The sequence below is a fragment of the Streptomyces atratus genome (assembly GCF_040655115.1).
GTDB lineage: Bacteria > Actinomycetota > Actinomycetes > Streptomycetales > Streptomycetaceae > Streptomyces > Streptomyces atratus_D.
Genome location: NZ_JBFAJH010000041.1, coordinates 1 through 57,015, shown reverse-complemented (window position 1 = coordinate 57,015; position 57,015 = coordinate 1). Strand labels below are relative to the sequence as shown.

The window sequence follows — 57,015 nt, the reverse complement described above, 5'->3', positions numbered from 1 at the left end:
TCCACGATCCCCTGGGGTTTGATGTCCAACAGACGGGTGTCGGTCAGCGGATGCTTCGACCAGAGTCCGACAGTGCCCTGGACCGTGTGGTGCGGGTAGTCCGAGGCGAGGGTCTTCTCGTAGACCAGCAGCGCCGGGGGTACCAGCTCCTCCAGCGCGATGAGATCGGGTTTGGCATCAGCCAGGGCGCGGGCCGTGCCTGCCGGGTCAGTGTTCTCGTCACTGACGTTGTGCTGCACCACGAGCAGGTCGTGCGCGCCGGGCTTCGCCCCGGGCAGGAGCAGCCCGCCGAAGAGATACATCCAGACCGCCACCGGCATGAGCAGGGCCACCAGCGCGGTGGCCGAACGGCGCGCCAGCGCCACGCCGAGCAGCACCACGACCACCAGGCCGAGCCAGGGCAGGAACGCTTCCAGCAGACTGCCCAGGCGGCCGATGGAGTTGGGCACGGCCCGGTGGAACGCCAGCAGCCCGGCCGTCAGCACCGCGAGCGCGGCGAGCACCCGCCCCCGCGTCCAGGCCGACCGGACCCTCGCGTCCTCGCCCGGAACCCACCGCCCCGCCCGCCGCTGCTCCCCCTGGAGCGCAGCGGCCTTCACCGTCGACGTCGCACTGCTGTCCGCCCGCGCCTGCTCCACCATGGCTTCCCATCCACTCGACCTCGCCTCCCAAGACGAGCCACCAGGTGAATCGGTTTCTGACTTCCGCAAGCGCGTACCGCGTCCTGCGCCCGCGCTGAGAAGACGGCCCACCCCCCAACGCACCGGCGCTCGCGTCCGCGACCACGGTGTACATACAGCCTTCCTCGCCCAGGCCGCTTCTTTCGGATCAGGCCGGTTGGCGACGAGGAACTGGAGGTCTGCCCGCGCGGGGCTGTGTCAGGGGCTTCGCATGTCCGTTGGCATCGCTTACCCCGTCTTCCACACCTTCGACCCCGTAATCGCCGTGAGCGTGGCTCGTCGGATGGTGGCGTTCGGTGTCCAGTCGTACTCCGAGGTGTCGGTGGAGGCCGAGCTGCCCTCCCTGGCCGAGGTGAGGCGGATGCGTGATGCCCTTCCCGGGCGTGGTTCACGAGCCAGACCGCCTTTCGATCTGGGGACGGGCATCCCGGACCTGGCCGGATCGGTTCCCGCCAGGAACCTTTCCGACGACTTGGCCCGGGTGTTCCTTCCCTTCGCTGACTCGATGGTGGACCAGCCCGTGGGGAGCGTCGAGGACCATCGGGCGGCGGCGGGATCACCGACAGGTGATCGACGCGATTGCAATCAAGTACCGCACCGGTTCGCCGTGGATGGACCTGCCCGCCGAGTTCGGCTTGTGGGAGGGGGGCCACAACCGGCTACGGAAGTGGGCGGCCGACGGCACCTGGAAGAAGGGGGGTGAGGGGGTGTCGGGCTTGAGTGGTGGGTGTGGGTGGTGGTTGGGGGTGAGGGTGCTGCCGGGTGGGTGAGGGGGTGTGGGTAAGTCGCTCGGAAGGGCTAATCGTGCGCCATGTGGGGCTATTTTCTTATATTTTGACGGTTTATCAGGTAGCGGTGCGGTGAGTGGGGTGGCGTGTGTGTACACCCGGTCGGCCCTGTGGTGTCACGCCTTGGGACTTTCCGATATGACACCTATTGGGGCTGAAAGTACGTTCGTCTCAGGTCGGCTGCCCAGCCGACGTCTCTGAGACAGGAAGAAGTGACATGACCACGCGTACCGTCGCTGTGACCGCCGCCGTTGTAGGCGCTGCGGTTCTGGCTACTACCGGCATCACGTATGCCTCGGCCGCCGGGTCCACCCAGGCTGCCCCGTCCGTTCAGCAGGCCGTTCCGGCCGTGGCTCCGCTGAGTGGGGACGGAAACGGAAACGGGAACGGAAACGGGAACGGGAACGGAAACGGGAACGGGAACGGAAACGGGAACGGGAACGGGAACGGGAACGGGAACGGGTTCGGGAACGGGAACGGGTTCGGGAACGGGAACGGGAACGGGAACGGGAACGGAAGGGGGGGCGAGGGAGGTGACCGCGGTGGCAACGACCGCGGTGGCAACGACCGCGGTGGCAATGACCGTGGTGGCAACGGCCGCGGTGGCAACGACCGTGGTGGCAATGACCGTGGTGGCAACGGCCGTGGTGGCAATGACCGTGGTGGCAACGGCCGTGGTGGCAATGACCGTGGTGGCAACGACCGCGGTGGCAACGACCGCGGTGGCTATGACCGTGAGGGGGGCCGGATCTTCATCAACGAGCGGTCGTACTCCGCCCGTGGTGAGGACGGCTGCATCACTGTGGTGAGCGGTCTGGGCGCCCGGAGCTTCAACGTCCGTAACGACAGCCGCAGGACCGTTGAGTTCTTCCGTGGGGCGACCTGCGACAACGGTTCCCCGGTCGCGACGGTCGGTCCCTGGAGCACCAGCAACGGTGTCTTCACCCGCCAGGTCCGCGGTGGCGTGTTCGTCCGCAACGGTGTCGTGGGCAGCTTCCGGGTGATCCGGGACCACTTCGACCGCGACGACCGCGACCGGTACTAACAGCATCCTGCGCATCACATGGAAACCCCGGCCCGTCGGAATCGGGCCGGGGTTTCCGGCATGGGGGGCACCTTGTGGTGGGTGTCCGGTCGGCGCAGCCGCGCGCCGTGTGCGGCCGGTATCAGGTGTCCAGTACATCAGCTTTGCCATCTAACGAACCACCTATTCGTTTTCGGCGTCCTCGGCGGTGCCCGCGTCCCGGAAGGATCCCAGGCTCTGGCCGGGGCCGCTGTCCTGGAGTTGAACAGGTAGCGGCCCAGAAAGTTGATGTGCCGGTCCTTGAGCGGGGAGAGCCGGGCAACTGAAGTTCCCAGCGGCGGCCGTCTCCGCCGCCGTCGGCGGTGACCGCGCGCAGTGTCGCTTCGATCTTGCCTCCCGTACCGGCGTCGGCGATGGCGGTGAGGACCGCGTTACGCCCAAGGGCCACGGGTTGCCGCGCCTGACCGCGCATCAACGGCACCTGGTCTGGGCCATGCGCGGGCCCGGCGCCGTTCACGCACGGCGCGTGGACCTCCGGGCCACGACGGTGCACGGCACCATCACATGACGCGGCGCCTTTCCCTCCAGGACATCGATCAGCATCGTCACGGACTCGGCGCCCAGGCGGCGCGCGTCCAGGCTCAGGGCGGTCAGCGGTACATCCCAGTCCTCGGTGCCGCAGGACTGGTCGCTCTCACGCATCACGCTGACCATCAGGTCGTCGGGGATGCGCAGGCTCAGCCGCCGGGCCGCGATCACCAGGGCCTGGCCGTATGTCTCGTTGAGGCCGTGGACCGCGTCCGGGCGGTCGGGGCCGGACAGAAGTCGTAGCGCCGCCTCCACCGGATCCTCGGAGGCAGCCGGTGTCTCGACGAACGCCGGCCGGCCGGCCGCGGCGCACCACTCGCGGTAGAGGCGCTCGGAATCCTGGGTGTACGCGTCGGGTTCCGGGCCCGAGAGGAGACCGACCCGTCTGGCGCCGGAGTCCCGCAGGTGGTCGAGGACTTCGGCCATGCCATGCTCCAAGTCGCTCTCCACGGTGGGTACATCCTCGTATCCCGGATCGATGGGGCGGCCGTCGGTGACCACCGGCATGCGGCGGCGCGCGCAGTCCGCGAGCAGCGGGTCCTCCCGTACCGGGTCGACGATGATGAGGCCGTCCATGGGGACGCGGGCCCACAGCCCGGAGGCCGGATCGCTCGGGACGACGACGAGCGCGTAGTCCCGCTCGACGGCGGTCATGGTGGCGCCGGCGGAGAACGCCGCATAGTACGGGCGGTAGGTGCCGGCCCACGGGCGGTCCGACATATGACCTACGGCCAGTCCGAGGATGCCGGTGCGTCCGGAGACCAGTCCGCGGGCCACGGGGTCGGGGCGGTAGCCGAGTTCCTCGGCGGCGCGGCGGACGCGCTCGCGGGTGGCCGGGGCGATCTGGCCCTTGCCGTGCAGGGCGTGGGACACGGTGGTGATGGACAGGCCGGTGGCCTGCGCCACGTCGCGGATACCGATCCGCCGGCCGGCCTCCCCGGCCCGTGTCGATTTCCGACTGGTCATGATTGGGTCGCCCTTCCGTGTCATCCACCGAGCTCCAACGCGCGGCGGCCTCAAGAGTGCCAGAGAACGGTCTGTCCGCACCCTCGAAGCCCAAAACGTTTTTCTTTCGCTGACCTCGAGGTCTTGACGTACAAAAACGTTTTGGGCAGTGTGGCGTCACCGCTTCCCGGCACCTCTCCTCTAGGAGCTCCATGCGCAGCGTCCGTACGTTTGCCTTGCCCGCACTCACCGCCGTGTTGCTCGCGGCGCTCACGTCCTGCAGCGGTTCCGCGGTCGGCAGCGACGACTCCACCACCCACACCACCGACGCCAAGGGGTCCCGCGCCTACGGCAAGTGCAAGGTGACCGGCGCCCGCGGCTCGATTCACCTCAAGACCGTCGAGAAGGACACTCTCACCGTGGTCGGTGACCTTCCCAGCCCCGGCTGGTGGAACGGCGACACCGTGCGTCAAATCGACAGCGGATACGAGTACTGCATGGCCGCGAATCTCGCCTACCGGGCCGGCCTGTCCAAGCTCACCGTGCGCAATGTGTCCTTCGACGCGCTCGTCGCGGGCAAGGCCCAGGACTTCGACATGGCGCTCGCGGAGATCTCCGTCACCGACGCCCGCCGCAAGGTGGTGGACTTCTCGTCGCCGTACTTCTCCTCCGACATCGGCGTGCTGGTCGAGTCCGGGTCCAAGGTGACCGAGGACAACATCGGGAGTTTGCGGCTCGGCGTGAAGCAGGGCACTACGGGCGCCGACTTCGTCCGCGACCGCCTCCACCCGAAGAGCCGGCCGAAGGTGTTCGCGGGCGATGTCGAGTTGCAGGCCGCGCTCCAGGCGGGCCAGATCGACGCCGCCCTCACCGATGTCGCCATCGTGCTCGGCAAGGCCCAGGAGTCCAAGGGCAAGCTTGAGGTGATCGGGCAGTACGACACCGGCGAGTCGTACGGAGCGCTGTACCCCAAGGGCGGCAAGAACTCCGCCGCCCTCGATGGGGCCATCGACGCGATGAAGACGGACGGCACGCTCGACAAGCTCTCCTCCACCTACCTGGCCGAGGCCTTCGGCGGGGACCCGGCGGCGATCACGGTGTGGAGCGCCAAGTGACCGTGTCCTCCGATCTGTTGACTGTGTTGAAGACCGAGCGGACCGAGCCGCCGAAGGCCACCCCGCCCCCGCCGGCGCTGCCGCTCGCGGCCGCCGCGGTGACGGCCGTCCTGGTCACCGTGACACTGACCGCCGCCACTGCCCAGTCCGTGAGCAAGGTCCTGCCCGGCTCCGGCCTGCCGGTCGCCGGCGGTGCGGTCGTCGTGGCCGTCGCCGTGCTCACGCTGCTGAGGCCCGCGCTGCGGGCGGTGCGGTCGGGCCGCGCGGCCGCCGCAGCCTGGTCCGAGGACCGACGGGCCGACGCCCGGCGGGCCGCCTCCGAGGGCCGCGAGGACGCCCGGACCGTACTGGGCTGGTGTCTGGCCGCGCTCGTCCTGCTCGGCGCGGTCTGGTTCCTGTTCGCCAATGACCGTGCCGTGCAGCGCACTTTCCTCGACGGCGAAGTGATCGGGATCAGCCTTCGGGAGACCGCCTCCGCGTTCGGCACCAACCTCTTCATCGCCGTCGCCGCGCAGATCCTGATCCTCGTCTGGGGACTGGCGCTCGCTCTCGCCCGGATGGCGCCGGGGCGTACCGGCCGCCCGCTGCGACTGCTCGCCACGGCGTACATCGACGGCTTCCGCGCCGTACCGGCGATCATCGTCATCTATCTGATCGGCTTCGGACTGCCGCTCGCCGAGGTGCCGGTGCTCAGCTCGCTCAGCCCGGTGTGGTTCGCGATCCTCGCGCTCACCCTCACCTACGGCGCGTACGTCGCCGAAGTGTTCCGGGCCGGCATCCAGTCCATCGCGCCCGGCCAGAGCGCGGCAGCCCGTTCACTCGGCCTCTCGCACAGTGCCACGCTGCGCCATGTGGTGCTGCCGCAGGCCACCCGCCGCGTCGTACCGCCGCTGCTCAACGACTTCATCAGCCTGCAGAAGGACACCGCGCTGGTCAATGTCATCGGCACCATCGACGCCTTCAACCAGTCGAAGATCTTCGCGTCCAACCACTTCAACCTGTCCTCGGTGACCGTGGTCGCGGCGCTCTTCATCCTCATCACGATCCCGCAGGCCCGGTTGGTGGACCGGCTGGTGGCACGTGAGCAGCGCCGCGGCAAGGGAGCCTGACATGGCCTTCATCGAGATCGACGGGGTGCACAAGAGCTACGGGCAGGCCCCCGTGCTCCGCGGCATCGACCTGACCGTGGCCCAGCACCAGGTGGTGACCCTGATCGGCGCCTCCGGCAGCGGCAAGTCCACCCTGCTGCGCTGCATCAACGGCCTGGAGGAGATCAGCGGGGGTGAGATCCGGGTCGGCGGTGATGTCGCCTCCGGCCGCGGCACCGATGTGGACCGGCTGCGACGCGATGTCGGCATGGTCTTCCAGCACTTCAATCTGTTCCCGCACATGAGCGTGGTGCGCAATGTCGCCCTCGCGCCGATGCAGGTGCGCGGGATACCGCGTGTCGAGGCCGAGGAGCAGGCTCGCGCCCTGCTCGCGCGCGTCGGCCTGGCCGACAAGGCCGACAGCATGCCCGACCGGCTCTCCGGCGGTCAGCAGCAGCGGGTGGCCATCGTACGCGCCCTGGCCACTGGCCCCCGCGCGCTGCTGCTCGACGAGATCACCTCGGCCCTCGACCCCGAACTCGTCGCCGAAGTCCTGGCCATCGTCCGCGAACTGGCCGAGGGCGGCATGACCATGCTGCTGGCCACCCATGAGATGGGCTTCGCCCGGGAGGTGTCGAACAAGGTGTGCTTCCTCCATCAGGGCGTACTGCTGGAGGAAGGGCCGCCGGACCAGATCTTCGGCGACCCTCAGCAGGAGCGTACCCGCGCCTTCCTGCGCCGCATTGTCGAGGCGGGGCGGCTGTGAGCGGCGCGCGGGTGCTCGTCGTGGAGCACGAGGACGGCACGGGCCCGGCCCAGTTCGGTGAACGCCTCGCCGAACAGGGCCTGGTGATCGACCTCTGTCGCCCCTGGGCGGGCGACACACTGCCCCGCACCCTGGACGCGTACGACGGGCTGCTGGTCCTCGGCGGATCCATGGGCCCGTACGACGAGGAGCAGGCACCTTGGCTGCCGCAGGTGCGGAAACTGCTGCGGCAGGCCGTAATCTGGGACCTTCCCACGCTGGGGATCTGCCTGGGCATGGAACTGCTGACAGTGGCCTTCGGGGGCGAGGTCCGGCACGCCGCCCTGCCCGAGGTCGGACTCAACGACCTGATACCCCATCAAGCGGCTTTTACGGACCCACTGTTCGCGCCACTCGTGGACCAGGACAGCTGGTTGCGCGCAGTGCAGTGGCACTGGGAGGAGACGGCCACCCTGCCCGAGGGCGCCGTTCCGCTGCTCACCAGCGAGCGCTGCACCCACCAGGCCTACCGGATCGGCACGGCTGTGTGGGGTGTTCAGTTCCACCCCGAGGTGCTGGCCGATGACATACGCACCTGGGGTGCGACGGACCTCGGTTCGCTGCACGCCCTTGGCCTTGAACCGGGCGGGGTCGTTGCCGAGGTGGAGCGCGAAGAGAACCGGCTGCGCACGCTCTGGGGGGCTTTCGCCGAGCAGTGGGGGTGCATTGTTGCCGACGGTCCGGGCTCACCCGCCCGACGGTGCATTCCGGCGGAGCGGCGGCCATGACGGCCCGATGACGGTCGGACCCCCACCAGACTCGAGTCCCGCACGTTACGGGCTGGTGTTCGGTCCCGCTGCACCCACCCTCCATGCCGTTGATGAACTCGACGACGAACGCACAGTCGAGGTGACCGTCTCCACCGCACAAAAAACCAAAGGGAGTGAACGGCCCCGGAGAGGCCTGTCATGGATCAACCACCACCCCGGCGGCCGCCCCGCATGACACCGGAGAGGCCGCCGGAGCCACAGCGCAGTTCATGGACGACGACGGATGGTTGAGCGCTGAGCAGCAGCAACGGCTGACGCGGACCCTGGCTGGCGCACTGTCCGGAGCGCCACGTGATGTGCGGAAACAGATTGAGCGGGTGTACATGCCGTGTTCTCCGGCACGCGAATCTTCGCCCTGCCTCAGGACAGCGAGTCGAAGCTCTCCTGGGGCAGGGGCGCTGAACGGGCAGCAGGAACGTTGCTTCGAGCGGGGTAAGGGGTCACGGCCGAGGTGGGTTGGCGGAAGGTGTCGGCTGTAGGGCGCCCAGGACCCACGGGATGTTCTTTCTGTGGGTGACGATGAGCACCGGCACGCCGTTGTCCTCGCACTCCAGGACCAGGGCCCGGCCGCCGTAGTCGGGGCGGTCGGGGGGATCCGTCCAGTAGGGCGGGCGGACGCGGACCGGGGTCAGGCTGCGCGGCACCTCTCGGCGGAAGAAGGCGCCGGTCGGGTCAGGGGTCGATGCCAGATGGACGGGGTCGGCCACCAGGTATCCACCACTGCCTGCATACGGGATCTTGCCCAGGATCACGCCCAGGAAGCACTGCTTCGCGGCAGGCACGGACGGCCTCAAAGCGACGGTGTCGTCGCCGCTCGGACGCCGCCACAGGAGCAGGGCGGCCACTGAGCAGGCAGCCAGGACCACTGGGCTGCATAGTCCAATGAGCTGGAGTGCTGCCCCGACGCTGTCGGTGAGCCACGGCGCAGCCGCCCCGAGCGCGGTGAGACAGAGCGCACCCACGAACGGGAGACCGACCTGCCGAGGGTACGCCCTGACCGAAACCCGGGAGTGCCGGGCCAACCAGTACCAGCCCCACAAGAAGCCCGTCCCGTAAAAACCGAGGGCGAGGCCGCATGCGCAGAAGAGCCTGTAGTCGCCGCGAGGGTCCGCGTTCGTGTACTGACGCACGGACTCGAAGTCGACGTACCGGATCTGCCCCCGCCAGTACGTGACCTCGACGCGCATACCCGCTCGGGCGATCGGCGGCTCCTGCGGACTGCCCCTGAGACGGGTACGGCTGGACGTCCCGTCTGCCTCGGTGACGTACAACCAGTACGAGGGCGTCCGTCCCTCCACGCGCTCGGTCCGGTCGATCCCCGCCCTGACAGCCCGCAGGCAGTCGTTGTCACGGCCGCCCGGAACGTCGCCGTCCGAGGCGCAGCTGACCGCTGCCCTGAAGGCGCGTTCCTCGTCGAGCGCGCCGCGCATGGTGACGAGCAACAGCCACGCCGCCACCAGCACGCACACGGAGCCGAGCATCGCAGCGCCGCGCATCGCCGTACGGTTCCTCGGGTGGGAGGGATCAGTCCGCGCAAGAGTGACCCGTGCATTCTGCGGTGGTGACGGCGGAAGAATCACGGGTGATGTGTGCACTTCCGACGTACTGCTTGTTGCCGGGAACCGGCATGGCATCGTTTCGTTTGATGCCCGTGGCCGTTGAGTTGTTTGTGTCGGACGGGCTCGAGCGGGTGGTGCCGGACGAGTTATCGACGATGTGCTCGGGACGCGGAGGAGATGGACAGGTCACGATCAAGCTCACGAACAATGAGGCATGGGTGCTGTCGCACTGGTTGGAGCGGCTGCAGATGACTGATCCCAGTCGCGTGGTCGAGGATCCGGCCGTGTGGGCTCCGATCCATCGGATGCCGGAACGCTGGACAAGGAACTGCCCGAGTTGTTCGGGCCCGACTACGATCAGCGGCTTGCGGCGCACCGGACGCGGGGCGGCCACCGGCATCGAACAGCAGGGATCTCGGCCCCTGGCACCGGCGGTCGAACGGATACCGGACAGCGATCCCGGAAGATAGATTTTCCGGCCGCCAGTCATATGTGACCATAAACAGCTATTCATGAATGCGCCATGAGTGTGCTGGGCTTCACTCCTGGGCGCTCAGTCGAAAGACTGACTTCCGACCGTTAGGTCTTGTTTTCCGATTCACCCTGGTGGGTTAATTCTCATAACCTAATCGGCGAGACGTACGAATCCTCAGTGCGCGATAAAGCGCTCCGGATCCTGCGGCAGCAGACACTCGCAGGATCCCTCCCCTCACCTCGGTGACTCGGACTGAGCTCCGGCGGCCCTACACCGCCAATGGAACATCAGCACAGGGCCACAGCAGAACACTTGGCCAGGGGGAGCGCCTCATCGCATGGGGACGTACGGCGAACCGAACGCCTCACTCACTGCTCGGAAATGTACCCCATTTCGAGCGAAGGAGGAATCTCATGCCCATCAGTCCGAACCAGGGATCCAGCGGCGGCGGCACTCCCGTCACCATCACCGGCACAAATCTCTCCGGTACCACCGCGGTGCTTTTCGGCACCCGGTCCGCGACCGCCGTCACCAATGTCTCGCCCACCCAGGTCACTGCCGTCTCCCCTTCCGGCAACGGCGCGGTCGGCGTCACGGTGACCACTGCGGGAGGGACGAGCAACCCGGTCTCCTTCTTCTACGTGGGGGCGCCCTTCAAGCAGTCCATCAGTCCGAACTCCGGGTCGACCGCGGGGGGTGAGACCGTCACCATCACGGGAACCGGCCTCTCCACTGCCAGCGGCGTCTCCTTCGGCGCCAACACTGCCGTACCAACGGTGGTGTCCGACAGCCAGATCACTGTGGTCGCACCCGCCGGCGCCGCGGGCGCGGTCGGTGTCAGCGTCACAACGGCGGGCGGCACCAACAACGGCCTGTCGTACACGTACGTCGCAGTGCCGACCGTGACGGCGGTGGCTCCGGCCGCGGGTCCGACGTCGGGAGGCACGGCGGTGACCATCACGGGAACCGGCCTTGCAACGACCACCGAGGTCACCTTCGGCGGCACCCCGGCGCCCTTCACGGTGGTTTCCGACACGGCGGTGTCCGCCGTCGCCCCGCCCGGGGCCGCAGGTCTCGTTGATGTCGTCGTGAGCAACGACGCGGGCAGCGCGACCGCCACCGGCGCGTTCACGTACGTCACCGGCCCCGGCGTCTGATCGCGCCCTCACGGCGCGATCACGTGCAGGGACCGCCCTACCAGGAGCGGTTGCGGTAGCTTCGCAGGACGCCACCTCCGCTCCTCCAAGGGCCCCCGGCCCAGAACCCTTCTGGGCCGGGGGCCGCGACCCATGACTCCGCTCCACCGGCCCGGACCGGACCACCTGACACGCTACGGCGACACAGTGGAAGACAGTGACCGCCCAGTAACGGCCCTACGACCGAGTGCCGTCGCCGGACGGCGGGACCACGGTGGCGGTCACCGGTACCGACCTCGCCAACGCCAGGGCGGTGAAGTTCGGCACCAGGTCGGCCGTGATCACCTCGAACACCGCCACCTCGGTCACCCGTGCCTCTGCCAGGGGAGCTCACCATCACATCCCACGGGCGCCGACCGGCACCCGCCGTTGACCCCTGGCAGAGAAGAGGTACCACGGACATGTCGCAACAGCCCCACTCGGCGGCCGCAGCAGCGGCAACCCTGCCCATGCCCACGTTGACGGTTGTCCACCCCGATCAACGCTCCGGCTCAGGATGTATCACGGTCAGTCTCCGCGGGAGTGGTTTCACGGGTGCGACTGCGGTGAGGTTCGGAACGGACAACGCGGTGTCGTTCGATGTCCTGTCAGACACGGCCATCTCGGCTATGCCTCCTGCGGGTAGCGATACCGTGCAGGTCGCGGTCACTACCCCGGGGGGCATCAGCAACAGCCTCTCCTTCTTCCTCCTCGCGGCGCCGACTCTCTCGTCCGTGGCTCCGAGTCAGGGGCCGGTCTTGGGCGGGGCTACGGTGACTTTGACCGGCACCAGTCTGACCGGCGCGACTGCGGTGAGCTTCGGTGGTACGGCGGCGTCGTTCGCGGTGGTCTCGGCCACCCAGGTCACTGCTACCGCGCCGGCCGGAATCGCGGGGCCGGTCCAGGTCACGGTCACCACCCCAGGCGGCACCAGTAACGAACTCACCTACTTTTTCCTCAACCCGCCGACACTCAGCGCGGTTGCTCCGAGTCAGGGGCCGGTCTCCGGTGGGACCGTAGTGCTCTTGACCGGCACCAGTCTGACCGGGACGACCGCGGTGAGCTTCGGCGGTACGGCGGCGGCGTCGTTCACGGTGGTCTCCGCCACTCAGATCACCGCCACCGCCCCAGCGGGCAGTGGGACGGTGCAGGTCACGGCCACCACGCCGGGCGGCATGAGCAACAGCCTTTCCTACAGCTATGTCGCGGCGCCGGCTCTCACCACGCTTTCTCCGAGCCAGGGGCCGGTCTCGGGCGGGACTGTGGTGACCCTGACGGGTACCAACCTGACCAACGTGACCGCGGTGAGCTTCGGTGGTACGGCGGCGTCGTTCACGGTGGTCTCCGCCACTCAGATCACCGCCACCGCCCCAGCGGGCAGTGGGACGGTGCAGGTCACGGCCACCACGCCGGGCGGCATGAGCAACAGCCTTTCCTACAGCTATGTCGCGGCGCCGGCTCTCACCACGCTTTCTCCGAGCCAGGGGCCGGTCTCGGGCGGGACTGTGGTGACCCTGACCGGTACCAACCTGACCGGGACGACCGCAGTCAAGTTCGGTGGTACGGCGGCGTCGTTCACGGTGGGCTCCGCCACCCAGGTCACCGCCACCACACCACCCGGAACCGCAGGACCCGTCCAGGTCACGGCCACCACGCCGGGCGGTATCAGCAACAGTCCCTCCTACTTCTTCCTCAACGCGCCCACCCTTACCGCGCTTTCTCCGAGTCAGGGGCCCGGCGGGACGGTGGGCCTGACCGGCACCAACCTGACCGGGGCAACCGCGGTGACCTTCGGTGGTACGGCGGCAGCGTCGTTCACGGTGGTCTCCGCCACTCAGATCACCGCGGTCGCCCCCGTCGGCAGCGGCACAATCAACATCACGGTGACCACCCCGGGCGGTACCAGCAACAGTCTCCCCTACACCTATGTCGCGGCGCCGACCCTCACCGGGCTTGCTCCGAATCAGGGTCCGGTCTCGGGCGGGGCTACGGTGAGCCTGACCGGCACCAATCTGACCGGGGCGACCGCAGTGAAGTTCGGTGCCACGTCGGCGTCGTTCACGGTGGTCTCCGCCACTCAGGTCACAGCCACTACACCACCCGGAACCGCAGGACCCGCCCAGGTCACGGTCACCACCCCAGGCGGCACCAGTGGCGGTTTCGCCTATTTCTACGTCAACGCGCCGACCCTCTCGTCCGTGGCTCCGAGTCAGGGGCCGGTCTCGGGCGGGGCTACGGTGACGTTGACCGGCACCAGTCTGACCGGGGCGACTGCGGTGAGCTTCGGTGGTACGGCGGCGTTGTTCGCGGTGGTCTCGGCCACCCAGGTCACTGCTACCGCGCCGGCCGGAATCGCGGGGCCGGTCCAGGTCACGGTCACCACCCCAGGCGGCACGAGCAACGGACCCACCTACTTCTTCCTCAACCCGCCGACACTCAGCGCGGTTGCTCCGAGTCAGGGGCCGGTCTCGGGCGGAACCATGGTGACCTTGACCGGCACCAGTCTGACCGGGACGACAGCGGTGAGCTTTGGCGGTACGGCGGCGGCGTCGTTCGCGGTGGTCTCCGCCACTCAGATCACTGCCACCGCCCCAGCGGGAAGTGGGACGGTGCAGGTCACGGTCACCACCCCGGGAGGCACCAGTAACAGCCTTTCCTACGCCTATGTCGCGGCGCCGACCCTCACGTCCGTGGCTCCGAGTCAGGGGCCGGTCTCGGGTGGGACGACGGTGACCCTGACGGGCGCCAACCTGACCGACCTGACCGCGGTGAGCTTCGGTGGTACGGCGGCGGCGTCGTTCACGGTGGTCTCGGCCACCCAGGCCACCGCTACCGCGCCGGCCGGAATCGCGGGGCCGGTCCAGGTCACGGTCACCACCCCGGGCGGAACCAGCAACGGACTCACCTACAGCCGAATCCAGCCACCCGGCATCTGACACTCCCACGGGCTGCCGCACCAGACCATTCCTTGGTTCAGCTCTGGTCATTCATGGCTGCGGCTGGCGCCGCCCGTTGCCTCTTGTCCGTGGACGGCAGCGCTGGCGCGTTGCCGTCCGAGCACCGCGACAGTGCTCACCCGCGGGAAGCGCTACTTGGCAGGGGCTTGATAGAGGCCGCGGCCGGCACGATGAGCCTTGGAGGTGGCGACGAGCCGATCGAGTGTGCTGCGCACGGTGTTGATGCTACCGGCTGTGAGTTCGCGTCCCAGAGCCTCGGTTACTTCGCGGGCCCGGACGGGCGTGCCACCGGCCGCGGACACCACGTCCATGACCTGCTCGATGAGACGGCCCCTGTCCTTGGCCGTCACGCCAGGTGCTGTCTCCTGGGCGGCCTGTGCTTTCTCGGACTTGGCGGGGATGGCCTTCTTGGAGGGGCGTTCCTTCTTCTGCTGTGCGGGAGCCTTGGGAGCTGCCTTGCCGTTGTTGGAAGCGATCCTGCGGGCCTTGCGAGGGGCGGGGATGACTGCCTCCGGTTCCGGCAGGTCGCCTGTTGCAGCGGAGGGGCTGGGTTCCTGCTGCCCCTGCGGTGTGACTTCCGGCCTCGCGTCGGCGTCTGCCTCGCTGTCGGTCGAGGAAGCAGGGGAGGTGTCGGATTCAGGATCAGCCGCAACCGCAGCCGCAGCCGGAACGGGGGGTGCGGCGGTCAGCGCCTGCAGAGCGGTCAGGGCAGTGCGCACCGACTCCAGGCGTTCGGTGACCGTGACGAGTGCCTCCTCCAAGGCCTGCTGACGCTCTTCCAGTCGCGGAAGTTCCGCCTGCAGGAGGGCTGTTGTGGCCTCGACGCTGCCCGCGGTGCTGGTTGTGGAGGTCATGATGCCGCCTTTCTGTTCCGGCCAACCGTCGGTGACCGCTGCAGTGAAGCGTAGAGGGTGTTGTGTTGTGCTCTGCGTCTGGCCCCGCCCGCCGCACCAGGAATCTCAGACCTCGCACTCGCCGAATGGGACGTTTTCGACCCGCTGCTGCACCACCAGCACATCCACACCCGCCTGCCCACCGCCGTCCGCAACCGCAGTCGTTGACAGGCCCGAGCGCGACCGGCCTGATCCGCAACAGCGTCACCAGGAGGACGGGAGGCTGCCCAACACGGCCGGCTTCGACGCCGACAAGTTCGCCACCGACCGTGGCCGCCGCGGGAAAACGAACAACTCGCGATGAACATTACTCCGGTACTGAGTACGCCAGCAGCGTTTCTCCCTGAGGACAGAACGTTCGCGACCAAGAGTGAGGCCGCCCGGAGCCTGGTCCTGCGGGCTCTCGCCTCCGATCTGCCGATCGCCTGGGTGGCCGCCGAGTCCGCCTACGGGGATTCCGCCCGGATGCTGGAGGAAGCGGGCGTCGGTTACGTACTGGCGGTGCCGAAGACGGTTGGACCCTTCGCCGGTCAGATCACGACCGCCACGCATCACGCATGATCAGCCACCCGACAGGCTCTCAGCGGTGGGGGAGGGGCAGGCCGGTGAGCGCCCGCGCGAACCAGTTTCACTCAATTGGTCATACATGCTGATGAGGGGCCGGGTTTCCTGCCGCCTACACGTGCCAAGCCGGGGCTGGACCTCGCGGACCTCGCGCCGCTCAGTCGCGGCCGCACCCGTCGGAGATGTCGCCGCGCAACGAGACGGGCGGTCTGCGTCACGTCGGAGGCGCCGTCGTCATCAGGATGAGGGGGACGCCGTCGCAGGATCGCAGTTGCAGCCCGCCGTGTTCGGCGCGATCGGCCGATCCGGCCAGTACCGCCGCGAAGTCCGGGCCCTTGGTGAGCGATCCGACCAGATGGTGGGGGTCGGTAGAGGCGGCGACCCGGCCGCGCGCGTTGACCAGGCGGGAAGGTCCCGGCAGGCGTTGGAGCAGGGGCATGACGACCGCTTCGAAGCGGCGCAGGTAGACGTCGGCGGCGGCCACTCCCATGAAGCGTCCGTCGATCGTCACCGGTGAGGAGAGGGTGAGGCTGTACTCGTCGGAGCAGAGGTAGTCGACGTACGGTCCCGCGACGGCCCGCTGTCCGGTGTCGCGGGGCAGGGTGAACCAGTCCCAGTGGGTGTAGTCGGAGTACGCCGAGTGCTCCGGGTCCAGGTCGAGCAAGAGCGGATGTACGACACCGTTCACGGTGGTCTGCCACCACTCCAGCCACGCCGGTACGTCGTCGAGCAGTCCTGGCGCCGCCACGAAGCCGAGCCCCGAGACCAGGTCGTACTGGGCGAGACAGGTGTGCAGGCCGGGGCGGAGCGCGGCCAGATCGGCCGAGACCGGCCGACGGCCGTCTGCGACAGCCGAGGCGAGCACCGCCTCCGTGTCCCTGGCGGTCCTGCCTACGGCGTCAAAGACTCCTTCGAGCGCGTCACGGACACGGGCGGCCGCCTCGGCGACCGCCATCTCGTCAAGTACTGCCGATCCGGCGCTTGCGAGACGGGGATTGCTGCCCATCGGGGCCCTCCTTCGGACGGGGACCGCGCGCACCGTCGGCCGAGCCGAGGCGGAGTTCGATCAGGCGTGCCATGGAGGCCTGCACGCATTGTTCGGCCAGGGCCCTGGCACGGTCATCCGCCCCATCATGCACGGCTGAGATTACGGCGCGGTGACGATCCGCTGTGTCCTTGAGGTGCCCTTCCTCGCAGAGTACGAGGCGCAGAAGTGCCCCCACTTCCGTCTGCAGAGTGACCTCTTCCCTGGTCAGCCGGGCGGACTGGGCGGCCGCGGCCAGCTCGACATGGAAGCGTCCGTAGATACGGCTGCGCGCTCCCGAGTCCTCGGCGTCCACCAACTCTCCCAGAGACCTGTGCAGTTGCTGCAGATCCTCGGGCTCGGTGCGCTGGGCTGCCAGCCGCGCGGCGGCGCCTGAGACGGCTGCCCAGTGGTCGGCGAGATCGCGGAGTTCCTCGGTGCTCCAGTCGGAGAGGCGGGCAAGGAGCCGGTGCTCCGCAGGGCCGTCCGGCACGGTGACGAAGCTGCCACCGCCGCGGCCCCTGCGGGTGGTGACCAGGCCCCTTTGCCGCAGTGCCATCAGCGCTTCCCGCAGGGTCACGGTGGAGACGCCGAGCTGGGCGGCGAGGTCGGTCTCGCCGGGCAACTGCTCGCCGTCGGCGAGCAGCCCGAGGTCGATGGCGTCACCGAGCCGCCGCACGACGGCATCCACGCGGGCCAGGGTGTCGACGGGCGTGAAGACGACTCTGCGGGCGCCGGGTCTGTCTCGGTTCACGCTCACCACCTTGCCAGTTGACTCAGCTTTTACCTTAGCCGGGCCTTGAAATTAGAACTATGGCTTCATATGTTTACGGCCAACTCCCGACAGCATCAGAAAGGTTCCGCCCATGGAGGGAATGGCCATCCGGTTGCAGAACCTGCGTAAGTCCTTCGGTCGGACAGAGGCCGTGGCCGGAGTCGACCTGGAGATCGCGGACGGCGAGTTCTTCTCGATGCTGGGGCCGTCCGGCTCCGGCAAGACGACAGTGCTCCGGATGATCGCCGGCTTCGAGGCTCCCACCAGCGGAACCATCGAGCTCGCGGGTTCCGACGTCACGGGTCTGGCGCCCTTCGAACGCGACGTGCACACCGTTTTCCAGGACTACGCGCTCTTCCCGCACATGACTGTGGAGCAGAACGTCGCCTACGGCCTCAAGGTCCGCAAAGTGCCCAAGGCCGAGCGTCTGAGGCAGGCCAGGGAGGCTCTGGCGAGCGTACGTCTCACGGACTTCGGCACGCGTCGCCCCTCCCAGCTCTCCGGAGGCCAGCGCCAGCGCGTGGCGCTGGCGCGCGCCCTGGTAGGCCGTCCGAAGGTGCTGCTGCTCGACGAGCCGCTGGGCGCCCTCGATCTCAAGCTACGCGAGCAGATGCAGGTCGAACTCAAGGCGATCCAGCGCGAGGTCGGCATCACCTTCGTCTTCGTCACGCACGACCAGGAGGAAGCGCTGACCATGAGCGACCGGATCGCGGTCTTCAACCAGGGCCGCGTCGAACAGATCGGTACCCCCGCCCAGATATACGAACGTCCCGCCACCCCGTTCGTCGCGGGCTTCGTCGGTACGTCGAACCTGCTGACCGACGAGGCCGCGGAGCAGGTCGTGGGCGACCGGGGAACGTACAGCATCCGGCCGGAGAAGATCCGGGTGCTCAAGGAATCCGCCATCGCCGACGAGCCGCAGCACTCCCGCGCCACCGGCACCGTGGCGGAAGTCGTCTACCTGGGGGACGCCACCCGCTTCCTGGTGGACCTCGACGCAGGCGGCCGGCTCACCGCCCTGCAGCAGAACCTGGAGACCTCCTCCGAGGATGTCGCCGCCTTCCGTGGCTCCCGGGTCACGCTCCAGTGGCACCAACGGCACAACTTCCAGGTTCCTGAGGCCCGGTGAGCGCACACACCCGCACGCCCCGTCCTCGCCCCTTCCCTCTTCCGTGGAGATCCCTGTGCGTCTGAACCGAACGTCCCGAGCGGCGGCCGCCCTCGGCGCCCTGCTCCTCGCCACCGCCTGCGGTTCCTCGGACACCGCTGCCACGTCGCCCGGCGGCAGCGACTTCACCCCGCCCAAGCTCGCCGCGCAGAAGTCCCTCGGCAGGACGGAGGGCCAGGTGAACCTGATCGCGTGGGCCGGATACGCCGAGGACGGATCGAACGACCCGAAGGTCGACTGGGTCACCGACTTCGAGAAGCAGACCGGATGCCAGGTCAACACCAAGACCGCGGGCACCTCCGACGAGATGGTCAGCCTGATGAAGACCGGGCAGTACGATGCGGTCTCCGCCTCCGGTGACGCGGCACTGCGGCTGATCGCCTCCGGCGACGCCGCGCCCGTCAACACCGATTTGGTGCCCAACTACAAGGACGTCTTCTCCGGGCTCAAGGACCAGCAGTGGAACTCGGTCAAGGGCGTCTCCTACGGCATCCCGCACGGCCGCGGCGCCAATCTGCTGATGTACAACACGAAGAAGGTCTCCCCGGCACCGGACTCCTGGTCCGCGGTCTTCGACAAGTCCTCGGCGTACAAGGGGAAGGTCACGGCGTACGACTCGCCGATCTACATCGCGGACGCCGCCCTGTACCTGATGAAGACCAAGCCGTCCCTCGGCATCAAGAACCCGTACGCCCTGGACCAGAAGCAGTTCGACGCCGCCGTCGATCTGCTCAAGGAGCAGAACGCCAACGTCGGTGAGTACTGGAGCGACTACCTGAAGGAGGTCTCCGCCTTCAAGAGCGGTGACTCGGTGGTCGGCACCAGCTGGCAGGTGATCCTGAACACCGCCCAGGCCGAGAAGGTCCCGGTCGAGGCCGTTCTCCCGAAGGAGGGCGCCACCGGCTGGTCCGATACATGGATGATCTCCGCCAAGGCCAAGCACCCCAACTGTGCCTACAACTGGATGAATTGGATCATCTCGCCGAAGGCGAACGCCCAGGTCGCCGAGTACTTCGGTGAGGCCCCGTCCAACGCGAAGGCCTGCACGCTGACCGCGGACAAGAACCACTGCACCATCTACCACGCTGCCGACGAGTCGTACTGGAAGGATGTCCGCTTCTGGACCACTCCCATCGCGCAGTGCGTGGACGGACGCACGGACACGAAGTGCATCCCGTACGCCAAGTGGGTCCAGGCCTGGACCGAGATCAAGGGCTGAGGACTACCTGTCGATGACCACCACCGTGCCTGCCGCCGGACCCGTCCGGCGGCTCGCCGGGACCCTGCACCGCCGCCCCCGGTTGCAGTTGTCCCTGCTGCTCTCCGCGCCACTCGCGTGGCTCGCCCTGGCCTACCTCGGCTCGCTCACCGTGTTGTTCCTCTCCGCGTTCTGGACCACGGACTCGTTCACCTCCAACGTGGTGAAGATCTGGAACACGGACAACTTCACCGCCCTGTTCACCACCGACGTCTACCGGCAGGTTGCCCTGCGCAGTATCGGCGTCGCACTCGCGGTCACCGCGCTGTGTGTGCTGGTCGCCTTCCCGATCGCCTTCTACACCGCCCGCATCGCGAACCCCAAGTGGCGGCCGTTCCTCGTCGTGGCGATCCTTACACCGCTGTGGGCCAGCTACCTCGTCAAGGCGTACGCCTGGCGACTCATCCTCGCCCAAGGCGGCCTGCTCGACTGGTTGTTGGGGCCGCTCGGCATCAAAGGACCCGGTTACGGTCTGACCGCGACCGTCCTCGTGCTGACGTACTTGTGGCTGCCGTACATGATCCTGCCGATCCACGCCGGACTCGAGCAGCTCCCGGCCAGTCTCCTGGACGCCTCCGCAGACCTCGGCGCCCGCACCGGCCGGACCTTCCGTTCCGTGGTGCTGCCGATGATTCTGCCGTCCATCGCGGCCGGCTCGGTCTTCACTTTCTCGCTGAGCCTCGGCGACTACATCGCCGTACAGATCGTCGGTGGGAAGACGCAGCTCATCGGCAACCTCATCTACTCCAACATCACCCTGGACCTGCCGCTGGCCGCCGCACTCGGCACCTTGCCCGTGGTGATCATCGTGCTCTATCTGCTCGCGGTGCGACGTACCGGAGCCCTCAGCGGTCTCTGAACCCTCTCCCTCACCTCCGTATCACGCACAGCGAAGGCCCCCGATGAATCTCTCCCGCCCCGCGCGCGTCACACTGCGCATCGCCGCCGGGCTCGGTTTCGCGGTGATCTACGTCCCGCTGCTCCTGGTCCTGGTCAACTCCCTCAATCCAGACCGCAGTTCGGGCTGGCCGCCCCCCGGCCTCACCTTCGACTGGTGGGTGGCCGCCTGGCACAGCTCAGGCGCCCGCGAGGCGTTGTGGACCTCGGTCAGGGCAGGACTCGGCGCGACCGCGATCGCCCTGGTCCTCGGTACGCTCATCGCCTTCGCCTGCCAGCGCTACAAGTTCTTCGGACGCGAGGCCGTCTCCTTCGTGGTCGTCCTGCCGATCGCGCTGCCGGGCATCGTCACCGGCGTCGCGCTCAACACCGCCTTCCGTACAGTCCTCGAACCGCTCGGCGTGGGCCTCGGGATGTTCACGGTGGTCGTCGGCCACGCCACCTTCTGCATCGTGGTCGTCTTCAACAACGTGATCGCTCGGCTGCGCCGGATGCCCGGATCGTACGAAGAGGCCGCCATGGACCTGGGGGCCCACACCTTCCGTACGTTCGTCGACGTCACCTTCCCGCTGGTGCGCTCCGCGCTCGTCGCGGGTGGACTCCTCGCCTTCGCTCTGTCCTTCGACGAGATCGTCGTGACGACCTTCACCGCCGGACCCGGAGTTCAGACCCTCCCCGTCTGGATCTTCTCCAACATGGCCCGCCCCCAACAGGCCCCTGTCGTCAACGTCGTCGCCGCTGTCCTCGTCCTGTTGTCCGTCATACCGATCTACCTTGCCCAACGGCTGTCGTCGGACACCGCCTCCGGCAGCCGCATCTGACAGGCGACATGGCTGTGGTCGGTGGCTTGGAAGGTGCGCATCGGCCCTCGCCCTGACCGCCGGTGTGTGCACCTGACGCGACGCAGCCGTCCCGGCAGGGTGGGTGACCGCGCCTGACGAGGCCGCCCACCCTGCCGGGCGGGGTGCTCGGGGATCCGCTCCGGACGCCACGCCCTCTCGCTCGTGGCGGCGTGGCGGCGTGGGGCCGAGACGACGACGCGGGGAGAGCCACCGCCGGCGGGTTGTTCAGCGTCTGCGCACTCGCGGCGCCGGGACCAGACGGACGACGGTGTTGAGCACATGGTCGATCACGTCGTGCGAGGGCTTGTCCGTGAGGTTGGTGAGCATCCGGGCCAGGGTGTTGAGCAGAAAAGGCGATCCCATGACGTATCGGTTGAGGATCGGTTGGAAGCCCGAACGGCTGAAGACGATGTCGGCGGCCGCGTTGCCGAGACGGTAGTAGCGCCCCCAGCGACGGTTCATCTCGACAGGGTAGCTGTGCAGCACCCGCTCCCGCCCGGGGCCCGGGGGAAGGGCGAGGGCGAGCGCGGCGCTCTCGGCCGCGACTTCGCCGGCTTCCATGGCCTGGCCAATACCCTCCCCGTTCCAGGGGCTGATCATGCCTCCGGAGTCGCCGACCAGGAGGAGCCCCCGGGTGTAGAGGGGGTGACGGTTGAAACCCAGGGGCAGCGCCGCGCTCCGGACAGGGCCCTCGGCGTTCTCCTCACGCAGTCCCCAGGCGTGAGGAGTACGGGCCAGCCATTGGTCCAACGTGGTCCGCAGGTCCGCGATTCCGTGCCGCCGGTGAGGCAGCGCACCGAGCCCGACGTTGACGCGACCATCTCCCATGGGAAAGATCCAACCGTATCCCGGCAGGTAGTGATCGCTCCCGGGGAAGCGGAGATCGGCCCACAACTCCAGGTATTCCTCCTGCGACCGTTCTGGGCTCCGGTAATAGCGGCGAGCGGCTGTCGCGATCTGCTTGCTCTTGTCCCGCTGCAGGCCCATGGCGAGAGCGAGGCGGGCGGAGGCTCCGTCGGCGGCGATGACGATCGGTGCGTGGAAGACCACCGGCTCCTTCGCTCCGGCCGTGGCGGTGACGCCGGTGATGCGGCCGGCGCGGTCGGTCACGGGCTGGGTCACCTTCACCCCGTTGCGCAGCCGTGCTCCGGCAGCAACGGCATGGCGGGCCAGAATGTTGTCGAAGTCGTGCCGACTCCGCGAGAGGCCGAAGTCCGGGTAGCGGCCCAGGGCGGGCCAGTCGATGTGCACCTGATGCTCACCGGCCACCCATCGCATACCGCGTGAACGCGTCCACCCCGGAGCCTTGATGTCGATGCCCATCCGGATGAGCTGGTGCACCGCTCGCGGGGTCAAGCCGTCCCCGCACACCTTTTCCCGGGGAAAGCGGGCCTTCTCCAGGAGCAGGACATCGACGCCTGCCTTGGCGAGGTGGAAGGCTGCGGACGAGCCCGCAGGCCCCGCCCCCACCACAATCACATCGGCTTCTTCGTCCGAGCTGTGGACGGATCGATCGTCCGGCGGGGACTGTGCTGGCGTCGTTTCCCGCATAGGAAACCCCTTCCTGGGACAGCCGGTGCCGTACCGAGGACGGCACCCCGGTACGTCATCATCGGTCAGGACGAGCCGGTGCGGAACATGGCCGGATGTCCGGCCGCTCCCAGCACTGTTCGGTACACCTCGGCCGGTCTCCTCAACATGCCTGCGACCGTCGTCGCAGTGGACGCCTGCGCTCCCTCTGCACCCCCTGCACGTCGAGAGCGTCACGACCAAGGCTCCCGGCGTCGTCCCGATCACCGTCAAGGGACCTGCAACGGCGGTTACATGCCCCCAAGCTGCGGACCGGGCCGGGGGACGAGCTGGACAGCCGACTCGCTCCTCCTCGTGGCGGGCGCCCGCTTCGATGTGCTCGTACAAGGTGGTCCGGCCGGCCGTACCCAGCTGCAGACGCTCGCGTACAACACCGGCCGGGCGGTGACAACTTCCCGCAGGCGACCCAGGCAATCCTGGTCACCGAAGGACCTTCCGCCCCACCGGCGATCTTGCCCACCTCGGCTGTCGCGCCGACCGCGGACCTGAGCGCCTCGGCGATCGCCGCCCGGCGAACCCTCGTGGGTCGTCCGGGCCCACTTCGGGAACTGCACCGGCTCGACCATCTGTCACTGCCTCATCCTCGATCACGAGGACGCCGGCGTGATGGCGGCGCTGGACATCGTCAAGTAACGTGCCGGCGCCCACAGAACCAGGGCGAAGCGGTCACCATCGACGCGGACGACGGAGGGACGAGACCTCCGCGACGACGGCCCGCCACAACGCCACACGCTTACGCTTTCGGCATGGGCGGTGCGACCGGCTGATTCGCCGGGCTCTGTTGCCGCCGCGGTGATCGGGGCAGCACTGTACCGACGGCTCACGTGTCGTGAAGTGTCGGTACAGGGTGAGCTGTCCGGGCCGCCGCTCGGGGTCAGCTCGCGGGGCGCTGTGGTTCTTCCTCTTTCTGGATGATCAGCTCTCCGTCGGCGACGTCGATCCGGAGGCGGCTGTGGGGCTGCAGGTTGCCGTCGAGCAGCATGCGGGAGAGCCGGTTGTCGACCTCGCGCTGGATCGTACGGCGCAGCGGGCGGGCGCCGTATTCGGGCTGGTAGCCGCGCTGGGCGAGCCATTCGACGGCGACCAGGGTGACCTCGACGGTGACGTCCTGAGCACGGAGCCGGCGCCTGGAGTCGTCCAGCAGCATGTTGGTGATCTGCCGTAGCTGCTGGTCGGCGAGTTGGCGGAAGATCACGATCTCGTCGATGCGGTTGAGGAACTCCGGCCGGAAGTGTTCACGCAGTGGGCGCAGCACCCGCTCGCGGCGGGCCTGCTCGTCGGCGTCCGCGTCGCCGGAACCGAAGCCCATGGCGCCGCCGCGACCGGTGATGGCCTGCGCGCCGAGGTTGCTGGTCATGACGATGACGGTGTTCTTGAAATCGATTGTGCGGCCCTGGGAGTCGGTGAGCCGCCCGTCGTCGAGGACCTGCAGCAGGATGTTGAAGATGTCGGGGTGTGCCTTCTCGATCTCGTCCAGGAGCAGGAGCGAGTAGGGGTTCCTGCGCACCGCTTCGGTGAACTGTCCGGCCTCCTCGTGGCCGACGTAGCCGGGGGGAGCGCCGACCAGGCGGCTGACGGTGTGCCGTTCCTGATACTCGCTCATGTCGAGGCGGATCATCCGGTCCTCGCTCCCGAAGAGTGCTTCCGCGAGCGCGCGGGCGAGTTCGGTCTTGCCCACGCCGGTGGGGCCGAGAAAGAGGAAGCTCCCGATCGGGCGGCCGGGGTCGGACAGGCCGGCCCGCGAGCGCAGGACGGCGTCGGCGACGGCGGTCACCGCTTCGTCCTGTCCGATGACGCGTTGATGCAGATGTTGCTCCAGGTTCAACAGCCGGTCCCGCTCCTCCTGGGTGAGGCTGCTGACGGGAATTCCGGTCTGGCGGGACACGATGTCGGCGATGTCTTCGACGGTGACCTCGGCGACATGGCTGCGCGGCTGCGGCGCGTGGCTCCCCTTGTCGATCTGCTGTTCGAGGTCGGCGAGCCGGTCGCGCAGCTCGGTCGCCCGCTCGTACTGCTCGGCGGCGACGGCCTGGTCCTTGTCCCGTGTGAGTTGCTCCACTTCGCGTTCCATGGCGCGGATATCGGTGCCGCGGGTGGAGGAGCGCAGCCGGACCCGGGCGCCGGCCTGGTCCATGAGGTCGATCGCCTTGTCGGGCAGATATCGGTCGGTGAGGTAGCGGTCGGACAGCTCGACGGCGGCGAGCAGAGCCTCGTCGGTGTAGCGGACCTGGTGATGGGCTTCGTAGCGGTCCTGGAGACCCCGCAGGATCTCGACGGCGTCCGCCGGGCTGGGCTCGGGCACCAGAACCGGCTGGAACCGGCGCGCGAGCGCAGCGTCCTTCTCGATGTAGCGGCGGTACTCCTCGAGCGTGCTGGCACCCACGACATGGAGTTCGCCGCGGGCGAGGGCGGGCTTGAGCATATTGCTCGCGTCCATCGAACCGCGCTCGGAGCCGCCCGCCCCGACGACGGTGTGCAGTTCGTCAATGAAGACGATCAGCTCGCCCGAGTGCGCGCGGATTTCCTCGATGAGGCCGGTGAGCCGTTCCTCGAAGTCCCCACGGAAGCGGGTACCGGCAACGACTCCTGAGAGGTCGAGCTGGATGACACGCCGATCGAGCAGGATGTCCGGCACATCGCTGTCCGCGATGCGCTGGGCCAGTCCCTCGACGATGGCGGTCTTCCCCACTCCGGCTTCGCCGATCATGACGGGATTGTTCTTGCTTCGGCGGGCGAGGACCTCAATGGTCTGTTCGATCTCCTCGTCACGGCCGATGACCGGGTCAATGCGGCCCTCCCGGGCCAGGTCGGTGAGGTCGCGGCCGAACTTGTCCAGGTTGGGGGTGTTCCGCTCGGGGCCGGGACGCTGGCCGGCGCTGCCGGGCACGGGTGCGAGGCCGTCCCGGGAACCGGCGGGCGGCGAGAAGTGCGCGGCGTTGAGTATCTGCCCCGCTGCGGAGTCGCGGTTGGCGGCGAGTGCCACCAGCACGTGTTCCGGGCCGATATAGGAGGCGCCGGTGGAACGCGCGATGTCATGGGCGTCGAGCAGAGCGCGCTTGACCGCCGGCGTGACGGCGATGAAGGGGCGTGGCGGTCCTTCCCCGGCCTGCCGGTCGATCTCGGCGGCGAGCGCGTCGGGATCGGCGCCCGCTCGCGAGACCATGCGACGAGTCGGCTCGGTGGAGAGCGCGGCCCGCAAGAGGTGCTCCGTGTCCAGGTCGGTGCTCCCGTGCTGGGAGGCATAGGACGCTGCGACGGTGACGAGTTGCCGTGCGGGACCGCTCAGCAGACGGCTGAGGTCGATGTGCCGCGGGTCGGGTGGCTTCCCACCCTGTCCGGTGCCGAGAAATTGCGAGAGGAAGTCTCCGAGGGGGTCCGGACCGTGTTCCTCGGGACCCTTCTGGCCGTCGGTCATGGGTATCCGTCCCCGTGGCCCGGCCGGACCGGGTCACGCTGTCTCAGTGCACGTGCAGCCGTGTGGGACACGGTCCCGCAAGTCCGGCGTGACCACAGATCGCCGCAGTCCCACGTGCCCCAATTTAGACGATATGGGCGCAGTGTGTCGGTGGACGGGGCCAAGGGGCAGCGGCGCCGCAGGGGTGCTCGCCGCGCATCGCTCCGCTGTTCCCGACGCGGCGGGACGGCCGGGGCCTGCGGTACGGGCCCCCGAGGGGCCGGCCCGTACCGCAGTGCATCCACCCGGGCTCAATGGATGCTCTCAGTCGATCCCGCCCTTGCGGGGCGTGCTGGTGCGGATGTGGTGCGCACGCCCGCGTCGGCGGTCGGCTCATGTGCCGTATCGGCGGCAGGTCGGCCGCCCCTTCCGCCGGCCGCCCACGCGGCGTCCGCCGGGCGAGGGCGTCTCATTTCCTCCGCCTGTCCCGGTCTCGCAGCGCCCACCAGTAGCGCCCAGGCGTCCGTGGGTCGCAGGGGCGCGCAAACTTTCCTAATAGTGCACACGTTCGAATGCGGGTAGGCTGCAGGCATGGCATCGCACCAGCTCCAGGGGTCCCTGTTCGATCAGAGCGACGACGTGCGTCTACGCCCACTGGACGGGCTCCGCAGAACCGGGCTCGGCGACGGTGCCTGGATCGACCTCCTGCCGGGCTGGCTGAGTGGCGCCGACGCCCTGTTCGAACAGCTGGCCACGGACGTTCCCTGGAAGACCGAGCGACGGCAGATGTACGAGCGGGTCGTGGACGTCCCGCGCCTGCTCGCCTTCTACCGTGCCGGCGAACCGTTGCCGAACCCCGTCCTCGACGAGGCGCGGCAGGCACTCTCCACGCACTACGCTGCCGAGCTCGGCGAACCCTTCACGACAGCCGGCCTGTGCCACTACCGCGACGGGCGCGACAGTGTGGCCTGGCACGGCGACCGCATCGGCAGGGGCGCCCGCGAGGTCACGATGGTCGCCATCCTCTCCGTGGGAGCGCCCCGCGACCTGCTGCTGCGCCCGTGTCGTGGTGGTGATGTCGTCCGGCGGTCGCTCGGACACGGCGACCTGATCGTGATGGGTGGTTCCTGCCAGCGGACCTGGGAGCACGCCATCCCCAAGACCGCGCGGGCCGCGGGAGGGCGCATCAGCATCCAGTTCCGTCCGCGTGGGGTGCAGTGACTGATCCCGACCGTGGGGGCGGTGTCGTCCTTCCCCAAGCTCTCAACTCCGTTCGAGCAGGGGATACCCCATTCCGGATCGGGTGTCCGAGGGCGCGTCGCCCGATCGCGATACCCGCGGCGTCGTGACGGCACATGGTGCGGTGCGGGGGTGACCAGCGGCTTTTGTCAGTGCCGGCCACCCCGCACGGTGGTGTAGGCCTTCGGCTTCTGATCGACCCCTCGGCGAATGCAATGGCAACCGATACCCCGGCTCGACGGGCGTGTGCCGACCGGCGCCCGTGATCAGTCCAGGCGCACCCGGAGTTGAGCGACGCGGGTTCCAAGGATCATCTGAACTCAGAATGCCTCGCGCCCGGACAGCGCGCAGCGCCCAGTCCGCAGCCCGTCGCGAGAGACGACAGGGCCGCGAAAAGGCCGACGATGAAGCCGAACTGACTGGCTGCCATGACCCGGGCAAGTGGCATCATGCGGTGAGTTTTTCCTCGCGCACGGTCAGCACCCGGTCGCGGATGTGCCGCACCGCCGCCATGCCGTGGGAGAGGAACAAGCAGACAAGCCCCAGGGTGTCCTGAAGTTCCATCAGCAGGTTGAGAATTCCGGCACGCAGGGACGGATCGAGAGCGGAGGTCGGCTCGTCGAGCACGAGAAGTTCCGGGCGGGTGGCCAACGCCCGGGCAATCCCAGCGCGTCGGCACTGTCAGTCCGACCTCGTGAGGGATCCGCTCCCCGTGCCTGGCGTCCAGGCCGACCATGGCGAGGAGTTCGGCGACCCGCGCCGACCCGTCCGCCGCAGACCAGAGCCCGTGCACCCGCAACGGTTCGGCGACCTGCTCGCGGATCCGCAGACGCGGGCTGAGTGAACCGCACGGATCCTGGAACACCGGCTGGAACCGGGGCTGCAACGCGCGCAGCTCCCTTTCCGGCAGAGCCGTCAGCTCGGCCCCATCGAACCGCACCGAACCGGCGTCCGGCCGCAGCAGCGCCAGTACGGCAGCGGCCGTCGTCGACTTTCCGCGGCCCGAGGGCCCGACGAGCCCGACCGTCTCCCCGGCCACCACCTCGAACGAAACCCCGGCGACCGCGGAGGGCGGGCGGCTGGGAGCGATGCGGCAGCCCGGCTGCCGACAAGGAGGCGAGCAGCCCCGGGTGTACGGCGCGATGGGCCGCCCCAGCACCCGCTTCACGGGCCCGAGTTCGACCAGCCGCCCCGCCGTGGCCGACCAGCAGGAGTGCCGCCCCGGCCGCCGCGCACGCAGCGACACGCCGACCTGAAGAACGAGTTCTACGACAAGGTCCGCGCACGCGGACAGGCTCCCGACCTCGAGAAACGAACAGCCGCTTGTGACCCGTACTGCCCAGGCAGGCAACGCGAAGCGGCGCTTACTGGGACGGTCCACCGTCCTGCGGACCGTCCCAGCACGCCTGTGTCAGCCGCGGTCGGGGTGGGCGGCGGCGGAGTAGCCATCGTGCCAGGCGGCTTTGGCGCCGGAGTCGCCGATTCGGTAGACCTGTACGCCCGCGCCCACACCGATGACGAGGGACAGCGCAGCGGCGGCAACGCGCAGCGGCGTGGCCACTGTGCTGCTGGTGGATCCCGCCGTGTCCGGCGGGCGGTTGGCGGCGCGGCGGTAGGACCACCACACCGCTGTGGCCATCAGGAACAGCGCAATGACCCAGGGGAGCAGTCCGTCGCCGAGTTCAGCGTGCTTGCGGACCAGGGCGTTGCTCTCCACGTGGCGCTCGAGCCACTCGCCGGCGTCTGTCGTGAGGGGCACGCTGACCAGGGTGACCAGGGCGAGAATCGGGAGGGTGAGACGGAATCGGCGCATGACCGAGGGCCAGATGGCGCACAGGACGAGCGCCAGAGCGGTCAGGGGTACCAGGATCACGACGACGTGCACGAACAGGACGTGCGCGGGGATGCCGTTGATCAGGTCGAGTCCCACAGGGGGGCTCCTTCGGGGTTGGTGTTCAACGCTGGGCAAGGGGTGGTGCGGCGGCCGCGGAAGGGGGGAGCGCAGCCGCCGCTGAGGGGCGGGCCCCGTTTCCTGCGGGCAGGGAGGGGCTTGTGTCCTGCCTCGTGATCCATTCGACTGGATCCTGGTGTCCGCCATTCCTGGCCGTCGGGCAGTACGGCGAGGGCTTCGTAGCCCTCCAGGTACTCCAGCCAGTCCCGAGCGCCGTCACCCCTGGCGAATGCGGCGGTGGCATAGATGTCGGTCATGGTCGGACGGGGGCCGATGACGGTGAGGGGGGGCGAACGCGGTGACGGGGGCGCCGTGGTGCGGGGAGAGGAGGTGGGCGCCGCGTTCGGCGGTGCCGGAGGTGGCGACAGCCCGGTCGTGGTGGGCCATGACGACGATGGCGAGTTCGCCGGGCCGCAGCGGGTGGGCGATGCCGATGCGCCACGGGGCGCCGGGGCCGCCTGGCCCCGGAGCTGGAGGTCGCCGCCGCCGTTGACACAGGTGTGGCGGGTACCGGCTTCGCAAAGGAGCTGGGATTTGAGGGCAAGCAGGGCGACGACCGGGGCGCTGATCCCGGTGGTGGCGACGACGGCTCGGCGCATGACGGGTTCTCCTCAGAACGCGAACGACTCGTGGTGGATGCGCCGTGCCGGGACACCGGCTTCCCGTAGGGCGTCGGTGGCGGCCCGCGTCATGCCGGGCGGACCGCACAGGTAGACGTCGTGCGCGGCCAGATCCGGCACCAGAGCGCTCAGGTCCCGTGCGGTGAGACGCGAGGAGTATCCGGCCGGTTCGTCGACGACGTAGTGCACGGTGGCCCGTCGGCGGGCGGCAATCGCGTCGATCTCGGCCCGCAGAGCGAGGTCGTCGATGCGGCGGGCCCGGTAGACGAGAGTCACCTGGCCCGGCAGTGTCTCGAAGAGCGTCCGCAACGGCGTGATGCCGACGCCGCCGGCCAGAAGCAGGACCTTGGGAGCGGTGCGGCGGTTCGCCGTGAAGCCGCCGTAGGGCCCCTCGGCCCACACCCGGGTACCGGGCACCAGGTGGGCGAGCGCGGCACTGTGCCCACCGGCGGTCTTCACCGTGATGCGCAGATGACGAGGGTGCGCGGGAGCGGAGAGGGAATACGGATTGGCAGTCCACCACAGACCGCGGGCCATGAAACGCCAGCGCAGGAACTGCCCCGGCTCACCCCCCAGCTCATCCAGATGCTCGCCGGTGAGGTGGACGGAGACGACACCCGGAGCCTCGGGATGAACTGCGGCAACATGCAGTCGGTGGCGCAGTCCGCGCCGGACGGGCACGGCGAACCGAAACCAGGCCACCAGCGCGGCGACGCCGATGAACAGCGTGTACCAGGCCACCTGGGCGAGACGGTTGCCGACGAAGTCGGCTCCGTTGGAGAGCTGGTGTCCAAAAGTGAGGAAGACCGCCAGATAGGTGGCGAAGTGCAGATAGTGCCAGGTCTCGTAACTCATCCTGCGGCGGGCCACGCGGGCCGAGAGGACTCCGGTGACCAGGAACAGCAGGAAGCCGACCGTGCCCTTGAGAAGGTCGGGGTAGTGCAGGACGAGCGTGGACGTCTGGCTGACCACGTTCGCATGAGAGGTCAGTGAGTAGCCCCAGATGATCAGCAAGGTGTGGGCGAGAGCCAGAGAGACGGTGCAGCGCCCGCCCAAGGCGTGCCAGCGGGCGAGCCGGTCCGTGCCGATCGTGTGGTCCAGGAGCGGCATGCGGGCCATCAGGGCCAGCAGCACCGCGCAGGCGTAGCCGGCCAGCAGCCCCGTGATGCGTCCCGCGCCGGTGAGCCAGCCAGCTGGCCCGACGACCGCGGTCGTGTCACTCCACCACAGGGCCAGCACTCCCGCGGCACCGGCCCAGATCGCCAGCGGCACCAGGAAGGGCACAAAGCTGCGGCGCGGACGCCGGTGGCGCATCCCACGGCTCGCATATGTGGAACTGGTGAAAGTGGTGGTCATGGGGCACCTTCAGATCAGGGCTCGCTCCGGCGACGGGCGGCCAGCCTCACAGCCCAACCTCTGTGAATCTTCTGAAACCGCCCCACCGGCCGCCCTCAGCGCCGACTCGGAGCCTGTCGGGTGGCCGGTTGATCAGTCCCAGGGCATCGGATCGCGCGGAAGCATCCGCCACTGGCAGCCCGACCGCAGCACGTAGAAGACCGAGTCGAGCACCAACCGGTCTCCGTGCTTGCGCATCCCGCCGTCTTTTCGCAGGTCACGCGCGAGAAGGAGTGGCTGGATGATCTCCCGCATCTCGCACTGGCACACACCACGTGATCATTCCGGGGCCGTCGCCATGCCCGGAGGGCAGATCACGACCGTCACGCATCACGCATGGTCAGCCACCCGACAGGCTTTCAGGCGCAGGAAGCGTCGAAATGGCTGTCCCAGGAGTGCCGCGCTGAGGAAGAACCAATGGCGCGATGCAGGCCTTGAATCGGCGGGCCGGGATCGGCATCCGTCGGCCGAACGGGCAAGCGCATTACCGCGTCGCACACCTCCTGCCGACGTGCCCGAGCAGTCCTTGTATTCCACAATGCGGGAAGGAGGGGCTGTCCGTCGTCGGAGTGCGCGAGGAGTCCGCATGCTCCCTGAACACAGCGAGCACAACGGTGGGGTCGCGCGGGAAAGCGGCCCGGAGCAAGGCGGAGAAGGGATCCGCCGCTACGAGGTCGACCGTGAGGTACAGCATGCGCTGGACCGGCTGACACTCCTGATCAACGCGTCCGAGGCCCTGGCCAGCACCCTCGACGTGGAGACGGCCCTGCGCAGGCTCTGCCGTACCCTTGTCCCCGGTCTCGCGGACTCGTGCGCGGTGGATCTTCTGGACGAACAGGGGCGGCTGCACAGGCTGGTGGTCGAGCACCGGGACGCCGAGAAGATCTCCGCCGGGGTGCATGAAGGGATTCTCCCGCCTGTCGAAGGGTCGGCCGCGTCCTGTGCCCGCGCCCTTCTGGCAGCAGGCCCGGCACTGGTCTCCGGCATTCGTCCGCTCGACGAGGCGGCCGATCCGCTGCACGCGCGCGAGCTCGAATTCTTCGAAAAAATGGCAGCCGACACCGCCGTGGTCGCTCCGTTGCGAGCGCGCCGACAGGTTCTCGGCGTACTCAACCTGGTCCGGACCGGGCGCGACGCCGCCCTCGACGCCGACAGCCTTCCGCTCGTGGAGGACCTGGCGCACCGTGTGGCCCTGGCCGTCGACAACGCACGCCTGCATTCCGAGGCGCAGCGCACCGCGGAGTGGCTGCAACGCTCGCTGCTGCCCGACCTGCCCACGGAAGGCCCGCTGGAGCTGGCCGCCCGATACCAGCCCGCAGTGGCCAGCGCTCGGGTCGGTGGTGACTGGTACGACGCATTCGTGCTGAACGAGGGCGCCATGGCACTGATCATCGGAGATGTCGCGGGACACGACTTGCGCGCCGCGGTCACCATGAGTCAGATGCGCAACATGCTGCGAGGCATTGCCTGCGATCGCAAGGAGCCGCCCGGCAAGATCTTGGCGCGGCTCGCCGCCGCGATGCACATTCTCTACCCGAACCAGACCTTGACGTGCATCTACGCGCTGGTCGAAAAGCTCAGCCCCGGTGAACCCTGGCAACTGTGCTACGCGGTCGCGGGACACCCCGCACCACTCCTGGTGACGTACGAGGGAGAGACCAGATTCCTCATGGGCGGCCGGAGCATGCTGCTCGGAATGGATCCTGACGAACACCGGCCCGACGCCACAGAGCCTCTTCCTCCTTGTTCGACCGTGCTCCTCTACACCGATGGCTTGATCGAGCGGCGTGAGGAAGGACTGGAGCGAGGACTGGCTCGCCTCCGGCAGCACGCGGCGGCCCTCGCCCGCGAGCCGCTGGATACGTTCTGCGACAAGCTGCTCAGCGGTCTTGCGCACGAGGGAACGGATGACGTTGCCCTGGTGGCGGTGAGGACGGCCGCGCCTCACGCAGGGCCGACGGTGGCCACGCCCTGATTCCGGTCGGTGGCCGCCGCGTCGTTGCCGCGCGAGCCCAGAGGGCAGCCCACGGTGGTGTCGGTCCACGCCGCGGCGGCGTGGGAATTCGACGGCGCCGGAGCGACCCGCGACACAAGGGCAACTCCCCTGGGGTACAACGCTCTGTGTGCGTGTTTCGGAAACAGGAGACCGGAAAAATGTCTCATATGGCACTATTCGGATACGCGATGATGGCCGAGCAAGCCGGGCCACGGGTGCTTGTCGGAGACGGACGTGGCACCGAGCAGGTCTTCTCCAGGCGGTACGTCTGCGGACCGTGATCCGCCGCCCGACCGCGGCGTGGACTCGTAGCCGGGCAGCGGACTGTTGTCGGACCGCAGGACTGTGGAGGAGGGCTTTGCCGTCCACGGCGAATCGGAGCCATGACACTCCCACGTTGTCTCCGCCTGGTGAAAGGTGACCAGCCACCCTAGGAGCGTGCAGCGCCGACGCGGCCTGGATGGCACCGGCCTCGTCGCGGAAGACCGCTCAGCGTGTGGCGCTGATCCGGACGATGTTGTCCGGCTAGTGATGCCAGCAGTTCGTTGTGGCCGAAGTGGGGCACGAGGGACGGTGGGCAACGGTATCTGGGTGAAAGGTGTGTGCGTCATGGGTATCATTGCGTGGATCTTGATCGGGTTGCTGGCCGGTGCGATCGCTAAGGCTTTGATGCCGGGCAAGGACCCGGGAGGCTGCCTGATCACGATGTTGATCGGCATCGTCGGCGGCCTTCTGGGCGGCTGGCTGGGAAAGGTCATCTTCGGCGTGCACTCGATCAATGGATTCTTCCATCTCTCCACCTGGATCGCTGCCGTAGTCGGGTCCATCATTGTCCTGGCCGTCTACCGCCTCATCGCAGGACGACGACGCACCCACTGAGGCGCCTGGCCAACGGCGTCGCCGCAGACCGCTCGCTCCTGCGGCCCCGAACCGAACACTTCGCAACAATGAGAACCTCGCAGCGAGCGCACCGGTGGCTTCGCCTGACGCCAGTGCCTGCGGCACCGTCCGCCGATGCGCCCATGGCGGCGCATGGGCTCACGGATTGACCGTGACGCTCGTGGCAAGGTCGGCTGCAGGTGGCATCGCCGGCAGCGCGGCCGGAGCCGCCGAAAGTGAGGCTTTGCGGGGCGCTCGCTCAACGTCAGTCCTGCCTTGTATCACGTCACAGCGAAGTCCACCCGTTCGACGCCGAGGCGGTGGCCCGGGTCGCCCCCGCGCGAGCCCGACCTGCCGAAGGCATGTCTGGATGGCCCGGCCCGCGACGCAAAGCTGGTCGACCACCGCCGCCTGCTGGTCCACCAGCGGACAGCCGCAGCGAACAAGCTCCGCTGGTTCCTCCACGAGGCCGACCCTGAGCTGCCCGTACCCTCACGAGGCCTTCGCCGCCTGTGCGTCTTCGATTCGCTGGAAGTAACTCTGGCCGGTCATAGCGGAGTTGTCGTCGAGATCGCTCTCGACCTCATCGTGGAGTACCGACGGCTCACCGACGCATCAACGACCTCGAAGGGCGGCTGCGGCGCCTGGTGCGCGAGCTCGCGCCCGCCCTCTTGGAGGTCCCGGGCTGCGGGGTGATCGGCGCCGCCGCGATCCTCGGCGAGACCGCGAGGACGCCCGTTTCAAGTCGAAGGATGCATTCGCGTACTTCGACGGCACCGCGCCGATCCCCGGTCCGGTCCTCGAGCAAGGTCAGGGTCCGGCTCAATCGCGGTGGCAATCGGACGACTCGTCGACACCGATCGGCGGCAAGGCTCCCGGCGAACTCGCCAGCGCGAGGAGATCCGCTTCGAGCCTCCGACACGAAGGGGCGCTATTCCGCGCGTACACATATAATTTCATCATATTAGGGACATGGCTGATATCGGTGCGGGCAGTGTCACTGCGACCCGCCGAGTCCCGCCTCTCCTCCTCATTGGCCCTCGCCGGAGGGATCAGTTCATGAACGACACGACCAAGGTTGCTCTCGCTGCCGCGGTCGCGGGCGGGTACGTGCTCGGACGGGCGAAGAAGGGACGGCTCGCCTTCGCCATGGCGACGTAATATCGCAGGGCGGCGCTTCGGCACTCGCCGCCACGGTTGACCAACGCCTCGCGGATCCGGCCGACTCGCTCCACGATCGCAGGCTTCGCCTCGGTGTGGAGGGTGACGAGGAGGAAGAGGAGGAGTACGAGGAGGGGCCTGAGGGCGAAGGAGAGGAGAAAGAGCCCCCCGACACGTGGCTGGAAGGCCACGGTGCTGGAACAGGTGCCGGACGAGCGCATCCTCCGGACATCCGGGGGTGCCAGAGGAACGACAAGGCATCGGGCCCTTGAGCCGAAGAGTGTCGAACCAACCAACCAACCGTCCGGGAGGATCTCATGGCCATCCGGCATCACCTCATCGACCGCCCCCCGCCCGACCTGTGGGCGGTGCTGGAAGAGGAGACCCTGTACGGAGAATGGGTGGCGGGCGCCGCCAGTTCCCGCAGTGAACGCGGCCGTTGGCCGCAGGTGGGATCGTCCATCGCGTACACCCTGCGAGTGGGGCCCAAGGAGTTCCGGGGACGCACCACGGTCAGGCGCCTCGATCGGCCGCACGCACTGGAGTTGGAGGCAGACAGTGGCCCCTTGGGAACGGCCCGTATCGCATTCGATATTCGGCCGTGGGGGGATAACAAGACCCTCGTGATACTCGACGAGCACCCACTGCAAGGGTTCGGGGGCGCGCTCCACAACAGCGTCATGGACGCCGTGCTCCAGGTGCGGCACCGCACCATGCTCGCGCGGCTCGCCAAGGTTGTCGAGGACGGAACGGTCGAGCGGAACGGCCGCCCTGCCAGCACTGCCGAGGTCCCCGAGTGAGGAACAGCTTTCCGTGCCTTCCGGGTCAAGAACAACCCCCGTCATCGACGCAGTGGCGATCGGAGCTGGCGTCACGCCTTGGTCGGGACGGCGGGCTGCTCCGGGGTGGCCGAGGGGTGGATGATTGTGACGTTCAGGTGCTTCTACCTCCTTGCGGCCGCATCTCCGGTGATCTCCGGGCTGCCACTGGCACGGAAGAGTTTTCGCTGATCCCACGCTCCCAAGGTGCTGGCGCACCCGTTGTTCGACGGTAGCCGTGCGGTGCTCGACCCCGGCCGAACGGTGACCACTGCGGGGCGACGGGTTCGCGCCGGGCGACGCGCAGAGCCGGTGGGAACAGCTGACAGATCTGCAATCAGAACCAGCTTCTCGCGCCGGGTAACCCGTTGGTAGCGGAATGAACTCCTGTTTCGCTCAATCCGTCCGATTGCAACACCACTGGGGAGTCGCATGGACTCATGGGTTCCAGGGAACCCGCCAGGGGCACGCATGGCAGACCAACATCGCGAAGGGAAGCGCAACATGACCGACAACGATGTGAGCGTGCGCAATGTACTGGCAATCGCTACCAACTACGGGGTCGAACAGGACGAACTGACAGTGCCTGTCGAGCACCTTCGCGGATGGGGTGCGACAGTGGATGTCGCGGCGGTATCGGCCGACGAGATTCAGACCCTTGTGGGCGACAAGCATCCCGGGAAGAAAGTCCGGCCGGACCTCACGCTGAGCAACGCGGACCCGGCGTCGTACGACCTCCTGCTGATTCCCGGTGGCACGTTGAACGCCGACCGCCTGCGCCTCCAGGACCGGGCGGTGGAGATCATCCGACTCTTCACGAAATTGGGCCGCCCCGTAGCGGCCATCTGTCACGGACCGTGGGCCCTGATTGAAGCCGATGTCCTCGCGGGCAAGAAGCTCACCTCGTACCCTTCTCTGCGGACCGACGCAGAAAACGCAGGGGGCCACTGGGTCGACGAGCCCGTCGTGACCGACGGCACACGCGGCTGGACCCTGATCACCTCGCGGAACCCGGGCGACCTGAAGCACTTCCTGCGCGAGACGGATGCGGCACTCGCGACGAAGACCGCGTGACACCGCCCCGCGTACCGGAGCGAACACAGTCGGCCCGAACAATGTGAGGAACATCGACCCCTCTCCAGTGCATCCACTGCGGCAAGGGCGTTGCACCGGGAACTGGACCGAAATCAAGGGCACCGGACCGGACCCCCTTACAGCCCCAAGGCCGGACGTCATCACCGGCGGTCACGTCGCCCACGGCGACGCACGGGCCGGCAGCCCCGACGCGGTCCGTGCGGATCACGGTGGCGTCCAGTTGAGGTCTGCAGTCACCCATGCCAATACCCCAGCGAGCGTCCCGATCGGCGAGCGGGAAGCTTTTGTCGCCGCTGAGTTCTGCGCCCGCCCAGAGTCTGAAGCAAAGTGGGCAGCTGTCGACGATCGAGACCCGAACGACCTGCCCACACCTGAACCGCATCCGCGCAGCACGAGCACACGAAGGAGAAGACGATGGGAGACGTGTTCCTGGCGTTGTCGATGTCGCTCGACGGCTACGTCGCGGGACCGAACGACAACGTCGAGCCCCTGCACCGCTGGTTGTTCAGCGGCGACGCCGCGAGCCGCCATGGCAACGGCATGAGTATGGTGGCGGCCGGCCGCGACGTCGTCGACGACTACTTCGACCACACCGGAGCGTGCGCCGCCGGGCGCACGACGTTCGAGCTTTCGCAACGCTGGGGCGGCCAGACGCCGTTTCCGATGGCGTACTTCATCGTCTCCCACGACGTCCCCGACGAGCTCGCCGGCCCGGATGCGCCGTTCACGTTCGTCACCGACGGGGTGGAAAGCGCGATCGCGCAGGCCCAGGCGGCCGCCGGCGGCAAAAAGGTCAGCCTCATGGGCGCCGATGTGCCCCAGCAAGCGATCCGCGCCCGGTTGCTCGACGAGCTGCTGATCCACCTCGTGCCAGTGCTGCTCGGCGACGGCAAGCGCCTGTTCGAGCACCTCGGCAGCGAATCGCTGGAACTCGACCGCACCGAAGTCGTCGCGGCACCGGACGGCATCACGCATCTGCGCTACCGGATCAAGCGCTGACGTCATGCCGTCCACAGCCGAGCACACCACGCTGGAGGCGCTACCCACGCTCAACTCCGAAGAACCCGCGAAGCCGCCCTCTGCCTTCAAAAACACATACGGCGAGGGTGCGCGCCATGGCCAGCACACCGCCGTTGGCCGCTGCGCTGTGGACGGTGCCGGGGTGGGCGTGCCAGGCGTAGCCGGCGATCACATTGACGAATCGCGCCGTCCCCGGCGGTAAGCATGTGCTGTGCGGCACCGGCCCGCCTGCTTTCCCGGACCGGCCACCTTGGCCAGAGAACGGGAGATCACCAGCCGCTGGATGTCCGAGGTGCCCTCCTCGATCTCGATTGGTGTCGCGCATCCACTTCTCGACCAGGTACTCCTGTGAGTAGCCCCCGCCACCGAGCGTCTGCACCGCGGCCCAGCTGTTGGCCATGGCGTTCTCCGAACCGACCAGCTTCGCCATGGCGGCCTCGGCATTGACCATCTCGCCCCGGTCGAACAGCCGCGCCGCCCGGGCTCGCCCCCGGAGCATCCGCTTTGACAAGGCCACCCTGCGGGACGACCGAGGCCGCACTGTCGACACCGAGTCCTGGGGCCGGGGCCACTACCGCCGCTGACACCCGGGGTGAGCGGCTGCCCGCCTCACGGCGGGCTGAGAGCCCCGCCATCCATGGAGGCCGTGCGTCGGGACAGCCTGATCTGACCGACGCACAGGCACGTGTCGCAGCGGTGCGGCGGTGAAGTCGACGCTGGTGACACAGTCCATGTTGAGCGCCGCGTGAGTGAGGGCGGCGCAGCGTGTCGCGGTCGCCCCGACCGGCATCGGTCTGCCCCCGTGCCTCGGGCAGACCGCCCAAGGGCCCGGCGGTCCGGGCGTTTCACGTACCGGCCGGGTTGCGGTCGAGCAGGGATCAGGTCACAACTCGGCCGCCACGGTGAGGCCCTCAAGCACCGCTTCCTCGACGGTGCGTGGAGTGACGCAATCACCAATGGCGAAAACCTGGTCGCCCGCAACGCCGGCGGTCACCGGGTCGAGCTCGTTGACCGGCACATGGCCCTGAGCGAGGACCACGGCCGCGACCCCGTCGAGCACCACCGGCTCCTCGGTCAGGGTGTGCTGGAGATAGACGGTGTCGGAATCGGCGCCGTAGAGCCGCACGTTGGGCACGATGTCGATGCGCGCTCGCGCCGCCTGCCCCAGCATGGCAGTACGGACGTACTGCTGCAGGTGCTCGCCCGCCGCGAAGCCGGTCACGCAGAGCGTCACTTTTCGGCCCTGACCGGCGAGCCGGAGCGCGACCCCGATGCCGATCCAGTCGCCGCGCCAGTCCGCGACCACGATCCGCCCGCGCGGTACCTCACTGCCCCGGATCACCTCCCAGGCGTCCAGCACCACCGGGCCGTCGATCAGCTCCAGCTTCGGGCTGCGCGGACGTGCTCCTGTCGCGAGTACCACCACGTCCGGGGCCGCGGCGGCCACGACCTCGGCATCCACCCGGGAGCCAACCAGGACGCGGACTCCCGCACGCCGGGCCTCGCCCTCCAGGTTGGTGATCGCTCCGCCGAACTCGGCCCGTCCGGGCAGCTGTTCGGCGAGCAGCACCTGGCCGCCGACGCGCCGGCCTGCCTCGTGCAGCTCCACCTCGTGCCCGCGCGCCGCAGCCACCGCCGCCGCTTTGAGACCGGCCGGTCCGCCACCGACGACCAGCACCTTCTTACGTCGGGTGATGGTCGGCAGCACGCCGAAGCGCCGTTCTCGCCCGGTCTCCGGGTGCTGTATGCACGAGATCGGGTACCCGAGCTGGAAGTGGCCAATACAGGCCTGGTTGCAGCCGATGCAGGCGCGGATCTCCTCGGTGCGGCCCTGGGCCGCCTTGACCGGAAGCTCTGGGTCGCAGATCAGAGCCCTGGTCATCGCACAGGCATCGGCCTGTCCGCCCGCGATGATCTGCTCGGCCTCCTGAGGCTGATTGATCCGCCCGGCCACCATGACGGGAACTCCGACCACGGCACGCACCCTGGCCGCAAGCGGCGTGGTGTAGGCGGCCTGGTGGTACATGGGCGGGGCGATGTGCTGGGCCCCGGACAGGCTGGCCGAGCTGCCCGCGCAGACCGACACATAGTCGAGCAGCCCTTCGGCGTCGAGCTCGGCGACGGCCGCGAGCGCCGGCTCGGTGCCGAGGCCGTCGTGGCTCAACTCATCGCCGGAGATGCGCAGGCCGACCACAAAACCGGGCCCGGCCTGCTCCCGTACCCTGCGCAGCGACTCGCGCAGGAATCGCAGGCGGCCCTGGTCGTCACCGCCCCAGCCGTCGGTACGGACGTTGACTTCGGGGTTGAGGAACTGCGCAGGCAGGTACCCGTGGCTGGCGACGACCTCGACACCGTCGAGCCCGGCCTCGCGCAGCCGACGGGCCGCCTGGCCGTAACCGTCCAGGACCTCGTCGATCTCGACCTCGGTCATGGCGCGCGGCATGACGTGGAAGCGCTCGCTCGGTGTGGCCGACGGCGCCCAGGCGACCGGTGCGCTGCCGTCCTTGGACTCCAGGATCTCCCTGCCAGGGTGGAACAGTTGCCCGAATACCTTTGCCCCGTGCTGGTGAACCGCCTGTGCGAGGCGGGCATAGGCTGGGATGCAGTCGTCCTCCGTGGCCATCAGTACGTGGGTGGTGTAGCGGGCAGACTCGTGCACCCCGGAGACCTGGAGCACGATGAGGCCGGTTCCGCCTGCCGCACGGGCCGCGTGGTAGGCGATCAGCTCCTCGGTGATCGCACCGTCCCGGACCAGTACGGTGTCGTGCCCCGAGGACAGGATTCGATTGGGCACCGTCACCCGGCCGATGCGCAGCGGGCTGAACAGGTGCGGGAACTGCACTCCCATGGACGTTCTCCCTGAGGCCTAGGCGCGTACGCCGAGTACGGCGCGCGCGGTGCCGAGCAGCAGCTCGGCGTAGCGTTCTGCGGTGAGCCCGGCCCCGGCCGCGACTGCCATCTCGCAGCCGTCGACCATCACCACAAGTGACCCGATCGCGAGGTCCACCGGCAGCACAGGGGCGAACTCGTTGCTGCGCAGGCCCTCGTGGACGATCTCGGACACCAGCGTCTGCCACTCGGCCTGCACGCGGCGCACCCCGTCCTGCAGTTCCTCCCGCCGAGCGGCGCTGGCGCAGAACTCGGTCCAGGTGGCACAGCGCCGGGCGAGGTCCGGGTCGGAGGTGAGCGCCTGCACCAGCAGTTCGAAACGCCGCCACGCGCTGTCGGCCTCGACGGCGAGTGTCCTCCAGCGTTCGATCAGATTGTCGATGGACCAGGCGAAGGCTTCGCGGAACAGGGCGTCCCGGGTCTCGAAGTAGTGCTGCAGGGAGCCGATGGACAGGCCTGCCGTGGTGGCGACGTCCCGCAGTCGGCCCGCGTCGAAGCCGCGTTCGGCCAGCACTTCCGCCGCCGCCTGCAGAATGCGTTCCCGTTGCGTGTCCATGCCGCTCCCAGCTGGTCGGGGGTCCCTCCGGGCCTTTGTGGATAATAATAAAGCATTATTGTGACCACCGACACAATGATGTGCTCCCTGGGAACGGGTGATCGACGCGTACCAGGACCAGAGCGACTCCACAGAGTTGCGCAAGACACTCACATGGCGCGACGGCTTCGCCATTGCCCTGGTCGGCCCCAACGGCCTTCTGCTGACGGTTGGTTACGGCATCGGCGCGGTCGGCGCCCGGACCGCCACTGCGCTGTGGGTCGGCGGCGCGGGCGTCGGCCTGCTGCAGAACATGCTGTTCGCGGAGACCGCAGCGATGTTCCCCGGAATGTCGGGGGGAGTCAGCCGCTACGCCGTCGAGGGATGGAAACGCTACTTCGCACCGCTCGGAGCGGTCGCCTCCTTCGAGTCGCATGTCCAGCAACGTGTCCAGGCCTGGCTCGACCCCATGCGCGAATACACGCTCAGCCGCCAGGGCGTGGACGGTCACTCCGAACAGTCGATGCAGGCGCTGTGGGCGTTCGGATCCGGCGGCACCCTCGGCACCGGCCTCGGGCAGGGCCACTCCGACCTCATCCGGTTCGCGGCCAACTCCGACTTCGTCCTCGCCACCTTCGCCGAGGAACTGGGCCTGACGGGCGTCATGGCGATCCTGCTGATTTACGGCCTGATCGTGGAGCGCGGCCTACGCACCGCCCTCGCGGCCCGCGACCCATTCGGCAAACTGCTCGTCATCGGCCTGTCGGGCGCGTTCGCCCTGCAGGTCTTCGTCGTCGCCGGCGGTGTGATGGGCCTGATCCCGCTGACCGGTATGACGATGCCGTTCCTGGCGTACGGCGGTTCCTCCGTCATCGCCAACTGGGCCCTCGTCGGCATCCTGATCCGCATCAGCGACACCGCACGCCGCCCCGCGCCCGCCCCCGCCCCCGAGAGGCCCCAGGTGGTGCGCCTGTGAACAAGCCCAACCCGTTCTTCCGCGAGAGGTCGTTGGGTTCGGCTTCCGGCCGTGTAAGTTGAGATGCGCCGCGTGCACATCCTCCGCATGACCGCCCTGGCCATGGACGTCGGGCACAAGCTCCTGACTCACTCATCACAGGTGTGGAACGTGCAGAGGCGTAGATCGACGACCCCCGGCAGCCGCAGGATCTGCTTCTTGAGCCTGTCCTGGTTCTGCCCTTCCGCGAAGCTGTCGGGCATCCCCAGCCCAGGACCAGTGCGGAGTCGGTGCGGCTCTCCCGTACCAGCGCGTCATGCGGCTCCTCGGGCACCAGGTCGGTCGAGACCTTCACCTCGGGCTGACGGCGCCGGGCTCGCCGCTCGGCGGTCGCGACGACGTCCTCGGTCATCACCTGATCGGACGGCTTGTCAAGATCCTGCGCGAGCGGGATGCCCTCGTACCGCCCCCACAGCGAGGCGTACACCAGCCGCAGCGGCACCCCACACAGGGTGGCCTCGTCGGCCGCCCGGTCGACGGCCCGCGGGCTCGGTTCGGAGCCGTCGATGCCGACGACCAGCGGGAGGTCCATCGCCGTCACCGCCCTGCGCCGAGGTCGAAGACGATGCGGGCCTTGACCTGGCCGCGCAGCACGTCGTCGATGGACTCGTTCACGGAGGCAAGCGGACGGGTCTCGTAGATGACCTTCGTCCGGCCCGCCACGTGCAGTTGGAACACTTCGGCGAGGTCCTGCCGGGTGCCGACGATGGAGCCGATCACCGAGGTGCCGTTCAGGACGGTGTCGAAGATCGGGACCTGGATCGTGCCGTGCGCGGGCAGGGCCACCATGACGAGCCTGCCGCGGCGTCGCAGGCCGGAGTTGACGGCGACGAAGGCGGCCTCGTTCACCGCGAGCGCGATGGCCGCGTGCGCGCCGCCGTGCCGCTTGAGTTCCTGGCCGGCGTTCTGCTTGCGGGCGTCGATGACGATGTCGGCGCCGAGTTCCTCGGCGAGTTCGAGCTTGTCGTCGGTGACGTCGATGGCCGCGACGGTGGCTCCGGCGATCTTCGCGTACTGCACGGCCAGGTGGCCGAGGCCGCCGACGCCGGAGATCGCGACGAGCTGCGCGGGCCGGACGCCCGCGACTTTGAGCGCCTTGTACGTGGTCACGCCCGCGCAGGTGAGCGGGGCGGCTTCGACGGCGCTGATGCCCTCGGGCACGGGCTGCGCGAAGTCGGCCCAGGCCAGCATCTTTTCCGCGTACCCACCGTCGCAGCCGTACCCGGTGTTGATCTGCTGCTCGCAGAGGGTCTCCCAGCCGGACAGGCAGTGCTCGCACCGTCCGCATGCCTTGCCGAGCCACGGCACGGCGACGCGCTGACCGACGCTGAGGTGGGTGACGCCGTCGCCGAGCTTCTCGACGAGGCCGACGCCCTCGTGGCCGGGTACGAACGGCGGGTTCGGCTTGACGGGCCAGTCGCCGTGGGCGGCGTGGATGTCGGTGTGGCACAGGCCGGAGGCCTCCACTCGGACGCGGACCTGGCCGGGGCCTGGCTCGGGGTCGGGGCACTCCTCGATGACCAGAGGCTTGCCGAAGGCTCGTACGACTGCTGCCTTCATGATCCTTGCTCCTCGGAGGTGGTGTGCGTTCAGTCGTGCGGGACGACGGCGACGGGGGCGGTGGCGTGGTGCAGGACCGCGTGGGTGACGGGTCCGATGTGGGTGCCGACAGAGGCGCGGCGGATGCGCCGGCCCACGACGACCAGGGAGGCCTCGCGGGAGGCGTCCACCAGGTGGTTGGCGGCCGTGCCGTATCGGGACTCCTCCACGACCTCGACGGCCGGGTACTTCTGCCGCCACGGGCGCAGGACCTCAGTCAGGGCGCCGGCCTCCTGCCGGGACAGCTCGCCGTGGAGTTCGAGGTCGACGGAGAGGCCGTAGGCGTAGAAGGACGGCGGGTTCCAGCCGTGGACGACCTGCAGGAAGGTGGCGCGGCGGGCTGCGGCGTCGAAGGCGAACTCGACGAGCGCGTTGTCCGGGCTGTCGGTGGCCAGGCCCAGGATGACGGGCCGGAACGGGGCCGTGGCGGACGAGACGCCGGCCGGGTCCATGACGTGCTCGTCGGCGGCTTGTTCCCCGGCGCGGACCAGGACCACGGGCCGCTCGGCGTGCGCCACGACGGCCTGGCCGACCGAGCCCACCAGGAAGCCGCCGACCCGGCTCAGGCCGCGGGTGCCCAGCACGAGCAGCGCGGAGTCCTGTGCCACGCGGGTCAGGACTTCGCCCGGCCGGCCGGACAGCTGTTCCGTGGTGACCTCGACGCCCGGGTGCCGCAGCCGCAGCCCCTCGGCGGATTCACGGGGGATCCGCTCGCTCCAGTGCTGTTGGGTCTCGACGCCGAGGAGCTGGGCCTGCGCCATGGGCGCAGGTACGGGCTCCCAGACGTGGACCAGCTTCAGCGGCACTCCGCGCAGCCTGGCCTCGCGGGCCGCCCATTCCGCAGCGGCCCGGCTCTCGGGCGAGCCGTCGAGGCCGACCGTGATGGTGCGGGGCATGATCTCCACCTCCTGAATCGGGGGTCCCGATTCCAGCGTCGTGTCAGGGGGTCTGCGGGGCAGAGGCCGCTGGTTCTCCAGCGGGACCGACCGGCCCCACGCGCGGGGGCGGCGCGGCGGGTCCCGTGGCGCGGGACCGTCGCGCCGCGGGTGGTTCAGTGCAGCCAGGCGTGGTCGCGGACGATCGGGAGCCGGGCCCAGACCCGGCCCAGCCCCCAGGTGGCACCCGCGCCGGCGGCAGCCAGGGCGATCAGTGCGACGGCGTAGATCACGTGGTAGTCGGCGAAGGGGTTTGTCGACATGCTCGGCGATCCGTCCGACAGGTGCTTGGCCGGCGGCCACTCCGCGATCCACATCAGCGCCATCATCGCCGTGCCCGCCGGCGCCGCCGGCCGCAGCGCCACACCGGTCATGACGGCGACGCCGATGCCGAGCAGACCCAGCATGAACAGCCAGTCCGCCCAGGTGTCACCGGCCCACGCGTGGAACGTCGATTCCATCGGCCCGGCGGCAACGGAGCTGAGGAAACCCTTCGTCGGCGACCCGCCGTCGATCCAGCCCTTGCCGGACGCGGTCGCGTAACCGAAACCGAAGGTCTTGTCCAGGAACGCCCACAGGAAGACGAACCCGATCAGGATGCGCAGGGACGCGAGGGCGTAGGCCTGCGCGGTGTGCGTGTCGCGGTGTGCCGACACGGCGGACTCGGAGGCGGCGGCGGTCCGGTGCCTGCGGAAGGCCGGCAGGTGGAAACCCGGGCTCCGGTGAGGGTGCTCGTGCACGGCCACGATGGTGATCCCTTCAGGGGTGTTCGGTTGTCGTTGTCTTGACGTCCCTCACTCTCGTCGGGTGCGCGGGGGCGCGCCGGATGCCGAAGGTCCCCATCAGCTGGGCTGAACGTCCCTTTCCGCCGGGGCCGTTGGGCGGGAGAAGGGAGAACCCGCCCGTCGGGACACCTCCCCGGCGCTCACCATCCGTGCGAACGCGACCCTCGCCCGGGTCGCGCGGGCCATGGCGCACGCCAAGGTCGAACGGCTTCCCGTCGTCGACGACGTGGGCATGCTGGAGGGCATCGTCAGCCGCGCGGACCTGCTGAAGGTGTTCCTGCGGGACGACAAGGAGATCGCAGAGGAGGTCCGACGAGAGGTGGTGTCGGATCTCTTCCCCACGCCGGTGTCGGACGTGCGGACAGAGGCGCGGGGCGGCGTCGTGAAACTCAGCCGCCGCGCCCGGGGCACGTCCACGGTCCCCGTGGCCGCACGCCTGGTCCGGGCCGTCGAGGGCGTGGTGGACGTGGAGTTCGAGCTCACCGGATCCGGACACTCGACGGAGTCAACCGCCGCACCTGCGAACGGCGACGAGAGCCTGTCTCCCGCCTGACCGACGGCGATCAGCGGGGCGCGCGGCAGGTCAGCGGCGCACCCCGCTAGCCCTCCTGTATGGGCACACTCCACGTCAGTCGGGTGCCGCCATCGGTCGGGCTGGCCAACTCCAGGTTTCCGCTCATCTGTTGAGCCCGTTCAGCCATGTTGCGCAGGCCGCTGCGACGGCCGTCGGCCGGGATGCCCACGCCGCTGTCGGAGACCGTGAGCCGCACCTCGCGGCCGTTGGTCTCGAGCACGACCTCGGCACGGTCGGCGTGCGCGTGCCGGGCGATGTTGGTCAGGGACTCGGACAGGACAGCCACCACGTGGTCGGCGGTCTCCCGGGGCACATGCGTGTCCAGCAGGCCCTCCATACGCAGACTGGGCGCGAAGCCCAGTACCGGCGCCGCCTCACCGACCGCGCGCACCGCCCGCGCCCGCAGACCGGGGCCGTCGGCGCCCTCACGAGACCGCAGACCGAAGATCGTCGACCTGATGATCTTGATGGTCTCGTCCAGGTCGTCCACCGCCCGCAGCACCCGTTCCGAGGCCGCCGCGTGCTCGATGAAGCGACCGGCGCTCTGCAGAGTCATGCCGGTGGCGAACAGCCGCTGTATCGCCAGGTCATGCAGGTCCCGAGCAATGCGATCACGGTCCTGGAGCACCGCGAACTCCTCGGCGTCCCTACGGCGCTCCGCCAACTCCATCGCGACCGAGGCCTGCGCTGCGAACCCCTGCAGCGGCTCGGTCTCCTTCTCGGAGAACACCGTCTGACCCGCCTCCCGCACCAGGAGCACAACACCGCGGACGCCATCCCCGGCACCGATGGGGACCGCGACGGCCGTGCCGAGTCCGGAGAACCGCGGCGGACCAGCTGAGACACGCTCGTCGCGGGAGACGTCGGGGCTGGTGACGGGCGTCGCGGCGGCGAAGGCACGGCCGATCAGGCTGTCGTCCACCGGCAGTACGAGGCCGCGGTGAGCCTCCGCCTCCCGCCCGATCGCGAGCTCCACCGTGAGGGAGCCGGTGTTCTCCATCGGCACCGCGACCACCGCGAGCGCAGCGCCCGTGATGTCCCGTGCCCGTTCGGCGATCAGCCGTAGAACCTCGCCGCCGTCGCTGCCGGACATGAGGCTGTGGGTGATCTCCGCGCTCGCCCGCAGCCAGCGTTCACGCAGCCGGGACTCCTCGTACAGGCGGGCGTTGTCGATCGCCACGCCGGCCGCCACGGCCAGCGTCGACAGGACCGACTCGTCCTCCTCGTCGAACTGCGCTCCACCCCGCTTCTCGGTCAGGTACAGGTTGCCGAAGTCCTGGCCACGCACCCGGATCGGAACGCCGAGGAAAGCTTTCATCGGCGGGTGGTTGGGTGGGAAGCCGTACGACGAGGGGTGCTCGGACAGCTTGGCCAGCCTCAGCGGCTCCGGGTGCCGGATCAGCTCCCCGAGGATGCCGTGGCCGTCCGGGTAGTGGCCGATCCGGGCGATCTGCTCCTCGCTGACGCCGACCGTCAGGAACTCCGACAGCCGTCTTCCGTCCGGCCCGATCACGCCCAGGGCCGCGTACTCCGCATCGACCAGGGCGGCCGCCGCATCCACGATGCTGCGCAGAGCCTGCTCCAGGTCGAGCTCACGGCCGACCGAGAGCACCGCCTCCAGCAGGCTGTGCACCCGGTCCCGGGTGCCACGGGCCGCGTCCAAGCGGGCCTGCAACTCCTCCAGCAGCTCATCCAGCCGCAACTGCGGCAGCCGCAGCCGGGCGCCCTCGGAGCCTCCCACCAGTGATTCCTCCATGCCCCTCACCTCGCCGACGGCCAACCGGTTCTGGCCCGAGGCCACGGTATCGGCCCACGACAGGAGCCGGTATGAGAGGTCAGGCTCACCGGCCGCGGATGGCGAGGTGTGTGCGGAGCGCGAAGGGCCGGACCGGGCGCTTCTTCCCGCGGCCGGGCGTCGGGCCCGCAGGCAAGGCGGCACCATGTCGGTGGATGCGACTGGTCGGTCGCCCGGACGTCGATGCGTACGCTGCCAGGTAGGGTCGGATTCGCCCGGCGTTTCCTTCTCGGCGCCACCGACTGCGGGACTTCAGCGGACTTCCTGCTTCTGCCCGTCCCGGGCCTGGGTGGCGATGACGGCGGCCTGGATGCGGCGCTCCACGCCGAGCTTGGCCAGCAGGCGGGAAATGTGGTTCTTCACCGTCTTCTCGGCCAGGTACAGCCGTTGGCCGATCTGGCGGTTGGTCAGCCCCTCGCCGATCAGAGCCAGGATCTCCCGCTCCCGGTCGGTCAGGCCCGACAGCCCGTCCGGCTCCTTCTCCTGCTGCTGACCGCCGCGCAGCCGGGCCATCAGCTTGGTGGTGGCGCTCGCGTCGAGCAGCGACTGGCCGCCGGCGACGGTACGTACGGCGGACACCAGGTCCGAGCCCTGAATCTGCTTCAGGACGTACCCGGACGCGCCCGCCATGATCGAGTCGAGCAGGGCCTCCTCGTCGTCGAACGAGGTCAGCATCAGGCAGGCCAGCTCGGGCATGCGCGAGCGCAGCTCCCGGCACACGGTCACGCCGTCACCATCGGGCAGGCGGACATCGAGCACCGCCACCTGAGGGCGCAGCGCGGGGACGCGCACCAACGCCTGCTCCACCGTGCCGGCCTCGCCGACCACACTGATGTCCGGCTCGTCGTTCAGCAGGTCGCGCACGCCACGCCGCACCACCTCGTGATCGTCCAGCAGGAAGACCCGGATCGGGCCGCCAGGGCCGGGCTGCTCGCTGTCCGCCATCAATTGCTCCTTGGTTCCGCGTTTCGCGCCGATGTCCCCTCGTGGACGGGATCGGCCTCCGTACCGAGATCCTTCCCGCATCCGGGCCGAGGGGCCAGGGCCTATCGGCCCTGTTTGCACCGCGCTATCCCGCTGCCGCGGGGGCAGTCGCTCCGCCTCCGTGGCGCGGCGGCCCAGTCGGCAGCAGGCGGAATTGACGCCGCCTGGCCCCCCCAGCGCGAGGAGGATCAGCCCTCCGCCGTGTACGCCTGAACCCTACGACACGGTACGGTCGACCGTGAGGCTGAAGGCCCAGGAGACACGGCGGCCAGTGCGAGCCCCGGGGCAGAGTCACGGTCCGCCCACAACGGGGCAGGCTTGTCTGCCCTCACGCTCACACTGGTGAAGGAGGGAACCTCCATGAAGACGCCCACCGTAGGCGAAATCGTGACCAGCGATCGCCGATACGAGAACTACCGTGCCCCGGACGCTTCCAGGACATCGCCCGCGCACTTGGCCTGCCCGCCGCCACCCCGGCCGCGGGCGTGGAGTCACTCGCGGCCTCCGTGGAGCGCCTCCGCGACGCCGTCGGCATCGAGCCGTCGTCGTACTCCCTCGGCGTCGACGAACGCGCCTTCCTCGACGCGATGCCCCAGCAGGCCCTGAACGCCTACGAGGACCAGACCCGTGGATGCCGATGCGCGACGACGTGCAGGACATCATGCCTACGGCCTACTACGGGGGTGAGCAGGGTCGGCCGGACGCGGACGAGGGCCGAACGGCCCTGGCGTGAGCAGGTCTGGTGCCGTTCCAATGACCTGATCGAGCCTGTCAGTGGCTCCCGCCTCGCCGGGTGCCACGGCAGGCAGCCGCCCGGGTCTCGAAGGGACGACGCACATGCCGTACCGGCGCACCGGCCGTCTCCCCGGCGACAGGTCGTGTAACAGCCTCGCCGCGTCGGCCGGAGACACACAGCAGTGAGCAACGAATCCGTAGGAAAGCCCGCCATGACCATCGACAACGTCCAGATACTGCCTCCCGGGCCGCGCCGGAGTGTCGAGCTCGGCAGCGACGAGGCATTGCGGCTGCTGGGCAGCGTGTCCGTCGGGAGGATCGTCTTCACCCGCCACGCACTGCCGACCGTCCGCCCGGTCAACCACGTCCTGGACGATGGCGACATCGTCATCCGCACCCACGAGGGCGCGGCCCTGACCTCGCGCACCCGGCAGGCCGACGGCCTTGGCGTCGTGGTCGCCTACGAGGCCGACACCATCGATCCGGACACGCACCTCGGCTGGAGCGTTGTGGTCACCGGCTACGCCCACCTGGTGACAGACCCGCACGAACTCGCCCGCTATCAGGCCCTGCTCAGCCCGTGGGTGAGCCGGACCATGGACTACGCGGTCCGTATCCACCCCGACCTGATCACAGGCGTCCGTCTCACCGCCGTCGACGAGTCGGGTGACGCCTGATCAACGTCCGCGAGCCGCCGCAGGCGAGCCGCACCGCGCCCAAGTGGAGGTCTTCACGGCCGGCCAATCCCTCGCGGGCGTATCGCCTTGTCCGGCTCGGGCTCATGCTCACGTGGTGGCGGAGCGCATCCCCGTGATCCTGGCCGGCATCCCGGATCCGTCATGCTTCACAACCCTGTGACCGGTGAAAAGAGGTTCGGCACAGGCACCGAGGCAGTTCTGTGCTCAGGGTCCTCGCGCCGGCGCACGCGAGCGAAGGGGTGCCCGACGAGCAACTGGCCCAGACGGGGCGAAGGACGCGACGTCCGCGAACGCGGGTGCGCGCCCCGCCGCCCGGACCTGCGCCTTCTGGCCCGTGATCCGGTGGCCGGCAAGGGCCATGTCCACATGGCGCCGAGCCTCGGCTACAGGTCCCAGGGACCGGCCACGCCACGCCGTCCTGTCCGGGAGATTCTCAACATCGTCCGAACCGGAAGGTTCTCGAAACATCGCCTGGAAAGCGAGACCCTCGGCACACGGCGCCAGCGATCAGCCCATCCGGGGTGAGGGGCGGCTTCCGGGTACTGGGGCCGGACCAAAGGGCCGTGTCGTCAGGGAAATTCGGCCCTATGCGAATGACGGCTCCACCGGAATGATCGATGTGCCGGTCGGAACCGCACGACGGATCCAGGCTGCGACGGTGAGTGCCGTCCCTCCACGTGCCTATATCTCTGAGGAGTTCCATGCTTTCGCCCGAGTCGGCCGCTGTCGTTCGCGCCACCCTGCCCGCTGTCGGCGGGGCCCTGGACGACATCACGGCGCGTTTCTACGGCACCATGTTCGCCGAGCAACCCGAACTGCTGGACGGCTTGTTCAACCGTGGCAACCAGGCCAGTGGCGAGCAGCGCCGGGCGCTGGCCGGATCCATCGCCGTCTTCGCCCGGACACTGCTGGCCAACCCCGACGCCCGCCCGGACGCCCTCCTGTCCCGAATTGCCCACAAGCACGCCGCGCTCGGCGTCACCGAGGAGGCCCTGGCGGTCGTCTCCCTCGCCGGCTCACTCGGCGTCGTCCTGCTGGCCACCGCTCTGCCCGCCGCATGAGCCGCGACCCCGCCGCCCCGCACCGACACGCCGCCAGGGCGGCCCGGTTGCCCAGGGTGTCCAGCTGACTCAGCAGCCGAAGTCTCCAGGGGTTCATCACCTGCTCATTGTTGTGCGGTTTCGCCGAACAGGACAGCCAGGAATGTGTGATGGGCGTGTCGCTCGGGTGCGACCTACCCTCGGGGACATGGCTGCTTCGACCACCACCTCGCTGTCCGCCGAAGGCTTCTGGGCCGATGCCGAGCGGCACCTCGTGCGCTACGGCGGCGCGTTCACCCGCGAGATCATCGACCGGGCTGCCGGGAGTTTCCTGTTCACCGCCGACGGCCGCAAAATCCTCGACTTCACGTCCGGCCAGATGAGCGCGATCCTCGGTCACTCGCACCCGCAGATCGTCGCGACCGTCCAGCGGCAGGTCGCGACCCTCGACCACCTCTACAGCGGCATGCTCAGCCGCCCGGTGGTCGACCTCGCCCGGCGCCTTGCCGGCACGTTGCCCGCGCCGCTGGAGAAGGCGCTGCTGCTGACGACCGGTGCCGAGTCGAACGAGGCCGCCATCCGGATGGCCAAGCTCGTCACCGGCAAGCACGAGATCGTCTCGTTCGCGCGGTCCTGGCACGGCATGACGCAGGCCGCCGCATCCGCCACCTACAGCGCGGGCCGCAAGGGCTACGGCCCGGCAACGCCTGGCAACTTCGCCATCCCCGTGCCGAACGCATACCGGCCCGACTTCACCACGGCCGACGGATCGCTGGACTGGCGCCGCCAGCTGGACTTCGCCTTCGACCTGATCGACGCCCAGTCGACCGGCAGCCTGGCCGCGTGCCTCGTCGAACCCATTCTCAGCTCAGGCGGCATCATCGAGCCGCCGGCCGGATATTTCGCCGCCCTGCACCAGAAGTGCCGGGAACGCGACATGCTGCTGATCCTCGACGAGGCCCAGACCGGCCTGTGCCGCACCGGGACCTGGTACGCGTTCGAGCGCGACGGAGTGGTCCCCGACATCCTGACCCTGTCCAAGACGCTGGGCGCCGGACTGCCCCTCGCGGCCGTGGTCACCAGCGCCGAGATCGAGCAGGAGGCGTACGAGCGCGGGTTCCTGTTCTTCACCACCCACGTAGCCGACCCGCTGGTGGCTGCGGTCGGCAACACCGTCCTCGACGTCCTGATCGGCGACAAGCTCGATGAGCGCGCACGGTCGCTCGGCGCGTTCCTCCGCGAGGGCCTGGCGAACATCGCCGAGCGCCACGCGGTCGTCGGCGACATCCGCGGCCGCGGCCTGCTCGCCGGGCTCGAGCTGGTCGTCGACCGCGAGGCGAAGCGGAGTTCGGACGAACTGGGCGCCCGGATCACCCGCCGATGCCTCGAACTCGGCCTGCACATGAACATCGTCCAGCTCCCCGGCATGGGCGGGGTCTTCCGGATCGCGCCGCCGCTGACCGCCACGGAGGAGGAGCTTTCGCTCGGCCTGACAACTCTGGACAAGGCGATCGGGGACATCTGCGCCACGCTCTGAGCCCATGGGGCGTCGACTTGCGCCTCCTGTCACTTGGCAACGCACCGGTTCCGGAAGAGTGCCGTCGCTTCCCTCGACACGGCCTGGCGCGATTCAGCGTGCCTGCCGTCTTCGTCAGTCACCGGAGACGGCAGCACAACGACGCAAGACAATGCAAGGAGCTGCCAGAAACCGACCAGGTCGGCCGTGGCCGCACAGATCGAGGACCGCATTCCCCGATCTTCTCGGTGGAGTGCCCGGAGCGGGTCCGAGCCGGGCGGCCAGAGCTCGGTCATCGTTGTTCGGCGCCGCCACCAGGCAGGGGAAGGAACGCGCCGCACGGATGATGTGCGGCTTGTGTCCGTACTCGGCCGTACTCGGCCCTGTCCTGTCTGCGTCGTCCTGCCCGCCGAATGAGGCCGCCCGGCCCGCAGCGAGGGGCCGGTCAACCCTCCTCCCGAGCGGGACGGCGGCGCAGGGTTGACGGAACGGAGGAGAGCTTTGCGAAGGAGCCGTGATGCAGACCCGGGCAGTCGATGCCACAGCCGTTCACACCCTGCTGGCCGCGGCGGTGGCGGCGCCGTCGATCCACAACACCCAGCCCTGGCGGTTCCGCGTGGACCTGGACAGCCGGTTGCTCGAGGTCCGTGTCGACCGCGGGCGGCGGCTGCCGATGGCCGACCCGGATCTGCGCGCCCAGCACCTCTCGGTGGGCGCGGCCCTCTTCAACCTCCGGGTGGCCGCGGTGCATCTGGGCTGGGATCCCATCGTCCGGCTGCGTCCCGCCGCAGACGATTCTGATCTGCTGGCCACGGTGCGACTGGCCGGGGCCACCACGGAGGACGCCCGGCAGCCGGCCCGGCGCGATCTGTATCAGGCGGTCGAGCGGCGCCACACAAGCCGGATGCCCTTTACCGGCCGGCCGGTGCCGGACACGATCGTGACCGAGATGATCAGCTCGGCCCGGGCCGAGGGTGCGCACCTGGACGTGCCCGACATCGTGGGGACCCGGCGCCTGCTGCGCCTGACCCGGGCGGCGGAGGCGCGCGACGCAGCCCACCCGGCCCGAGCGGCCGAAGTGCGCACCTGGATCACCGCTCCGGGAGCGGACGCCTCCTACGGCATTCCCCTCACAGCCCTGGGCCCGCGGGACGCGTCCGGGCGGATGCCGGTTCGGGACTTCACCGGTGCGCTGCCCGCGCCACGGCTGCCCGCTCTGCGTTTCGAACGGCACGCCCAAGTGGCCCTGCTGTGGACGTCCCGCGACGGGCGGGAGGACTGGCTGCGGGCGGGGCAGGCCCTGGAGCGCGTGCTGCTCACGGCGACCGTGCACGGGGTGCGCACCTCGATGCTGCACCAGGCGATGGAGTGGCCGGACCTGCGGGCGGCGATGGCCGGATCGAGGCGGCGGTGCTTCCCGCAGCTGCTGATCCGCTTCGGGTACGGCCCGGACGGCGGCAGTACTCCCCGTGCGCCCGCGTACCCCGCGCCTCGTTCCGTCACCGGCCCAGGGCCGGAGGCTTCTCACATGAGGGCATAAGGAATGAGGCCGCAAGGAGGACGGAGCTCACGGACTGACTCGCAAGGAGGTGCGCCTCACTGCGTGCCGTGCGTTCCCCCGAGCTCGCGTCCGGTGACCATCCCGCACTCGATCCGTACGAACACCGCATCCCGCAGGGGCATCCAGGAGCGGGGGCCGACCTGCGACAGCCGATCATGCTCGGCCGGATCGGCCACCACGGTGGCCCGTCCGGTGACGATCACGCTCCAGCCGGACCGGGTCGCCGCATCGAACTCGTCCGGCTCGAAGGCGACCACGACGCCGTCGATGGCGCGTACGAGGTCCGAGTCCGGCGAGGTGCACAGCAGGACGCAGGAGTCCTTGTCCAGGGAGAAGTTAATACTGCAACCGCATGTGGCGCGGCGGTTAGCGTCGCGCTGCTGCGAGCGGCCGCCGTGTCAGTGGCAGCCCATGGTGGCGGCGACCTTGTTCAGGACAGCGCGCTTGATCGCCGCGTACTGGGCATCCGTACCCGAGGCGAATACGTGCACATACCTGCTCCTGCGGCCTTCGGCGCACACCAGAGCCGTGACGGCATCGCGGTCGTAGCGGAGCTCCTCACCCGTCAGCTTCAGGGGCCTGCCGGGCGACACCAGTACTTTGGCCCGTACGCCGGTCGGCGAGAACGCCTCCAGGGTCGCCTTGTCACGCAGGACAACAGCCGAGAAGAGTCCCAGGTCGAGCTCGTCCTCGCCGTCTTCAAGCGCCGAGCACCTGCTGACCGGGGCATCACCGAAAGCGCCGAGCTGGGACACCTCCCCGCCGGCCCACCTCCGTACGGTCTTGGCGTCCGCCACGCCGCAGGGCGACTCTCCTCGGGAGAGACGTACCGGCTTCAGCGCGGGCCAGTCGAAGCTCTTGGGCACGGGAAAGGGCGTGCCTCCGCACTTGGCGATCTGGGCATTGCCGACGGCAAGCAGGGTCCTGGCAGCGAGGTCCGCAGCGGCGCGCAGGTCCGCTTCCGCGCCGGGGACGTCGACGTTCACCAACTTGCTCCGGCACTGCGGCAGATGGAGCCAGCCGTCCACGCGGTCGCCGTTCGCTTTGATCATCCCGGGCAGGTCGTGGGGCAGTGAGAACCTGCCGAGGCTCCACCACAGATGCGAGTTGAGAGGTGTCTTCATCACGGTGGCGCTGAGCCGCCAGTGGCCCCTCTGCACCGTGCACTCCGGGTCGCCCCAACCGTCCTTGTCCTCCGTGACCTTCCAGGATCCGTCGCCCGACGGGGCCACCCTCGTCAGGAGTGACCGGTCGATGGAGCCCCAGCACGCGCGGTCCGGCAGGCCGCTCCAGGGCCACTTGTCGCTCATCGTGGCCCAGGCGGCGACGAGCAGGGCGGCCGTTCCCAGTGCGACAGCCGCCCAGAGGCGCTTGGTGCGTAGGACGCTGCTGCCCGTCCTCCGCGAATGTTCGAATTCCCCCATGGTTGCTGAACCTAAGGCTTGATCCGTTGACACAGCAAATGCGTCCGAGGCCGCACGCCCAGATGCGGTTGCAGCATTGAGGAAGCGACTACGCGAGCCTGGCGGACCACGAACGTGCTGGCGGTCCCGCTGCCCTCGTACGGCGGCCAGCCCACAGTTGTCCCAGGCGGCCGCCGTACTGCGCCCGATGGCCTCAGGTGGCCCGCCGGGAGGAGCACCCCGAGCAGCATGATGAACAGCGTCATGGCGCTGAAGACGACAGGTGCAGACCGCCGCAGACCCGGCAAGCGGACTGCTTGCCGGGACGACACGGCGGTGCTGGCGCTGATGCTCGGCGGGCTGACCGACGAGGCGATAGCGCAGCGGCTGGGCGCGTCTGCAC

General features: G+C 69.0%; 45 protein-coding genes and 9 pseudogenes (1 of these 54 only partly in view). 27 read left to right on the top strand and 27 right to left on the bottom strand.

Translation table 11 applies throughout. The features are described 5' to 3' along the window. On the bottom strand, positions 1-641 hold the 5' portion of the coding sequence (locus AB0I23_RS31275) for an endonuclease/exonuclease/phosphatase family protein (protein WP_436847027.1). The gene continues 403 nt to the left of window position 1, outside the view; 641 of the gene's 1,044 nt are visible here — the first part of the coding sequence; its start codon is at positions 639-641; the stop codon falls past the left edge of the window. 407 nt (positions 642-1,048) lie between these two features. Between AB0I23_RS31275 and AB0I23_RS31270 the strand changes: the two are divergent. Both AB0I23_RS31270 and AB0I23_RS31265 read left to right on the top strand, forming a co-directional pair. Next, positions 1,049-1,375: pseudogene (locus tag AB0I23_RS31270) on the top strand (transposase); the annotation flags it as partial. A gap of 310 nt (positions 1,376-1,685) precedes the next feature. After that, on the top strand, positions 1,686-2,513 hold the full coding sequence (locus AB0I23_RS31265; protein WP_359114333.1) for a hypothetical protein: 828 nt from the start codon (positions 1,686-1,688) through the stop codon (positions 2,511-2,513). A gap of 492 nt (positions 2,514-3,005) precedes the next feature. Here the strand turns inward: AB0I23_RS31265 and AB0I23_RS31260 are convergent, their stop codons facing one another. Continuing rightward, a complete protein-coding gene (locus AB0I23_RS31260; RefSeq protein ID WP_359114331.1) occupies positions 3,006-4,046 on the bottom strand; it encodes a LacI family DNA-binding transcriptional regulator in 1,041 nt (346 codons plus the stop codon). Between the two features lie 191 nt (positions 4,047-4,237). On the opposite strand from AB0I23_RS31260, the gene AB0I23_RS31255 reads away from it, so the two are divergent. The 4 genes from AB0I23_RS31255 to AB0I23_RS31240 are packed head-to-tail and all read left to right on the top strand — an operon-like array spanning position 4,238 to position 7,761. Continuing rightward, positions 4,238-5,140, top strand: coding sequence for an ABC transporter substrate-binding protein (locus AB0I23_RS31255; protein WP_359114329.1), 903 nt, complete (start codon positions 4,238-4,240; stop codon positions 5,138-5,140). Continuing rightward, entirely contained in the window at positions 5,137-6,249 is a 1,113-nt protein-coding gene (locus AB0I23_RS31250; protein ID WP_359114327.1) for an amino acid ABC transporter permease, read from the top strand. Before AB0I23_RS31255 ends, AB0I23_RS31250 begins: the two co-directional genes overlap by 4 nt. A 1-nt stretch (position 6,250) precedes the next feature. After that, a complete protein-coding gene (locus AB0I23_RS31245) occupies positions 6,251-6,994 on the top strand; it encodes an amino acid ABC transporter ATP-binding protein (RefSeq protein ID WP_359114325.1) in 744 nt (247 codons plus the stop codon). Continuing rightward, positions 6,991-7,761 (top strand): type 1 glutamine amidotransferase, encoded by a 771-nt coding sequence (locus AB0I23_RS31240; RefSeq protein WP_359114323.1) that lies wholly within the window; start codon positions 6,991-6,993, stop codon positions 7,759-7,761. The genes AB0I23_RS31245 and AB0I23_RS31240 overlap by 4 nt, the downstream gene beginning before the upstream one ends. A 482-nt stretch (positions 7,762-8,243) precedes the next feature. On the opposite strand, the gene AB0I23_RS31235 is transcribed toward AB0I23_RS31240, so the two are convergent. Next, positions 8,244-9,299, bottom strand: coding sequence for a hypothetical protein (locus tag AB0I23_RS31235; protein WP_359114321.1), 1,056 nt, complete (start codon positions 9,297-9,299; stop codon positions 8,244-8,246). Between the two features lie 65 nt (positions 9,300-9,364). Here AB0I23_RS31235 and AB0I23_RS31230 point away from each other — a divergent pair, with 65 nt between their 5' ends. Both AB0I23_RS31230 and AB0I23_RS31225 read left to right on the top strand, forming a co-directional pair. Continuing rightward, positions 9,365-9,832: a hypothetical protein gene (locus AB0I23_RS31230; protein ID WP_359114319.1), complete on the top strand. Its 468-nt coding sequence runs from the start codon at positions 9,365-9,367 to the stop codon at positions 9,830-9,832. Positions 9,833-10,250: 418 nt separating this feature from the next. Continuing rightward, entirely contained in the window at positions 10,251-10,994 is a 744-nt protein-coding gene (locus AB0I23_RS31225) for an IPT/TIG domain-containing protein (RefSeq protein ID WP_359114317.1), read from the top strand. A 216-nt stretch (positions 10,995-11,210) separates the two neighbouring features. On the opposite strand, the gene AB0I23_RS31220 is transcribed toward AB0I23_RS31225, so the two are convergent. After that, positions 11,211-11,342, bottom strand: a complete 132-nt coding sequence (locus AB0I23_RS31220) for a hypothetical protein (RefSeq protein ID WP_359114315.1) — start codon at positions 11,340-11,342, stop codon at positions 11,211-11,213. Positions 11,343-11,434: 92 nt separating this feature from the next. On the opposite strand from AB0I23_RS31220, the gene AB0I23_RS31215 reads away from it, so the two are divergent. Further along, positions 11,435-13,948, top strand: coding sequence for a beta strand repeat-containing protein (locus tag AB0I23_RS31215; protein WP_359114313.1), 2,514 nt, complete (start codon positions 11,435-11,437; stop codon positions 13,946-13,948). Between the two features lie 152 nt (positions 13,949-14,100). Here the strand turns inward: AB0I23_RS31215 and AB0I23_RS31210 are convergent, their stop codons facing one another. Continuing rightward, positions 14,101-14,823 (bottom strand): hypothetical protein, encoded by a 723-nt coding sequence (locus tag AB0I23_RS31210; protein WP_359114311.1) that lies wholly within the window; start codon positions 14,821-14,823, stop codon positions 14,101-14,103. A gap of 369 nt (positions 14,824-15,192) precedes the next feature. On the opposite strand from AB0I23_RS31210, the pseudogene AB0I23_RS31205 reads away from it, so the two are divergent. Further along, a pseudogene (locus AB0I23_RS31205) lies at positions 15,193-15,375 on the top strand (IS701 family transposase); the annotation flags it as partial. Positions 15,376-15,640: 265 nt separating this feature from the next. Here the strand turns inward: AB0I23_RS31205 and AB0I23_RS31200 are convergent. Further along, positions 15,641-16,432 carry a cache domain-containing protein gene (locus AB0I23_RS31200; protein WP_436847026.1) on the bottom strand — a complete coding sequence of 264 codons (792 nt, stop codon included), beginning with the start codon at positions 16,430-16,432 and terminating at the stop codon, positions 15,641-15,643. After that, positions 16,386-17,204 (bottom strand): FadR/GntR family transcriptional regulator, encoded by an 819-nt coding sequence (locus AB0I23_RS31195; protein ID WP_359114307.1) that lies wholly within the window; start codon positions 17,202-17,204, stop codon positions 16,386-16,388. Before AB0I23_RS31195 ends, AB0I23_RS31200 begins: the two co-directional genes overlap by 47 nt. Before the next feature lie 112 nt (positions 17,205-17,316). Between AB0I23_RS31195 and AB0I23_RS31190 the strand changes: the two genes are divergently transcribed. Genes AB0I23_RS31190 through AB0I23_RS31175 form a run of 4 tightly spaced genes read left to right on the top strand, consistent with a single transcriptional unit; the run spans position 17,317 to position 21,369 of the window. Then, positions 17,317-18,354, top strand: a complete 1,038-nt coding sequence (locus tag AB0I23_RS31190) for an ABC transporter ATP-binding protein (protein ID WP_359114305.1) — start codon at positions 17,317-17,319, stop codon at positions 18,352-18,354. Positions 18,355-18,409: 55 nt separating this feature from the next. Then, positions 18,410-19,612 (top strand): ABC transporter substrate-binding protein, encoded by a 1,203-nt coding sequence (locus AB0I23_RS31185; RefSeq protein WP_359114303.1) that lies wholly within the window; start codon positions 18,410-18,412, stop codon positions 19,610-19,612. Positions 19,613-19,625: 13 nt separating this feature from the next. Next, positions 19,626-20,510, top strand: coding sequence for an ABC transporter permease (locus AB0I23_RS31180; RefSeq protein WP_359114301.1), 885 nt, complete (start codon positions 19,626-19,628; stop codon positions 20,508-20,510). Between the two features lie 43 nt (positions 20,511-20,553). Further along, entirely contained in the window at positions 20,554-21,369 is an 816-nt protein-coding gene (locus AB0I23_RS31175) for an ABC transporter permease (protein WP_037697187.1), read from the top strand. Positions 21,370-21,615: 246 nt separating this feature from the next. Here the strand turns inward: AB0I23_RS31175 and AB0I23_RS31170 are convergent, their stop codons facing one another. Then, a complete protein-coding gene (locus AB0I23_RS31170) occupies positions 21,616-22,941 on the bottom strand; it encodes a geranylgeranyl reductase family protein (protein WP_359114299.1) in 1,326 nt (441 codons plus the stop codon). A 913-nt stretch (positions 22,942-23,854) separates the two neighbouring features. Beyond that, positions 23,855-26,395 carry an ATP-dependent Clp protease ATP-binding subunit gene (locus tag AB0I23_RS31165; RefSeq protein WP_359114297.1) on the bottom strand — a complete coding sequence of 847 codons (2,541 nt, stop codon included), beginning with the start codon at positions 26,393-26,395 and terminating at the stop codon, positions 23,855-23,857. Between the two features lie 570 nt (positions 26,396-26,965). On the opposite strand from AB0I23_RS31165, the gene AB0I23_RS31160 reads away from it, so the two are divergent. Continuing rightward, positions 26,966-27,595, top strand: coding sequence for an alpha-ketoglutarate-dependent dioxygenase AlkB (locus AB0I23_RS31160; RefSeq protein ID WP_359114295.1), 630 nt, complete (start codon positions 26,966-26,968; stop codon positions 27,593-27,595). 465 nt (positions 27,596-28,060) lie between these two features. On the opposite strand, the gene AB0I23_RS31150 is transcribed toward AB0I23_RS31160, so the two are convergent. The 7 genes and pseudogenes from AB0I23_RS31150 to AB0I23_RS31120 all read right to left on the bottom strand — a co-directional run bounded on the left by AB0I23_RS31150 (position 28,061) and on the right by AB0I23_RS31120 (position 31,777). Beyond that, positions 28,061-28,240: a hypothetical protein gene (locus tag AB0I23_RS31150; RefSeq protein ID WP_359114363.1), complete on the bottom strand. Its 180-nt coding sequence runs from the start codon at positions 28,238-28,240 to the stop codon at positions 28,061-28,063. A 133-nt stretch (positions 28,241-28,373) separates the two neighbouring features. Then, a pseudogene (locus AB0I23_RS31145) lies at positions 28,374-28,652 on the bottom strand (ATP-binding cassette domain-containing protein); the annotation flags it as partial. A 372-nt stretch (positions 28,653-29,024) separates the two neighbouring features. Further along, positions 29,025-29,543: a DUF2231 domain-containing protein gene (locus AB0I23_RS31140; RefSeq protein WP_359114293.1), complete on the bottom strand. Its 519-nt coding sequence runs from the start codon at positions 29,541-29,543 to the stop codon at positions 29,025-29,027. Continuing rightward, a complete protein-coding gene (locus tag AB0I23_RS31135; protein ID WP_359114361.1) occupies positions 29,528-29,821 on the bottom strand; it encodes a hypothetical protein in 294 nt (97 codons plus the stop codon). Before AB0I23_RS31135 ends, AB0I23_RS31140 begins: the two co-directional genes overlap by 16 nt. Further along, the gene (locus AB0I23_RS31130) at positions 29,781-30,272 is read right to left on the bottom strand and encodes an FAD:protein FMN transferase (RefSeq protein ID WP_359114291.1); all 492 of its coding nucleotides are present in this window, start codon (positions 30,270-30,272) and stop codon (positions 29,781-29,783) included. Before AB0I23_RS31130 ends, AB0I23_RS31135 begins: the two co-directional genes overlap by 41 nt. Beyond that, positions 30,176-31,540: a ferredoxin reductase family protein gene (locus AB0I23_RS31125; protein WP_359114289.1), complete on the bottom strand. Its 1,365-nt coding sequence runs from the start codon at positions 31,538-31,540 to the stop codon at positions 30,176-30,178. Before AB0I23_RS31125 ends, AB0I23_RS31130 begins: the two co-directional genes overlap by 97 nt. Before the next feature lie 132 nt (positions 31,541-31,672). Further along, positions 31,673-31,777, bottom strand: coding sequence for a transposase (locus AB0I23_RS31120; RefSeq protein WP_359114287.1), 105 nt, complete (start codon positions 31,775-31,777; stop codon positions 31,673-31,675). 43 nt (positions 31,778-31,820) lie between these two features. On the opposite strand from AB0I23_RS31120, the gene AB0I23_RS31115 reads away from it, so the two are divergent. From AB0I23_RS31115 to AB0I23_RS31095, 5 genes are all read left to right on the top strand, one after another. Continuing rightward, the gene (locus AB0I23_RS31115; protein ID WP_359114285.1) at positions 31,821-33,554 is read left to right on the top strand and encodes a PP2C family protein-serine/threonine phosphatase; all 1,734 of its coding nucleotides are present in this window, start codon (positions 31,821-31,823) and stop codon (positions 33,552-33,554) included. Between the two features lie 630 nt (positions 33,555-34,184). Next, positions 34,185-34,454, top strand: a complete 270-nt coding sequence (locus AB0I23_RS31110; protein WP_359114283.1) for a GlsB/YeaQ/YmgE family stress response membrane protein — start codon at positions 34,185-34,187, stop codon at positions 34,452-34,454. A 1,478-nt stretch (positions 34,455-35,932) separates the two neighbouring features. Then, on the top strand, positions 35,933-36,415 hold the full coding sequence (locus tag AB0I23_RS31105; protein ID WP_359114281.1) for an SRPBCC family protein: 483 nt from the start codon (positions 35,933-35,935) through the stop codon (positions 36,413-36,415). A 522-nt stretch (positions 36,416-36,937) separates the two neighbouring features. After that, positions 36,938-37,507 carry a type 1 glutamine amidotransferase domain-containing protein gene (locus tag AB0I23_RS31100; protein WP_359114279.1) on the top strand — a complete coding sequence of 190 codons (570 nt, stop codon included), beginning with the start codon at positions 36,938-36,940 and terminating at the stop codon, positions 37,505-37,507. Positions 37,508-37,942: 435 nt separating this feature from the next. Next, positions 37,943-38,527 carry a dihydrofolate reductase family protein gene (locus AB0I23_RS31095; protein ID WP_359114277.1) on the top strand — a complete coding sequence of 195 codons (585 nt, stop codon included), beginning with the start codon at positions 37,943-37,945 and terminating at the stop codon, positions 38,525-38,527. Positions 38,528-38,567: 40 nt separating this feature from the next. On the opposite strand, the gene AB0I23_RS31090 is transcribed toward AB0I23_RS31095, so the two are convergent. The 3 genes from AB0I23_RS31090 to AB0I23_RS31080 all read right to left on the bottom strand — a co-directional run bounded on the left by AB0I23_RS31090 (position 38,568) and on the right by AB0I23_RS31080 (position 41,993). Next, on the bottom strand, positions 38,568-39,059 hold the full coding sequence (locus AB0I23_RS31090; RefSeq protein ID WP_359114275.1) for an acyl-CoA dehydrogenase family protein: 492 nt from the start codon (positions 39,057-39,059) through the stop codon (positions 38,568-38,570). A 372-nt stretch (positions 39,060-39,431) separates the two neighbouring features. Then, positions 39,432-41,396 (bottom strand): FAD-dependent oxidoreductase, encoded by a 1,965-nt coding sequence (locus AB0I23_RS31085; protein WP_359114273.1) that lies wholly within the window; start codon positions 41,394-41,396, stop codon positions 39,432-39,434. A gap of 18 nt (positions 41,397-41,414) precedes the next feature. Next, on the bottom strand, positions 41,415-41,993 hold the full coding sequence (locus AB0I23_RS31080) for a TetR/AcrR family transcriptional regulator (RefSeq protein WP_359114271.1): 579 nt from the start codon (positions 41,991-41,993) through the stop codon (positions 41,415-41,417). A 388-nt stretch (positions 41,994-42,381) separates the two neighbouring features. On the opposite strand from AB0I23_RS31080, the pseudogene AB0I23_RS31075 reads away from it, so the two are divergent. Then, positions 42,382-42,948 (top strand): annotated as a pseudogene (locus AB0I23_RS31075) (FtsW/RodA/SpoVE family cell cycle protein); the annotation flags it as partial. A 247-nt stretch (positions 42,949-43,195) separates the two neighbouring features. On the opposite strand, the pseudogene AB0I23_RS31070 reads toward AB0I23_RS31075, so the two are convergent. The 4 genes and pseudogenes from AB0I23_RS31070 to AB0I23_RS31055 all read right to left on the bottom strand — a co-directional run. Further along, a pseudogene (locus AB0I23_RS31070) lies at positions 43,196-43,519 on the bottom strand (universal stress protein); the annotation flags it as partial. Between the two features lie 5 nt (positions 43,520-43,524). Then, entirely contained in the window at positions 43,525-44,547 is a 1,023-nt protein-coding gene (locus AB0I23_RS31065) for a zinc-dependent alcohol dehydrogenase (RefSeq protein WP_359114270.1), read from the bottom strand. 29 nt (positions 44,548-44,576) lie between these two features. Then, on the bottom strand, positions 44,577-45,482 hold the full coding sequence (locus AB0I23_RS31060) for a universal stress protein (RefSeq protein WP_359114268.1): 906 nt from the start codon (positions 45,480-45,482) through the stop codon (positions 44,577-44,579). Positions 45,483-45,637: 155 nt separating this feature from the next. Next, positions 45,638-46,267: a hypothetical protein gene (locus tag AB0I23_RS31055; RefSeq protein WP_359114266.1), complete on the bottom strand. Its 630-nt coding sequence runs from the start codon at positions 46,265-46,267 to the stop codon at positions 45,638-45,640. Positions 46,268-46,433: 166 nt separating this feature from the next. Between AB0I23_RS31055 and AB0I23_RS31050 the strand changes: the two are divergent. Next, a pseudogene (locus AB0I23_RS31050) lies at positions 46,434-46,859 on the top strand (CBS domain-containing protein); the annotation flags it as partial. A 46-nt stretch (positions 46,860-46,905) separates the two neighbouring features. On the opposite strand, the gene AB0I23_RS31045 reads toward AB0I23_RS31050, so the two are convergent. Both AB0I23_RS31045 and AB0I23_RS31040 read right to left on the bottom strand, forming a co-directional pair. Further along, entirely contained in the window at positions 46,906-48,636 is a 1,731-nt protein-coding gene (locus AB0I23_RS31045; protein WP_359114264.1) for a GAF domain-containing sensor histidine kinase, read from the bottom strand. Between the two features lie 291 nt (positions 48,637-48,927). Next, complete coding sequence (locus AB0I23_RS31040; protein ID WP_359114262.1) at positions 48,928-49,620, bottom strand: response regulator transcription factor; 693 nt, start codon at positions 49,618-49,620, stop codon at positions 48,928-48,930. Between the two features lie 411 nt (positions 49,621-50,031). Between AB0I23_RS31040 and AB0I23_RS31035 the strand changes: the two are divergent. The 5 genes and pseudogenes from AB0I23_RS31035 to AB0I23_RS31010 all read left to right on the top strand — a co-directional run. Further along, a pseudogene (locus AB0I23_RS31035) lies at positions 50,032-50,392 on the top strand (bifunctional acetaldehyde-CoA/alcohol dehydrogenase); the annotation flags it as partial. A gap of 214 nt (positions 50,393-50,606) precedes the next feature. After that, entirely contained in the window at positions 50,607-51,071 is a 465-nt protein-coding gene (locus AB0I23_RS31030; RefSeq protein ID WP_359114260.1) for a pyridoxamine 5'-phosphate oxidase family protein, read from the top strand. A 722-nt stretch (positions 51,072-51,793) separates the two neighbouring features. Further along, positions 51,794-52,096 (top strand): annotated as a pseudogene (locus AB0I23_RS31020) (hemin transporter); the annotation flags it as partial. Between the two features lie 244 nt (positions 52,097-52,340). After that, positions 52,341-53,669: an aspartate aminotransferase family protein gene (locus tag AB0I23_RS31015; RefSeq protein ID WP_359114258.1), complete on the top strand. Its 1,329-nt coding sequence runs from the start codon at positions 52,341-52,343 to the stop codon at positions 53,667-53,669. A gap of 496 nt (positions 53,670-54,165) precedes the next feature. Continuing rightward, on the top strand, positions 54,166-55,188 hold the full coding sequence (locus AB0I23_RS31010) for an Acg family FMN-binding oxidoreductase (protein WP_359114256.1): 1,023 nt from the start codon (positions 54,166-54,168) through the stop codon (positions 55,186-55,188). Between the two features lie 56 nt (positions 55,189-55,244). On the opposite strand, the pseudogene AB0I23_RS31005 reads toward AB0I23_RS31010, so the two are convergent. Both AB0I23_RS31005 and AB0I23_RS31000 read right to left on the bottom strand, forming a co-directional pair. Beyond that, positions 55,245-55,550, bottom strand: a pseudogene (locus AB0I23_RS31005) (pyridoxamine 5'-phosphate oxidase family protein); the annotation flags it as partial. Between the two features lie 57 nt (positions 55,551-55,607). Further along, on the bottom strand, positions 55,608-56,633 hold the full coding sequence (locus tag AB0I23_RS31000) for a hypothetical protein (protein WP_359114254.1): 1,026 nt from the start codon (positions 56,631-56,633) through the stop codon (positions 55,608-55,610). Positions 56,634-57,015 lie beyond the last annotated feature (382 nt).

What these genes read in the sequence shown, in the direction of transcription:
- AB0I23_RS31265 (WP_359114333.1), top strand. Translation starts at nt 1,686, where the DNA reads ATGACCACGCGTACCGTCGCTGTGACCGCCGCCGTTGTAGGCGCTGCG.
- AB0I23_RS31260 (WP_359114331.1), bottom strand. Translation starts at nt 4,046, where the DNA reads ATGACCAGTCGGAAATCGACACGGGCCGGGGAGGCCGGCCGGCGGATC.
- AB0I23_RS31255 (WP_359114329.1), top strand. Translation starts at nt 4,238, where the DNA reads ATGCGCAGCGTCCGTACGTTTGCCTTGCCCGCACTCACCGCCGTGTTG.
- AB0I23_RS31245 (WP_359114325.1), top strand. Translation starts at nt 6,251, where the DNA reads ATGGCCTTCATCGAGATCGACGGGGTGCACAAGAGCTACGGGCAGGCC.
- AB0I23_RS31235 (WP_359114321.1), bottom strand. Translation starts at nt 9,299, where the DNA reads ATGCGCGGCGCTGCGATGCTCGGCTCCGTGTGCGTGCTGGTGGCGGCG.
- AB0I23_RS31225 (WP_359114317.1), top strand. Translation starts at nt 10,251, where the DNA reads ATGCCCATCAGTCCGAACCAGGGATCCAGCGGCGGCGGCACTCCCGTC.
- AB0I23_RS31215 (WP_359114313.1), top strand. Translation starts at nt 11,435, where the DNA reads ATGTCGCAACAGCCCCACTCGGCGGCCGCAGCAGCGGCAACCCTGCCC.
- AB0I23_RS31210 (WP_359114311.1), bottom strand. Translation starts at nt 14,823, where the DNA reads ATGACCTCCACAACCAGCACCGCGGGCAGCGTCGAGGCCACAACAGCC.
- AB0I23_RS31200 (WP_436847026.1), bottom strand. Translation starts at nt 16,432, where the DNA reads ATGGGCAGCAATCCCCGTCTCGCAAGCGCCGGATCGGCAGTACTTGAC.
- AB0I23_RS31190 (WP_359114305.1), top strand. Translation starts at nt 17,317, where the DNA reads ATGGAGGGAATGGCCATCCGGTTGCAGAACCTGCGTAAGTCCTTCGGT.
- AB0I23_RS31180 (WP_359114301.1), top strand. Translation starts at nt 19,626, where the DNA reads ATGACCACCACCGTGCCTGCCGCCGGACCCGTCCGGCGGCTCGCCGGG.
- AB0I23_RS31175 (WP_037697187.1), top strand. Translation starts at nt 20,554, where the DNA reads ATGAATCTCTCCCGCCCCGCGCGCGTCACACTGCGCATCGCCGCCGGG.
- AB0I23_RS31170 (WP_359114299.1), bottom strand. Translation starts at nt 22,941, where the DNA reads ATGCGGGAAACGACGCCAGCACAGTCCCCGCCGGACGATCGATCCGTC.
- AB0I23_RS31165 (WP_359114297.1), bottom strand. Translation starts at nt 26,395, where the DNA reads ATGACCGACGGCCAGAAGGGTCCCGAGGAACACGGTCCGGACCCCCTC.
- AB0I23_RS31160 (WP_359114295.1), top strand. Translation starts at nt 26,966, where the DNA reads ATGGCATCGCACCAGCTCCAGGGGTCCCTGTTCGATCAGAGCGACGAC.
- AB0I23_RS31135 (WP_359114361.1), bottom strand. Translation starts at nt 29,821, where the DNA reads ATGACCGACATCTATGCCACCGCCGCATTCGCCAGGGGTGACGGCGCT.
- AB0I23_RS31125 (WP_359114289.1), bottom strand. Translation starts at nt 31,540, where the DNA reads ATGACCACCACTTTCACCAGTTCCACATATGCGAGCCGTGGGATGCGC.
- AB0I23_RS31120 (WP_359114287.1), bottom strand. Translation starts at nt 31,777, where the DNA reads ATGCGCAAGCACGGAGACCGGTTGGTGCTCGACTCGGTCTTCTACGTG.
- AB0I23_RS31115 (WP_359114285.1), top strand. Translation starts at nt 31,821, where the DNA reads ATGATCTCCCGCATCTCGCACTGGCACACACCACGTGATCATTCCGGG.
- AB0I23_RS31110 (WP_359114283.1), top strand. Translation starts at nt 34,185, where the DNA reads ATGGGTATCATTGCGTGGATCTTGATCGGGTTGCTGGCCGGTGCGATC.
- AB0I23_RS31105 (WP_359114281.1), top strand. Translation starts at nt 35,933, where the DNA reads ATGGCCATCCGGCATCACCTCATCGACCGCCCCCCGCCCGACCTGTGG.
- AB0I23_RS31100 (WP_359114279.1), top strand. Translation starts at nt 36,938, where the DNA reads ATGACCGACAACGATGTGAGCGTGCGCAATGTACTGGCAATCGCTACC.
- AB0I23_RS31095 (WP_359114277.1), top strand. Translation starts at nt 37,943, where the DNA reads ATGGGAGACGTGTTCCTGGCGTTGTCGATGTCGCTCGACGGCTACGTC.
- AB0I23_RS31085 (WP_359114273.1), bottom strand. Translation starts at nt 41,396, where the DNA reads ATGGGAGTGCAGTTCCCGCACCTGTTCAGCCCGCTGCGCATCGGCCGG.
- AB0I23_RS31080 (WP_359114271.1), bottom strand. Translation starts at nt 41,993, where the DNA reads ATGGACACGCAACGGGAACGCATTCTGCAGGCGGCGGCGGAAGTGCTG.
- AB0I23_RS31065 (WP_359114270.1), bottom strand. Translation starts at nt 44,547, where the DNA reads ATGAAGGCAGCAGTCGTACGAGCCTTCGGCAAGCCTCTGGTCATCGAG.
- AB0I23_RS31060 (WP_359114268.1), bottom strand. Translation starts at nt 45,482, where the DNA reads ATGCCCCGCACCATCACGGTCGGCCTCGACGGCTCGCCCGAGAGCCGG.
- AB0I23_RS31045 (WP_359114264.1), bottom strand. Translation starts at nt 48,636, where the DNA reads ATGGAGGAATCACTGGTGGGAGGCTCCGAGGGCGCCCGGCTGCGGCTG.
- AB0I23_RS31040 (WP_359114262.1), bottom strand. Translation starts at nt 49,620, where the DNA reads ATGGCGGACAGCGAGCAGCCCGGCCCTGGCGGCCCGATCCGGGTCTTC.
- AB0I23_RS31030 (WP_359114260.1), top strand. Translation starts at nt 50,607, where the DNA reads ATGACCATCGACAACGTCCAGATACTGCCTCCCGGGCCGCGCCGGAGT.
- AB0I23_RS31015 (WP_359114258.1), top strand. Translation starts at nt 52,341, where the DNA reads ATGGCTGCTTCGACCACCACCTCGCTGTCCGCCGAAGGCTTCTGGGCC.
- AB0I23_RS31010 (WP_359114256.1), top strand. Translation starts at nt 54,166, where the DNA reads ATGCAGACCCGGGCAGTCGATGCCACAGCCGTTCACACCCTGCTGGCC.
- AB0I23_RS31000 (WP_359114254.1), bottom strand. Translation starts at nt 56,633, where the DNA reads ATGGGGGAATTCGAACATTCGCGGAGGACGGGCAGCAGCGTCCTACGC.